This is a genomic window from Paenibacillus sp. 2TAB19 (assembly GCF_052115185.1).
Lineage (GTDB): Bacteria > Bacillota > Bacilli > Paenibacillales > Paenibacillaceae > Pristimantibacillus.
On record NZ_JBFRGE010000019.1, the window covers coordinates 1 to 57,671 of the forward strand.

Annotated in this window: 40 protein-coding genes and 1 pseudogene (1 of these 41 running past the window's edge); 8 read left to right on the plus strand and 33 right to left on the minus strand. The window is 50.5% G+C overall.

What is annotated here, in order from left to right:
- A pseudogene (locus tag AB4Z33_RS10845) lies at positions 1-274 on the minus strand (ABC transporter substrate-binding protein); the annotation flags it as partial.
- Positions 275-545: 271 nt separating this feature from the next.
- Here AB4Z33_RS10845 and AB4Z33_RS10850 point away from each other — a divergent pair.
- The gene (locus AB4Z33_RS10850) at positions 546-1,307 is read left to right on the plus strand and encodes a response regulator transcription factor (RefSeq protein WP_442049947.1); all 762 of its coding nucleotides are present in this window, start codon (positions 546-548) and stop codon (positions 1,305-1,307) included.
- Between the two features lie 320 nt (positions 1,308-1,627).
- On the opposite strand, the gene AB4Z33_RS10855 is transcribed toward AB4Z33_RS10850, so the two are convergent.
- The 10 genes from AB4Z33_RS10855 to AB4Z33_RS10900 all read right to left on the minus strand — a co-directional run bounded on the left by AB4Z33_RS10855 (position 1,628) and on the right by AB4Z33_RS10900 (position 17,914).
- Complete coding sequence (locus tag AB4Z33_RS10855) at positions 1,628-4,318, minus strand: endo-1,4-beta-xylanase (RefSeq protein ID WP_442049948.1); 2,691 nt, start codon at positions 4,316-4,318, stop codon at positions 1,628-1,630.
- A 74-nt stretch (positions 4,319-4,392) separates the two neighbouring features.
- Positions 4,393-5,286, minus strand: a complete 894-nt coding sequence (locus AB4Z33_RS10860) for an ABC transporter ATP-binding protein (protein WP_442049949.1) — start codon at positions 5,284-5,286, stop codon at positions 4,393-4,395.
- Positions 5,287-5,289: 3 nt separating this feature from the next.
- Positions 5,290-8,157: an FtsX-like permease family protein gene (locus tag AB4Z33_RS10865; protein WP_442049950.1), complete on the minus strand. Its 2,868-nt coding sequence runs from the start codon at positions 8,155-8,157 to the stop codon at positions 5,290-5,292.
- A 50-nt stretch (positions 8,158-8,207) separates the two neighbouring features.
- Entirely contained in the window at positions 8,208-9,275 is a 1,068-nt protein-coding gene (locus AB4Z33_RS10870) for an efflux RND transporter periplasmic adaptor subunit (protein ID WP_442049951.1), read from the minus strand.
- Positions 9,241-9,966: an ABC transporter ATP-binding protein gene (locus AB4Z33_RS10875; protein ID WP_442049952.1), complete on the minus strand. Its 726-nt coding sequence runs from the start codon at positions 9,964-9,966 to the stop codon at positions 9,241-9,243. The genes AB4Z33_RS10870 and AB4Z33_RS10875 overlap by 35 nt, the downstream gene beginning before the upstream one ends.
- Positions 9,967-10,307: 341 nt before the next feature.
- Entirely contained in the window at positions 10,308-12,302 is a 1,995-nt protein-coding gene (locus tag AB4Z33_RS10880; RefSeq protein ID WP_442049953.1) for a glycoside hydrolase family 43 protein, read from the minus strand.
- Positions 12,303-12,470: 168 nt separating this feature from the next.
- Complete coding sequence (locus AB4Z33_RS10885; RefSeq protein WP_442049954.1) at positions 12,471-13,409, minus strand: carbohydrate ABC transporter permease; 939 nt, start codon at positions 13,407-13,409, stop codon at positions 12,471-12,473.
- A gap of 17 nt (positions 13,410-13,426) precedes the next feature.
- Positions 13,427-14,401, minus strand: a complete 975-nt coding sequence (locus AB4Z33_RS10890; RefSeq protein WP_442050003.1) for an ABC transporter permease — start codon at positions 14,399-14,401, stop codon at positions 13,427-13,429.
- Positions 14,402-14,510: 109 nt separating this feature from the next.
- A complete protein-coding gene (locus AB4Z33_RS10895) occupies positions 14,511-16,217 on the minus strand; it encodes an ABC transporter substrate-binding protein (protein WP_442049955.1) in 1,707 nt (568 codons plus the stop codon).
- Between the two features lie 125 nt (positions 16,218-16,342).
- Positions 16,343-17,914 (minus strand): response regulator transcription factor, encoded by a 1,572-nt coding sequence (locus AB4Z33_RS10900; protein ID WP_442049956.1) that lies wholly within the window; start codon positions 17,912-17,914, stop codon positions 16,343-16,345.
- 330 nt (positions 17,915-18,244) lie between these two features.
- On the opposite strand from AB4Z33_RS10900, the gene AB4Z33_RS10905 reads away from it, so the two are divergent.
- Positions 18,245-19,009 (plus strand): helix-turn-helix transcriptional regulator, encoded by a 765-nt coding sequence (locus AB4Z33_RS10905; RefSeq protein ID WP_442049957.1) that lies wholly within the window; start codon positions 18,245-18,247, stop codon positions 19,007-19,009.
- Between the two features lie 196 nt (positions 19,010-19,205).
- Here AB4Z33_RS10905 and AB4Z33_RS10910 read toward each other — a convergent pair whose 3' ends face one another.
- Positions 19,206-20,729 carry a carboxylesterase/lipase family protein gene (locus AB4Z33_RS10910; RefSeq protein ID WP_442049958.1) on the minus strand — a complete coding sequence of 508 codons (1,524 nt, stop codon included), beginning with the start codon at positions 20,727-20,729 and terminating at the stop codon, positions 19,206-19,208.
- A gap of 265 nt (positions 20,730-20,994) precedes the next feature.
- Between AB4Z33_RS10910 and AB4Z33_RS10915 the strand changes: the two genes are divergently transcribed.
- Positions 20,995-22,152, plus strand: a complete 1,158-nt coding sequence (locus AB4Z33_RS10915; protein WP_442050004.1) for a glycosyl hydrolase family 8 — start codon at positions 20,995-20,997, stop codon at positions 22,150-22,152.
- 90 nt (positions 22,153-22,242) lie between these two features.
- On the opposite strand, the gene AB4Z33_RS10920 is transcribed toward AB4Z33_RS10915, so the two are convergent.
- From AB4Z33_RS10920 to AB4Z33_RS10935, 4 genes are all read right to left on the minus strand, one after another.
- Positions 22,243-23,874 carry a response regulator transcription factor gene (locus AB4Z33_RS10920; RefSeq protein ID WP_442049959.1) on the minus strand — a complete coding sequence of 544 codons (1,632 nt, stop codon included), beginning with the start codon at positions 23,872-23,874 and terminating at the stop codon, positions 22,243-22,245.
- A complete protein-coding gene (locus tag AB4Z33_RS10925) occupies positions 23,849-25,618 on the minus strand; it encodes a sensor histidine kinase (RefSeq protein ID WP_442049960.1) in 1,770 nt (589 codons plus the stop codon). The genes AB4Z33_RS10920 and AB4Z33_RS10925 overlap by 26 nt, the downstream gene beginning before the upstream one ends.
- A 72-nt stretch (positions 25,619-25,690) precedes the next feature.
- Entirely contained in the window at positions 25,691-27,337 is a 1,647-nt protein-coding gene (locus tag AB4Z33_RS10930; protein ID WP_442050005.1) for an extracellular solute-binding protein, read from the minus strand.
- A gap of 258 nt (positions 27,338-27,595) precedes the next feature.
- Entirely contained in the window at positions 27,596-28,402 is an 807-nt protein-coding gene (locus tag AB4Z33_RS10935; protein WP_442049961.1) for an alpha/beta hydrolase, read from the minus strand.
- Between the two features lie 141 nt (positions 28,403-28,543).
- On the opposite strand from AB4Z33_RS10935, the gene AB4Z33_RS10940 reads away from it, so the two are divergent.
- Entirely contained in the window at positions 28,544-29,344 is an 801-nt protein-coding gene (locus AB4Z33_RS10940) for an AraC family transcriptional regulator (RefSeq protein ID WP_442049962.1), read from the plus strand.
- Positions 29,345-29,565: 221 nt separating this feature from the next.
- Here the strand turns inward: AB4Z33_RS10940 and AB4Z33_RS10945 are convergent, their stop codons facing one another.
- Complete coding sequence (locus AB4Z33_RS10945) at positions 29,566-30,732, minus strand: glycoside hydrolase family 27 protein (RefSeq protein ID WP_442049963.1); 1,167 nt, start codon at positions 30,730-30,732, stop codon at positions 29,566-29,568.
- A 230-nt stretch (positions 30,733-30,962) separates the two neighbouring features.
- Between AB4Z33_RS10945 and AB4Z33_RS10950 the strand changes: the two genes are divergently transcribed.
- Positions 30,963-31,748 (plus strand): AraC family transcriptional regulator, encoded by a 786-nt coding sequence (locus AB4Z33_RS10950; protein ID WP_442049964.1) that lies wholly within the window; start codon positions 30,963-30,965, stop codon positions 31,746-31,748.
- A gap of 62 nt (positions 31,749-31,810) precedes the next feature.
- Here the strand turns inward: AB4Z33_RS10950 and AB4Z33_RS10955 are convergent, their stop codons facing one another.
- Together AB4Z33_RS10955 and AB4Z33_RS10960 are read right to left on the minus strand one after the other, a co-directional pair.
- The gene (locus AB4Z33_RS10955; protein WP_442049965.1) at positions 31,811-33,202 is read right to left on the minus strand and encodes an ABC transporter substrate-binding protein; all 1,392 of its coding nucleotides are present in this window, start codon (positions 33,200-33,202) and stop codon (positions 31,811-31,813) included.
- A gap of 198 nt (positions 33,203-33,400) precedes the next feature.
- Positions 33,401-34,192 (minus strand): alpha/beta hydrolase, encoded by a 792-nt coding sequence (locus AB4Z33_RS10960; protein ID WP_442049966.1) that lies wholly within the window; start codon positions 34,190-34,192, stop codon positions 33,401-33,403.
- Between the two features lie 297 nt (positions 34,193-34,489).
- Here AB4Z33_RS10960 and AB4Z33_RS10965 point away from each other — a divergent pair, with 297 nt between their 5' ends.
- Positions 34,490-36,196 (plus strand): RICIN domain-containing protein, encoded by a 1,707-nt coding sequence (locus tag AB4Z33_RS10965; RefSeq protein ID WP_442049967.1) that lies wholly within the window; start codon positions 34,490-34,492, stop codon positions 36,194-36,196.
- An 88-nt stretch (positions 36,197-36,284) separates the two neighbouring features.
- On the opposite strand, the gene AB4Z33_RS10970 is transcribed toward AB4Z33_RS10965, so the two are convergent.
- The 12 genes from AB4Z33_RS10970 to AB4Z33_RS11025 form a co-directional block, all read right to left on the minus strand.
- A complete protein-coding gene (locus tag AB4Z33_RS10970; protein ID WP_442049968.1) occupies positions 36,285-37,181 on the minus strand; it encodes a glycoside hydrolase family 43 protein in 897 nt (298 codons plus the stop codon).
- Between the two features lie 20 nt (positions 37,182-37,201).
- Positions 37,202-38,857, minus strand: coding sequence for an MGH1-like glycoside hydrolase domain-containing protein (locus tag AB4Z33_RS10975; protein ID WP_442049969.1), 1,656 nt, complete (start codon positions 38,855-38,857; stop codon positions 37,202-37,204).
- A gap of 66 nt (positions 38,858-38,923) precedes the next feature.
- On the minus strand, positions 38,924-40,270 hold the full coding sequence (locus AB4Z33_RS10980) for an ABC transporter substrate-binding protein (RefSeq protein WP_442049970.1): 1,347 nt from the start codon (positions 40,268-40,270) through the stop codon (positions 38,924-38,926).
- A 133-nt stretch (positions 40,271-40,403) separates the two neighbouring features.
- The gene (locus AB4Z33_RS10985) at positions 40,404-41,237 is read right to left on the minus strand and encodes a carbohydrate ABC transporter permease (RefSeq protein ID WP_442049971.1); all 834 of its coding nucleotides are present in this window, start codon (positions 41,235-41,237) and stop codon (positions 40,404-40,406) included.
- A gap of 5 nt (positions 41,238-41,242) precedes the next feature.
- Entirely contained in the window at positions 41,243-42,157 is a 915-nt protein-coding gene (locus AB4Z33_RS10990) for a carbohydrate ABC transporter permease (protein WP_337102647.1), read from the minus strand.
- A gap of 61 nt (positions 42,158-42,218) precedes the next feature.
- On the minus strand, positions 42,219-43,829 hold the full coding sequence (locus tag AB4Z33_RS10995; protein ID WP_442049972.1) for a response regulator transcription factor: 1,611 nt from the start codon (positions 43,827-43,829) through the stop codon (positions 42,219-42,221).
- Positions 43,822-45,672, minus strand: coding sequence for a cache domain-containing sensor histidine kinase (locus tag AB4Z33_RS11000; RefSeq protein ID WP_442049973.1), 1,851 nt, complete (start codon positions 45,670-45,672; stop codon positions 43,822-43,824). Before AB4Z33_RS11000 ends, AB4Z33_RS10995 begins: the two co-directional genes overlap by 8 nt.
- 168 nt (positions 45,673-45,840) lie before the next feature.
- Positions 45,841-46,515 carry a carbohydrate ABC transporter permease gene (locus AB4Z33_RS11005; protein ID WP_442049974.1) on the minus strand — a complete coding sequence of 225 codons (675 nt, stop codon included), beginning with the start codon at positions 46,513-46,515 and terminating at the stop codon, positions 45,841-45,843.
- A gap of 199 nt (positions 46,516-46,714) precedes the next feature.
- Positions 46,715-47,668 (minus strand): carbohydrate ABC transporter permease, encoded by a 954-nt coding sequence (locus AB4Z33_RS11010; RefSeq protein ID WP_442049975.1) that lies wholly within the window; start codon positions 47,666-47,668, stop codon positions 46,715-46,717.
- Positions 47,669-47,748: 80 nt separating this feature from the next.
- Positions 47,749-49,098, minus strand: a complete 1,350-nt coding sequence (locus AB4Z33_RS11015; RefSeq protein WP_442049976.1) for an ABC transporter substrate-binding protein — start codon at positions 49,096-49,098, stop codon at positions 47,749-47,751.
- A gap of 99 nt (positions 49,099-49,197) precedes the next feature.
- Positions 49,198-50,817 (minus strand): response regulator, encoded by a 1,620-nt coding sequence (locus tag AB4Z33_RS11020; protein ID WP_442049977.1) that lies wholly within the window; start codon positions 50,815-50,817, stop codon positions 49,198-49,200.
- Complete coding sequence (locus AB4Z33_RS11025; protein WP_442049978.1) at positions 50,792-52,540, minus strand: cache domain-containing sensor histidine kinase; 1,749 nt, start codon at positions 52,538-52,540, stop codon at positions 50,792-50,794. The genes AB4Z33_RS11020 and AB4Z33_RS11025 overlap by 26 nt, the downstream gene beginning before the upstream one ends.
- A gap of 250 nt (positions 52,541-52,790) precedes the next feature.
- Here AB4Z33_RS11025 and AB4Z33_RS11030 point away from each other — a divergent pair, with 250 nt between their 5' ends.
- The gene (locus AB4Z33_RS11030) at positions 52,791-53,942 is read left to right on the plus strand and encodes a serine hydrolase domain-containing protein (protein ID WP_442049979.1); all 1,152 of its coding nucleotides are present in this window, start codon (positions 52,791-52,793) and stop codon (positions 53,940-53,942) included.
- A gap of 57 nt (positions 53,943-53,999) precedes the next feature.
- On the opposite strand, the gene AB4Z33_RS11035 is transcribed toward AB4Z33_RS11030, so the two are convergent.
- Both AB4Z33_RS11035 and AB4Z33_RS11040 read right to left on the minus strand, forming a co-directional pair.
- Positions 54,000-55,133 carry a serine hydrolase domain-containing protein gene (locus tag AB4Z33_RS11035; protein WP_442049980.1) on the minus strand — a complete coding sequence of 378 codons (1,134 nt, stop codon included), beginning with the start codon at positions 55,131-55,133 and terminating at the stop codon, positions 54,000-54,002.
- 54 nt (positions 55,134-55,187) lie between these two features.
- Positions 55,188-57,155 carry a beta-galactosidase trimerization domain-containing protein gene (locus tag AB4Z33_RS11040; protein WP_442049981.1) on the minus strand — a complete coding sequence of 656 codons (1,968 nt, stop codon included), beginning with the start codon at positions 57,153-57,155 and terminating at the stop codon, positions 55,188-55,190.
- 162 nt (positions 57,156-57,317) lie between these two features.
- On the opposite strand from AB4Z33_RS11040, the gene AB4Z33_RS11045 reads away from it, so the two are divergent.
- On the plus strand, positions 57,318-57,671 hold the beginning of the coding sequence (locus AB4Z33_RS11045) for a helix-turn-helix domain-containing protein (protein ID WP_442049982.1). 516 nt of this gene lie beyond the right edge of the window; the window shows 354 of its 870 coding nt (coding positions 1-354); its start codon is at positions 57,318-57,320; the stop codon falls past the right edge of the window.

Here is a 57,671-nt window from a genome sequence, read left to right on the forward strand (position 1 = left end):
TTTGAATGTTGTCCGGGTTGTCTTCAGGTATCGTCATATCCCACCAGGATACGACTTTGATCGTTTTGCCGCCTAAGTCGAAGTCCATCTCCGGCGAGCCGGCATCTACTTCTTCTTCACCCTCCGGCGCAGCTGTGGCCGTGTTGCCAGCGCCGTTGTTTGTAGCTTGGTTTGATCCGTTGTTCGTGCTACTGCCGTTGCCCGAACCGCCGCTGCATGCGGAAAGTACGAGAACGAACGCGCATAGCAGCACCATTAATTTGCGAATCTTCATTGCGAATCCCCCTTAACATATTGAACTACACCGAAAGTGTAGCGCTTTCATAAGGCAGGCAACAACCTGTGCGAATACAGGTCTGTCACCCGTCAAATTCTAGATTGGAAATCATTTCATTTCACGAAAATTTGTTTTTTGAGCAAGAAGTAAAAACCTGTGGGCTATGCAAAGAAAAGCACGTTGTTTCGTTTGCGCCCAGTTCACATAATTAAAGCGTAGTCATTCTCCCATAAGGAAAACCCCTAAGTACAAATAGGAGGTAATCATCGTGTATAAAGTGCTGCTTGTCGACTTTGACTCCTCATCGTCGTTGGAGATGTTGCAACATATGTCGGAATGGAATCGGATCGAGTTTGAAATGGACGCTTATGCGAACAGCTCTGCGGACGCGATCGATTTTCTCGACCGAAACCACTTTTCACTAATCCTGATAAGTATGAACGGCTCCCATAACGACGGCTTGTATCTTTGCGATTACATTCGCCAGAAGAGCCGCGTACCGATTGTTCTGATTGGCGGAAGCAACGATTTCCAGCTTGCCCGGAAGGCTCTCTATTACCAAGTAAGCGATTATTTGCCTGATCCTGTTTCCTCTGTCGAGCTAACGTCAAGCTTGTTGGCCGTCAAAGCCGAGCTCGATTGCGCTATCGACAAAAATAAAGCGCTGTCATGGACGCCGACGGAAAAGGAATCCCAATCTCAACCGAATATTATCGAGAAGGTTAAGGAATATGTGGATGAGGCGCTGCATCAAAACATCACCTTAAAGGAAATTTCCAATAGCCTTCATTTCAATTGCTCTTATTTGGGTCAAAAGTTTAAGTTCCAGGAAAATATGACCTTCAATGAATATTTGCTGCAACAGCGCATGGAGAAGGCGAAGCTGCTGCTTGAGAATACGGACATGAAAGTGTATGAAATCGCGAATGAGATCGGTTATACGGAAATGGATTGGTTCTACAAGAAATTCAAAGCGTATACGGGCGTAAGCGCCAACGAATATCGAAAAATGTTTTTCATTACTGCGTAACCGCTTACAAGAAGAGGGTTACGTTAGCCTGTATTTCATACAGTCTAATCGACCCAAATCAGCTACGAAATTACTTTTAAGTGGAAATTATACAGCCAAAACCTGCAGTTTAGCCCTCAGTAACCTTTTTCCGCCCATTTGACTGCACAAAATCCAGCCAAACTCTGAAATCTTCTCATTCCTAGCCTTTTGATTGGATAAAGTCCATCCAAAAGCTAGTGCAACTCTAAGCGAGCCTTATGAATCGACAGTCTCACATTTCCACTCCTTGTCAATAAAGGTTTGAAAGGGCTGTCCCGATACCGGGACAGCCCTTTCAATTAATTCGTAAGCTCCAGCAGTCCGATCTCGGACAAGTTCTGCCACGTCATTCCTGTCGTATCATTCCAGATCGCGATGCTGTCGCGAATGCCGTCATCGTTTTGGTCGTTGTTGACCTGTACGTCGAAACCAACCAAGCTGCCGGCCGCAGGTGCCGTTCCAGTCCAAGCGATGGAAGCTTCGACGATATAGCCGTTAGCAGTAAGCTTCGCTGCGGATACGAGCCGTCCGCTCGAAGAACCTGGGCTAACGGACTGCTCGTTGTCGAAGTTGATCCGGTATTGCCCGTCGTCCGCATCATACGGATTGGTTCTTGCATCGTTTTGATCAAGGAATATTTCTACCGAATCCTGCTCCCATACGTTCGCGCTTCGTTTTGTAAGCAGCGAATCAGTTACTTCCGCCAATATATAAAGGCGGCTGCCATCCCAGAGCGTTCTGACCTTCGCTGTTGAACCGGACGTTCCTTGCACCCACCGGTCTGTCGTAATGGCGGATGCTGACGTCCAGATGCCGTCGATATGGCCGTCAATAATCGGCGTTCCACGCACAGCCTTCGTCAATTGAGGGCCTTCAATTAGCTCTAGCTCGCCGAAGCCCGACGTATCGGCATCCTGCTTATGATGAACATCGTTCCACGACGTCAACGAGGTAGCGCTGCCTGAACGATTATTGATTCGTACGTCAAAGCCGATCGTTTGGCCAAGAGCTGCCCCCGCGAGCGGAATTGACGCTTCGATAACGTAGCCGGTCGCGGTTTTGACCGCCTTGTATTCGGCTGGACTATGCGGATTCGCCCCGCTCCTGCGGAACGTATACTTCTTGTCGTCCGACTCGTAGGAGGTTGTCTTGCCGTTGTTTCCGTCAATGAATACGTCAACCGAATCGTTTCCGTTAACCGACGAGTCCAGCACATCGACCCAAACATGCAGCTTTCCGGCTGCCCATTGTGTCCGGTAAGAAGCAGCCTTGCTGCCCGCTGATTGAATCGTTATCGGCCTTGCTGCCTTCCATGAATCATCCAGCTTGCCGTCTACCTTCACGGTGCCGGCAACTGCGGATGTCTTGTGTATCTCAACCGGCAGTTTGCTTGGATCAACAAGCGCCCAGTACGCATACTTCGCTTGAAGACGTTCATCGAACAGCAGCGGCCAATTGTTCCGATCGACCGGGAACGTTCGCAGCCAAGTATTCAAATCGTCCTTGCCCCAGAAGATGACGGATGTAAGCTGATCCGCATGCTTCTTGAACACGTCGAAGATCGCCTGGTACCGTCTCGCCTGTGTGATCTGCAATTCCAGCGGGAAGGTCTCGTAAGACTCGGCGTCATTCGTATAAACGCTCATATCCAGCTCTGTAACTTGCTGCTCGATGCCAAGGTCGCGGAAGGCCGCGAGCATGTCGTCGAGCTCCTGAATGGAAGGACTCGCGATGCCGATATGCGTCTGATGGCCGACACCTTGGACCGGTATGCCCTTGTTTTGGAGGCGCTTGATCAGGTCATATATAAATTGCCGTTTATCCGTAAAATGCGTGTTGTAATCATTAATGTATAACACGGCATCCGGATCGGCAGCATGGGCGTATTCGAACGCTTTCTCGATGTACTCCTCGCCTGCGATTTGATACCATAAGCTGTTCCTTAAGCCGCCTCGCTTACGATCTCCCGGCTCAATGACCTCGTTCACGACGTCCCAGGCATAGATTTTCCCTTTATAGCGGCCGACAACTTCGTCAATGTGGCTCTTCATGCGCGCGAACAGCAATTCCTTGCTGGCTAGATTGCCATTGTCGTCATAGAACACCCAGTTCGGTGTCTGCGAATGCCAAATCAGCGTATGTCCGCGTACCGCAATGCCGTTTTCCTCCCCAAATTCTACGATTTTATCCGCATTGGCGAAAGTAAACTGCCCTTCGACCGGCTCGGTCGCATCCCATTTCATCTCATTGCCTGCGGTAAGGCTGTTGAAATGTTTTTTGAGCAGCTCAGCGTCCGGCCCCTCCTTATCTGCTATCTCGTTAACGAGCAAGGCTGAGCCAAGAAGAAAATCGTCAGCGAACACATCCTTCAAGCTCGGTATGTCTTGCTCGATTTCGATCGGAATCGGATCGGGTACGCGTTCAATTATAAATTCATCAACGTAGAAGGATAACGTCGGATTGTCGAACGATTCCAAGTAAACACCGGCATTGGAAACGGGATTTTTGAGCGTGTATTCGCCCGACAGCTTCACCCATCCGCTATCCGTCGCTGTTTTGGTCGTGACAGATTCGTAATAGGGCGTGCCGTCCGTCGTCCGCTCGACGAGCATGCCGACGGACGAGGCGCTCGAGCCGGCCGGGAGACGTACCCATGCCGTGATGCCGTATGTCTTGCCGACTTCCATGAACGACGTCACGTTGAACGTTGGGCCGTTCCAGCCTTGCGTCCTTCCTTCCACTTTAAGCCCATACTCGCCCGAATAAGCCGCATCAGACGATGCCGACAAAATAACGCCTCCGCCGCGCGGCTGCCAGCCTTGTACCGTTCCGTCCTCAAAGTCCGTTGCGATACGCTGGGGCTCGAAGGATGTCTCATCAATTGCCTCCGCATACACTTGCGTCCGGGACGTGATCGAGCCAATCGTTGCTGCGCTTAGCATCAGCGCTGCGGCCAGTCCCAGTACCATCAACCTTTTTAACCGTTTCATCTTGCGAACAACACCTCTCTCCAATCATTTATCCATATCAAACTCCTCTTGCGGGGAGTGGAAATGGCGCTTGGTTAGCCTGTCTGCTTCGCTGACTGGGGATAGAGAACGATACGGCCGTCCTCCATTTCCACGCGTACCTTGTTGTTGTCTTTGAAACCGTCCATATCAAGGAATCCGGAAGGAATTTGCAGCCGTCCTGCCTTGTCAAGCACGGCGTATTCCGTGTGGCTCTCCGCTTCAAGCATGGCGCTCTCGGCATCCAACATGGCCAGCTCGTCGGCGTACGACACTTTGCGGATCATTTCCGCCGACGTCTTGCCGTCCCGAATCTGGACAACGCGGTCCACCTTGCGCGCTAGCGCCGGATCATGTGTTACGATTACGATTGTAATTCCCATCGAACGGTTGAGTGTCCGGAACAAATCGAGAACCTGGTTTGATGTTTTCGTGTCAAGCGAGCCCGTCGGTTCGTCGGCGAGCAGCAGCTTCGGATCGTTGGCCAGCGCGATCGCGATCGCTACCCGCTGCTGCTCGCCGCCAGACAGCTCGCTCAGCCTGTTTTTCATTCGATGTCCAAGCCCCACCGCCTCCAGCAGTTCCATCGCCCGTGCCCTTCGCCGCTTGCCGCGCAGCAGCATCGGAAGCTCTACATTAGCCAATGCGGTCAAGTATGGAATCAGGTTGCGCGCATTGTTCTGCCATACGAAACCGACCGTATCGCGCTTGTACGCTACCAGCTCTTTCTCGCCGAACTTCAGCAAGTCTTGACCGTCTACGAACAGCTTGCCGGCTGACGGCTTATCGAGGCCACCAAGCATATTCAGGAGCGTCGACWTCCCGCTGCCGGAATTGCCGATAATCGCCATCAACTCTCCGTTTTCGACCTGCAGATCAAGACCTTGCAAGGCGAATACCTCAAGATCCGCCATTTTGTAAATTTTGACGAGCCCTTCGCTTTTAATCATCGTCTACTCCTCTCCAAGCTTGAGAGCTTGCGCAATCCGAATTCTCGACAAGCGGTAACCGAGGATTAGAAGGCCTAGCGTCAATGTAATGCCGATAATGCTATACAACTGCAGATAATCGCTAAGCTGTTGAATCATTTCGAAAGGCGGCACTTGATCCTTCGTTGCAAATGACATTTCGAATAACGGCACGAACAGCTCGCTTATCGTATTGCCGATGACGACGCCTAACAGAACCGCCGCTCCTGAAGTCAACATTTGCTCGCTGACGAGCATGCCGATTATTTGCCCGAATGGAATGCCCATTGCCCGCAGCACGCCGTATTGAAGCGTTCTGCCCGACAGCGTAAGCACCCAAAACAGCAGGAAGCCGAAAAAGCTGATCAGCATAGAGATGACGAAGCCAAGCGTCATGACACCGTTGATCGCAAGTCTGAACGGATCGTTTTTCGATTGAATCAGCTCTTGCGTAGCGTCTTGAAGATTGATGATTCTTAGCTTCTTCTCCGCCAACTGGTCGTAGACGGTTTGGCTAGAAATACCGTCCTTCAGCTTCAGCCACACCTCATAAGGCTCTACGGCAAGCCTGTTCTGAATCGTGCCGAGATGGCCCACGATCAAGTTCGGCTGCACAGCCTTCTCGTTATCGGCATTGCCGGTCGGAAGCGGATTCCAGCTCGGCCAGTAGTCGATAATGCCATAAACGACGAATTGTGCTTGATCGAGCCCATCCCAAGACAGTGAAATCGTATCGCCCAGCTTCGTCTTTGCCTTGTCCGCGATCGAGCGAGAAATGAGAACCGCTTTCGTATTGGGCGCGAGCAGATTAAGGTACCCGTTAATGGGGTGTTCGAGCAGCCCATCCTTCATCCAAGCCGTCCGGCCGAAGTCCATCGTGTCGATGCCGATCAGAGTAGTCGCCCCGCTTGCTCCGCTTGCAGGCGTTACGAATCGCGCCTTCTCTTTCTTGAACACTTTGGCGCTCGCGAGGATGCCTTCCAGCTCTTCGAAAGGCTGGAACGGCGGCTCGGTGTATTGAACCCGGTTCGAGCTCGAAGCTGTCGTATCGGCTTGCGTTTGCGGAGCGGACGACATATAGGTCGATGGCCGCGCATCGCTTTCCCAGCGAGTCATAATAGTCATATCGGCTCCGATATTGTACTGAATCTTGCTCTCCATGTTGTCATTAATGGTACGGGCCGCATTCGCGCTGAAGAGTCCCGTTGCGACGGTCATGATGAGGAACAGCTTAATCGTCTGGTATTGTCCGGACGACCGGCTGATCTGAACTAGCGTGTTGTACAGTGCAGGCGACCACCACCGGCGACCTGCCAGATAGACGAGTCGAATGAACCATGGATATACCCTCAGCAGCAGCAAGCCGCCTCCGAGCGCGAATAATGAAGGCATGAGGAAGAGCATCGGATCGAGCTGGAAGGCATCCGAGTCAAGCCCTAACCGCTGCAAGTCCTCCTGGCGCTTGTTGAAATTGTAGAGCAGATATACGGCTATGCCGACAAGGATAAAATCAAGGCCCGTCTTATGCCAGAACGACAGCTTGTTATGGCGGGCGTTTTGCTGCTTATGACTGACGATACTGACTCTAGTCGCCATGAACGCCGGAATCAGGATCAAAGCCAATGCGGCGGCTACCGCCACAGATGACACCATGTAAGCGCTGCTGGTCAGACTGACCTCAAGCGCCGAGCGATTGACGAACTCCAGGAAACCGTTCGATGCGCCAAGCACTTTCGTGAACCAAATGCCGAGAAACGGACCAACGGCAAGCGCGCTTATACCAAGAAACAGACTTTCGAGCGTATAAGCCGTCATAATCTGCAAACGGCTTGCCCCCCGGCTTCGCAGGACGGATATTTCCGTCTTCTGCCGCTCAATAATGAGATTGGCGGCCATATAGAGATAGAAGGCAAGCATGAGCATAACCGGCGAATAGAGTGACAGCATCATAACGTCAAGCTTCTCTTGCTTTCCCTGATAGTCATTAACCGTTGATACGGCAGGAATGTTGACCTCGTCGACGCCGATGCGGCCGCGGAAATAACGTCTAATATCCTTGTCGGCTTGCATGAATGCATCGATATTATCGATCGTTAATTCCTCGTAATTAAGTGCTAGGCGCCAATCCAAGCTTGCCAGCTTCGTCATGCCCCCAAGTATGAAATCGTTCTCAAACTGATCGAAAGGAATAATGAAGCCGTCGCTATCCTCGGAAGTAAGAAAAGGCAAATACGGATCTGCCGTTGGGTTGGTCTCCATAATCCCAACCGGGATGACGCGAAACTTCGTTTTGTCCGGCGCTTCGGCAATCAGTTCGTCCCCCAGATCGCGTTTCGTCGCGATTAGAAACTTCTGCGTAACGAGCGCCTCGTAAATACCGTCGGCGCGAACGGTCGGCATTGCGCCATCGATCAAGCGAACGCGTTTCTCAAGTCCGGAGAGCGATCTGATGCTGCCCGCTGTCTTCTGCGATTGCTTCTCCTGATCCGTTGCGTCAGCACCGTACACCTTCATGCGCTGCGTGAAACGCTGCTGATAGAAGGATAAAGCTTCAAGTCCCGCCCTGCCCGGTATTGTTTGCACGAATCGGTCCGCCCGCTTGATAGCCTCGATCGTCTTCGCGTCCATTGCCGACGCGGATACGGTCGTACCGATGCGAATATAACCCGGATACACGCCTTCCTGAAGCTGCACCGATTGCAGCTCCTTTTGCAGCGTTCGCTGCAGGATGGCTTCCGAGTAAAGCGGCATGGAGCTGAATAAGGCCACGCATACGGTGAGGCCGATCCATAGATTCAGCTGCAGCCACTTGTTGTTTGCCATCTTGCGGAGGATCATCGTCCATAAGGCCATACGTACACCCCATCCTTGCGCCAGTTACATGCTTGTAACTGGTCTTCATGTTAGTTATTCAGAATGACCTGCTGGCCTTCCTCGAGTCCTTTGACAATCTCCGCTTCGGTCGATGTTATCAGCCCTACCTCAACGTCGACCTCCTTGCGTCGTTCGCCTTCCGCCACCTGCACGTAATAACGTCCCATATAAGAGCGAATGGCCGAGCGAGGCAGAACGATGACGTTCTCGCGTTTCTGCAGCTCAATCGTAAGCTCGGCGCTGTCGCCGATATGGATGCCGTCCGGCGCATTGTCCATACTCATGTACAGGGTTACTGCGTTACGCTCAGCTTTGGCCCCATCYGCGCCGATCGGAACATTGGAAGGCGATTGCAGCACTTTGCCCGTGTAAGCCTTGCCCTTATACTTCAGACTGACGGGCATGCCCGCTTCGACCGGCTGTACTTCCTTCATTTCACCTGCGACATACGTGAGTTGGATGCGAGACGTATCCGCAATCGATACGATGGGTTGGTACGCATTCACAAAGTCCCCCGCATTCAACGTTTCCACGAATGTTACCGTCCCGGAAATCGTTGCATATATCCTCGATTTCGCAAGCCGTGTCTCCATCGATTGCAGTGACATATTCTCTCGCTCAAGATCGATTTCGCGCAGACGAAGATCGATCGGCGTTGCGTCAGAGTCACGGGCTTGCTTATACATCAGCTGCGCTCTCTCCAAGTTAAGCTTCTGCAGATTATATTGCAGCTCAAGATCTCCCGTTTCTTGCTCCGCGAGCAGATCACCGGCCTTCACTTCTTGACCGATCGTCACATTGATTGATTTAAGCCGGCCTCCCGACTCCTTGAACGACAAGTTCTCCGAGCTCGAGGAGACGAAATGGGCTGTTCCTTTGAGATACGTCTGAATGGATCCACGGCTTGCTTCCACGATATCCAGCTGCTCTTGCGCAGGCTGTATGAGCGGAGGCTGCAAGGCTTGCTGCTCGGCAGGGAGCAGTCCGCATCCGGACAGCGCCAGCATCGCGGCTAGTGCGATTGCAGCTCGCCGCGTTGCCGTCAACACCCGTCCATATCCGTTATTCGATGTTCGTATGCGATACAATTGTTCCATCCTCCAATGAAATAACATGATCAACAAGCTCCATGATGCCAGGGTCATGCGTCGTTAGAACGACCGTCATCCCGGAACGATTAACGAGCTCACGGAAAACCCTCATCACTTGAATGCCCATCCGGCTATCGAGCTCGGCCGTCGGCTCGTCAGCGATAAGCAGCACGGGTTCATGGGCAATCGCCCGTGCGATCGCTACGCGCTGCTGCTCGCCTCCCGACAGCTCGGCCGGACGATGCTTCATCCGCTCCTTCATCCCGACCTGCTCCAGCGCCCGCTCGGCCGCCTCGCGATTGCCCTTGAACGGCGTACCCGCCACGCGCAGTCCGAATTCAACGTTCTCGTAGGCATTCATAAGCGGAATGAGACCAAAGGATTGGAACACGAGACCGATTTTCTTTCGACGTATAGCGCTTCTCGCCTTGCTGGGCATGCGCGTAATTTCTCTGCCTTGAAAGAACACCTGTCCTTCCGTGGGCTCGTCAAGCGCGCTAAGCATATTCAGCAAAGTCGTCTTGCCTGAGCCGGACCTGCCTTTGAGCGCCACCATCGATCCGGCCGGTATATCCAAATGAACGTCCGATAACGCGGTGACGGCGCCATTGCCTTTGCCGAATATCCGCTTAAGGCCGATCGCCTTTAATATCGTCTCGCCGCTTGCTGCACTCGGTGACTCTCTCTTCGCCGACATCGCTAACCTCCTTGTTTTATCTCATTATCACTATTAATTTTAACGTTTTCATTTCTTGAGAAGTACCTGTTCGTTTCTTGTTCGTTCACCTTATAAACGATAGGTTTTCGGGTTGTAAGCTCAAATACGCTCTGACACGAAGGTGCGGCTGGTGGGCTCGATCTTCCGGATTTGCTCCATAAGAGCCTATATGTACTTACGGACACAGTCACAAACCCTGCTTCGCTCTGTAAGAGCAAATATGCGCTTACACGAAGCACGAAGGCGAAAAGTATTAATAAAAAACAAGCAGCGCCAGCCGGACTCCCCCGACTGGCGCTGCACAAAACACTTCCATTAACTTATTTGCCGAACTGCCATGCATTGAAAGTGAATAACTCTACATCGGCCTTGCCTTTGAACACGAAATAYAGATCGTGAACGCCTTCGGCGCCTGCGACCGCTGTCTTCACTTCTGTCCAGCTAGTAGAGCCCTCTCCCTTCGGTATGGCAAGCGAGCCAATCGCGACACCTTCCGGACTATCCAGATGCAGCTCTATGATAGCATCATCGATTCCGCCAACTACGAACGCCGAGAAGGCGGATGCGCCATCGCCGAAGTCCACTCCTGCTACAGCCGTCCAATCGCCGTTATGAATGTCCGCAATCGCAAGTTCTGCGACAGCCGTTCCTCTATCATCTCTCTTCTGCGGCAGCGCATCGACGCCAGCGCTCCACGCAAGCGTCTCCGCTTCCACGCGAACGAACGGATTAAGCTTATTCAACTGAGGAACACCTTTCAGATCGGCTTCAATCTCCTGAATGGCACCATCCGCGCCGAAGCTTACTTTGTTCAGATGCGTCGAACGATAGCCTTTCGGTACGCCCATTGCCTTGGACAACGTCTGCGCGTGATAGGCGATATACCACTCGCCGTGGAACTGGAACATCGCGTGGTGATTGTTGCCGCCTACGCCGAAGAAGTGGCCGGGATTTTTCAGAATGGAACCTTGATACGTCCACGGACCCATTGGACTTTCGCTGGTCATATAGGCGATTTCACCTGCCGCCGGGCTTCCTTCCGGCCTGGCGCCTCCGTAGAAATTCGAGCAATACGTGTAGTAATAAACGTCGCCAACCTTATTGATGCCGGCATCTTCGAACATGAACGGCGCAGGAATGACCGCGGCTTCGCCGACAACGCTGATCATATCGTCGCCAAGCTGCATAACGCGAGCCGTATCCGGCTTCTCTTCCTTCCCATCCGGGATGCCTCCTCCGAAATAGATATATCCCGTGCCGTCGTCGTCAACCAGTACGGCCGGATCGAACAGCCAAGTTACACCTTGCGCTGCCGGCGCCGATCTCGAAATCAGCGGCTTGCCGATCGGATCGATCCAAGGGCCGGTCGGGCTATCGCTTGTCAGTACTCCAATCCCGCTCGCGTTGTTCGCGAAGTACAGGAAGAACTTGTCCTTGCCGTCAATCACCTTATGTGCCGCTGCCGGGGCCCAAGATTGCGTTGCCCACTTCGCCTCGCCTTCGGGACCAGCAGCGACTACGAAGCCATGATCCGTCCAGTTCATCAAATCCGAGGATGAGACGATAGACAACCGGTTAATTGACCCGTAAGTGTTATCCTTCACTTCACCTGCCTCGTCGTACTCCAGCACGTCGTAAGTGCTATAGATGTAGACGCGGTCATTGTACACGATCGCGTAAGGATCGGCTCCGAATTTATGCGACACAATCGGATTGCCGTTCTGAGGAAGCTTGCCGATCGCGCTTGCGGGCGGCTGATAGCTCATCTCGGCGGACGCTCCGCTAACGTTATACGCCGTGCTTTTATTACCTGAATCCACAATATCCAGACTGTTTACTTTAAATTCCTTACTCATTTGCACAATCAACTCCCTTTTTTGTATGAATGTAATCGTTGCCAGCTCTTTGCTGCCATCCAGGTTGGCGAATGTAATAACCGAGCCGTCATCATTGCCGATTCGAAGCTCCACCCCTTCCTCCGTAGGCTGGAACGCGACGGCTGCCGCCGAAACGTTGCTCGGGTTCGGGACGATTGTATCGACTTCGAACGCAGCTGGAATGTTCAGCAGTGCGCGAATTTGCACAACTTCTTGCTCAACCGGAAAATCGTCCATCAATAATTTCACTTCATAGGTTGTGTCCTTCTCCTTGCTTAATTCTATCGTCTCTTCCTTCAGGTAAGCCGACAACACAACCTCAGACGGCTGTCGCTCCGATTCGTTCCGGCCAATCTGTGATTGGTAGAAAAGAAATATTGCCGTGCCCGCGGCAAGGATCGCAACTCCGAGTCCAAGACGCTTCTTAACGGTCAGCAAGATGTCACCTCTTTCCCTATTAAAGAACATAGTAATGTCAACTAGGGATAGGAACAACCTGCCTATTACTTAGTCATTACCCGTCAATTTCTAGGTTCGCGCAATAACAGCGCGGGACACCCCATTTGGGTGCCCCGCGCTCATGATGAATTGCAAATAACAATTTACTCAGCCTTTAACGCCGCCAACCATCATGCCTTTGACAAAGTATTTTTGCAAGAACGGATACACCATGATAATCGGTACGGAAGCGACGATTGTCATCGTTGCCCGGACGGATAGCGGCGTGACTCTATTTTGCTGAGCTCCGCTCGCGCCGCTTATCATGCCATCCATGCCCGACGTACCGGCAGTCGTGTTGGAGTTCTGCAAGATCTTCTGCAGCTCATACTGAAGCGTGCTTAGATCGATATGCGAAGAGTTGTACAAGAACACGTCGAACCAGGAATTCCATTGAGAGACGCCCGAGAACAAGGCGACAGTAGCGAGTACGGGAGTCGTCAGCGGCAGCACGATGCTGAAGAACGTCCGGTATTCGCCGGCACCGTCGATTTTACCCGATTCGAGAATGCTGTCCGGCAAGTTCTCGATGAAGGAGCGGATAATGATCAGGTTGAAGACGCCGATCAAGCCCGGCCAAATATAAACCCAGAAGCTGCCTACCAGATGCAAATCTCTCATCAACAAGAAAGTAGGAATCAGGCCGCCGCTAAAATACATGGTCAATATAAATGCAAGCGTAATAAACTTCCGCAGCACAAACTCCTGACGGCTGATGGAATAGGCTACCATCGCGGAGCATATCACCGTCAAGCCCGTTCCGATGACCGTACGCAAAATCGAGATCAACGTGGCATGGAAAATCGTAGCCTCCTTGAAAATGTATTGATAGTTGTCCAGCGTCCACACCCTTGGAAGCATGTAAATACCGCCTTTAAGCGAGTCCTGTGAGCTATTTAGCGATACGGCCAATACGTTAAGGAATGGATAAAGCGTAACGACCATCAGCAAAATCATAAAAGTATAGTTGCAGATGTCGAATATACGATCGCCCATCGGGGCTTTGATTTTGTATTTCTTGTTCCGATTCACATCGCTTGAAGCCATCTGAAAACCCTCCTGTTCTAGAATAGTCTTGCTTCGCCCATTCGTTTCGCAATATTGTTCACTACGAACAACAGGATGAAGCTGACCACTGTCTTAAACATGCCTGCCGCGGTGGAAAGGGAGAAGTTGCTTTGCGCGATGCCGTATTTCAAGACAAATATATCAATGTTCTCGGAATAGTCCACGTTCATGCCGTTGCCCAGCAAATATTGCGGTTCAAATCCCGAATCCAGCAAATATCCGATATTCATAATTAACAATACGACGACGACTGATTTAATGCCAGGCAGCGTAATGTACGTCATCTTCTGCAGCCGGTTCGCGCCATCAATCTCTGCCGCTTCGTACTGTGCGGGGTCTATGGTTGTCATAGCGGCCAAGTAAACGATTGTGTTCCATCCGATATCCTTCCATATCGAGCTTGCTCCGAAGATCGTCCAGAAGTATTCAGGAATGCCCAAAAATAAGATTTCATTTCCTTCGTTCACAAATCCAAGCCAAACCAACAGTTCATTAATGATACCGTCTGGCGACAACGTCGTTTGGATGATGCTGGCCGCCACGACCCAAGAAATAAAATGCGGCAAATAACTAACCGTCTGTACGGCCCTCTTAAAGGCAGCCTTCCTTAACTCGTTTAGCAGCAGCGCAAGGGTTATCGCCGTCAAGAAACCAAAAACAAGGTTAATGGTGCTCATCGCAAGCGTATTGCGAAGTACCCGAAGGAACCTTTCGTCCCCGAATAAAAATTCGAAATGGTGAAAGCCGATCCACTTCTGCTCCCAAAACCCGAGTGCAGGCTTGAAATCCTGGAAAGCGATCGTCCAGCCCCAAATCGGAACGTACTTGAATAGAATTAGCCATAACAAAAATGGCACAGTCATTATTACGAGCGCACGCTGCTGAAGCAGCTTCGCAAAGAACAGCTTGATTCCCTTCGGCTTCTTGTTTATTGGCGGCCGGCTCGTTGTCTGTATCGCATTGGACTCCATCATTTTCTCTCCTTCCGGTACCGAAGCATCTTGCCCTAACAATAGGAATAGGCCGGACACTGATCGAATAAAAATCGATATGTTAAGCCCGGCCTATCTCCGTCATCCTTTATTTAAGAGCTTCAACCTTCGCCTTGGCTTTCTCCGTCGTCCACTTCTCATAGCCGGCCGTATCAAGCTTGCCGAATTCTTTCATGTACTCTTCCCATATCGAGTCGAATTTGCCAGGATCGGCAAGGACAAGCTTAGGGAAGTACTTCTTCGTCAACTCGTCCTTTTTCGTTTCCCACATGATTTCCGGCGAATTTTGCTCCTTAGCGAAGCCCCATGCCGGATACCATGGGCGGAATACAGGCTTTGCGAACATTTGGGAATACGTCTGAGCGCCGTATTTGTCCAGGATTGCTTTATCCGCTTCCGTCAAGCTCGCTTGGAAATATTCAGGCTGAATGTTTACACCCTTGGCATTACCGTCAGACAGCGTAGAATTGGCTCCGTAGCTTGGCCAGTTCCAGCTATAATATTTAAAGCCGAATGTCTCGTTGAACGCTTCGTTGATTTTGTCGATTTGCTCCTGCGTACGGTAGAAACGGCCTTCTTCGTTAACCTCGTACGTTTCGCCTTTAATCCCCCACGACGTCAGGATTTGGTTCTCTTCTTTCAACAAGTTGTCGAAATATTCGATAATGCGGACCGGATCTTTGGCGCTGACCGTAATGCCGATACCGCGGTTAGTAACAACGCCTGCTTCCGCATCGATGTAAGCGTCAGTAATGCTCTCGTCGAACGTAATCGGCAGCGGGAAGTATCTGTACTTATCCAGGGAAGGATCCTTGCGCGCATCATCCTTCAGCACGTTAAGCGCATTGTCCACTTGCCATTTGTAATCAAAGAAACCAAGGACGTTGTGCGACGTCAACTTCGCGATGTATTGGTCGTAGTTATCTACGAACGAAGCTTTGTCGAATAAACCCTTTGCGTTCAGGCCATTGAGCGTCTGCAGCCATTTTTTCGTGCCTTCGTCGCCTGCATACGTCTTCGCTTCCAACGTATCCGCGTCGATCATGACGTTGCCGTCGTTCGGATAACCCATCAAGTGCATCGGCACATTGGACGTTGCGAAGAATCTCCAGTCATGCGTAAGCGAAATGAGGCCTGTCAGCTTCTCGTCCTTATGCTTCGCTTCATAGTCCTCAATAAGCTTAATGTATTGGTCAAGCGTCTTAACGACCGGATAGCCCGCTTCCTCGAGCACGCGACGCTGAATCCAGAACCCTGAGCCCGCTTCAGGATCGGGAATAAACTCGCCTACCTGGGCGGCGATTGGTAGAATATATAGCTCGCCGTCAGCCGATCTCATTTGGTCGAGCGTATCCCCGTATACCCGCTTGATGTTCGGACCGTGCTTCTCGATCAAATCGTCAAGCGGAATGAATGCGCCGGCATTTATTACCTCTTCCATCGCCGCGTCCGGAATGAGCACGTCCGGATATTCGTTCGCCGCGATCATCGTGCCGATCTTCGTGTTCAAGTCGCCAACGAGAAACTCCAGCTTGAAGTTGACTCCGGTTTGGTCCTCGAGCATTTTGCCGATCGTCGTCTCGTTGGTGTTGCCGTCCTTGGATCCTGCCACTCCGTTATAGATCGTGTACGTTACCTTCTCCTTCGTCGGCTCCGATGCGCCCCCGTTATTACCGGTTGCGGCGTTCGTTGCAGATGGCTTGTCTGTGTTGTTGTTGTTGCCGGAGCAGGCCGTCACGGCGGACAGCGTCAAGGCAGCTGCCAGGCTGAGAAGCAATACTTTGTTTTTCTTCACTATTCTTCTTACCCCTCTCTCATCTAAATGTACGTACAACCTAAGTATAAAAGCGATTACATCGTTCGTTTACCCGCCTAACTGCATCGAATTCCTCACTAATTATTGATTTCAACCCGAATAAACTATTGCAGGTTTACTTTATTTCGATATTCGGACGGCGTCATTCGCTCCAGCTTATCGAATTGGGTAACGAAATAATCGGGATTGTTGAAGCCTACCCTTTCAGCCACCTCGTAGATTCGCATGTCCTTTATCCGAAGCAGCTTTTTGGCTTCCGCGATCCGCAGCTTTTGCAAGTAATCGTTAAAGTACAAGCCGTAACTTCTTTTGAAGAGCTGACCCAAGTAAGCGGGGTTCATGTAGAATTGACTGGCTATAATTTTCAAGCTAATATTTTTGCTGTAATTCTGATCCACGTACGTTTTGATTTTGTGCATTGTGCCCTTGCCATAGGAGCGATACAGTTCGCTTACCATAACGCCGGCCTCAAAGACAAATGCGGTAAGCAAGCGTTTGATTTCCTCCAGCGTAACGTTGTGATCATGCCAATTAATGACCGGCTCGAAGGAAGCAAGCTCGGTTTCATCCCCCTCCATGCCCCTAATCGATTTGCAAATCACAAGCACGCATTGGACAATGCCGGTCTTGATTGCTTCAGGAGAATAGCGTTTACCGCGAAACTCCGAAAATAACGAGTCGATGACCTGTTTCATCTCGTACGAATCGTTCTCTTCGACCGCCTCTACCAGCCTTCGGCATATGTCGTCGTCCAATTGACTGTAAATTAGTTCCGTTCCGCTCACGTCCGAAGAGGCAATGACGCGATCGGTGCTTCTGTAATATTTGCAGCTCATTGCTTCCTTGGCACTTGTATACGACTCCTTGATACCACTCAAATGTTGGACGGTTGTTCCCGCATAGGCGCGGTACTCGAGTCCGAATTGCTCGTTTAACCGCAATAACAGAAGCTCCATAAACGCATGTACGCTGCCTCCGGCTTCGGAGAGATGCATACTCGTAACGATCAACCCATATGTTCGGCGATGCTCATAGAGAATCGGATCGGAAGCGCTTGGAGCCAGCTGCCGCACCGCAGCCCGAATACTTGCCCGCAGCTCATCCGTCGACGGCTGCTTCTTGTCGCTCCATGGGTGAACATTGTTCAGCTCGATCAGCGTGTATGTAAACGTTCGAGAACCAATTGCCGTCTCATACCTCATCCAAGCATCCGCCGCGTCATCTACGGATTCTCCGCGTATGAGCGCTTCGATCTGCTTCTCGCTCAACAGCTTGCGTCGTCGCTCCTGAAGCTCTCGTTTCTTCGTCAGCTTGTCCCGCAGCTTGCCCAGCGCTTGAGCGATGTCGTCCTCGTCTACCGGCTTAAGCACGTAATCGAGCACGCCGAAACGAACGGCCTGCTGCGCATAGGTGAAGTCGTTATGTCCGCTAATAATGACGAATTCCGTATCAAGCTTCTCTTCCTCTGCCGCCTGGATTAAGGCAAGACCGTCCAGAACGGGCATCCGAATGTCGGTGATGACTAGATCGGGCATTTTATCCCGGATCATCTCAAGCGCATCCTCTCCATTGTCGGCCTCGCCAATGACCTGATATCCGTTTCCTTCCCAATCAATCATCCTTATAAAGCCTTTACGGAAATATATTTCATCGTCGACAATAATTACGCTATGCATGCAGGCAACCCTCTCTCTTCGAAAAATAGGAATCGCTTAGGAAAAACAGAAGCGGCGTTCTCTCCCTTATTGAACTCGAGGGACGACCGCCGCTTTCTTCATCGGATAACATTTTTATTTCTTAATTGCATTGCGAATAATCGTTCGGCCTCTCTCTTACATCAATTTATCGACTTCAAGACAAGTGCACAACCCGACAAACTCTGTATAATTACCTCTCTAATTCTAGTTTCTACGACTATCAGAGCTTCTTGCTAGGTTAGCACCTCATCTTATGCCTAACTACCTCGCTATGATATAATGTAGAAATGCTAACATGGAGGGGTACGGATGGCTCATATTTACTATGTTGAAAGCAATACTACACACGCAAGCAATTTTGTTATTGATGTGCCCGTAGGTTATCACTGGCTCCTTGTGATCACTAAGACTCCTGCGAAGTTTTGGGTCAATGGCGATCTTAAGGAATACCCTGCTCACAGCGCCGTCCTCTACCGCCCAAAGCAAAAAGTTTATTACCAAGCCAGTTCCGATTATTTCGTCAATGACTGGATCCGCTTCGAATCCAATGAATCTTATATTACGAAATCCTCACTTCCGCCCGGCGTTCCTTTTTCCATCAACGATCCTGACTATTGCCATAAGCTGTTTGAACTGCTAGTCATCGAGCATAACTATAATCGCGATTACAAGGAATCTTCCATCGACTATTTGCTCCGGACGCTGTTTAACAAGCTATTGGAATCCTATTCTCATGATGTCATTACGCCTCATTACTACAATCTATTAAAGATTCGCACAGCGATTCAAAACGATCCGGGAGACTGTTGGACGGTTTCGAAAATGGCGGATTATCTCCAAATAAGTCCGGGCTATCTTCAGAGCCTCTATAAGAAAACGTTTGGAATTTCCTGCATGGATGACGTCATTCAATATCGAATCCGATTAGCGCAAGAATATTTGATTCATAGCACCCAAAGCATTGTTGAGATCGCTTCCCGATGCGGATATCAAAATGTGGAACACTTTTGCCGGCAATTCAAAAAGCTGACAGGGTATACGCCAAGAAATTTTCAAAAGGCGGCCAAAACGTGATGTCCCCTGCAATTRAGGCAGCAACGGTTAATCCGTAGCAAAAGGCGATGCAGGCAAGCCTTCCCGGCTATACAGGTTGGCACCTTCCGGATTGTCAGCCCATGCATATCTCACCCTGGCGGGATCGGGAACTTGATCATCATGCGGGGCAAACGGAACTTCATTTGATTTTGCATAAACGATGTCTCCTCCATGCTTATGTGTTGTGTTTGAAATAGTGCTGCACAAGAAATGTCATGACCTCATTCGGTTGTTCCCTGGAAAACTCGGCCCGATCGGCAAACAACATCCCATACGGCGCTTCGGACGAATAGGGCTCCCATCGCGGCAGCTCCTCTCCTGTACAATCCTGTCCGTTCGGATCTCCGGAACGAATGAAGTTAACCCAGTAATTGCACATCAGGCGGGCCAAATCGTAATGTTTGCCGWCAAACGGTCTCCAGCATTTAGCAAGCGTCTCGAAGAAAAACCAAAGATCCACCGAGTGGAAGGTGCCGGGATTATCCCATCCCGGTATTTCCGCGTCGAAATGATAATAGTACAAAGGGATATTAGCACCTGAGTGCGTATTAGCCTGTCCGGCAATGCGAATCGCATATTCGATGCCGCTTACCGATGCCTTGCTCACAATCCCCTCCAAATTGGCTGAACTGAAATCGACAAGCGCCAGAAACGTTTCGGCATCGTCACCGAACACGTCTTCTGCCATTTTCTTAAAGTCGTCAAGCGTCCCGGCATTCGGAACGCTGAAAAACTCGGAGGACGTATGACCGAACATGACCGGAACCATCCATCGCTTATTACGAAGGAACCGTTCAAACGGGTTACCTTCATTAAAGACCTGATCCGCGACGGTGCCCCAAAACCCTTGGTACTCCACAGCCTTGTCGCGAATATATACCGCATCCAGTTGCCGGGCTTCTGCAAGCGAAGAGACGCCAAGATACTCAAAAAACTTCAAACCGTCCTGTTCGGCTTCCGCCAAATCGCTCCGAAGACCGGGCATGAGGGTTCCCGGGTAGAGCTTCGTAAAGATTCCGCTTTGAATAATCGCCCTCTGAAAGAGTCCTTCGTTCTGAGGCGAAGTGAGCTGGCTCATGACGCTTCCGCCTCCGGCCGACTGTCCGCCGATCGTGATGTTGTCCGGATCTCCGCCAAAAGCCTCAATATTTCGCTTGACCCATCTCGTAGCCGCTTGTTGGTCGAGGTTTCCGAAATTAGCAGGCGCTTCCGGTGCTTCCGACGTAATTTCGGGATGGCATAAAAATCCGAATACATTCAAACGATAGTTGATTGTAACTACCACGATGCCCCGCCTAGCTATCCGTTCTCCGTCGAACTCCATTTCTGCCGTATGGCCAACCTGCAGTCCTCCGCCAAAATACCATACATATACAGGCAACATTTCATCGGTATGATTGGCCGGTGTCCAAACGTTCAGGTATAGACAGTCCTCATTCATGGCGATGTCCGGTTCCACTGCCCATTCTCGGGTATAGATGTTTTTTTCATCAAGCTCTTGCCTCACCTGCATCGAGATCGGCGCGAATTCGTATGCTTTGAGCACGCCATTCCAGTCTTTYGCGGGCTGCGGGGCACGCCAACGATTTTCCCCCACGGGCGGCGCGGCGAACGGTATCCCCTTGAAGCTCGTAATTCGGGGGTCGGCCGCCGGCAATCCCTGAACGATTCCGTTCTCAACCTTCACTATTCTAAGCATGCTTAACAACTCCTATCATGTAACAGATCAAATGCTCCATTTTGTCGGAAGCGTTTCCATTGTTAGCTTTGCCAAAACACTGTCTTGGAACAAAATATTATAATACGAGCCCTTATCAGACAATGACGTATGCGACTATTTCATTGATGTATCCTAATATGTAATGATTTCGGTTTAGCTCCTCCAGAAATGCTATAGTTTTTTAAGAAAACGCTTTAATTCCTTAACCAGCGGCCATGTTATGATGAGTTTTAATACGATAATAATGGAGGTTACGATCGTGTCCAATACAACTAAAGGGGCTTTCCATACAGCCGATTACAGGAATTTGTTCAAAGAGCTCGGATATTCCGAACAGGAAATACACGCCAGACTGGAGCAGGCTTGGAACGAATTATTTTATGGCCGTGCCGACTTGCGAATCTATTATCCTATGGGTGACGATAAAGGTTATCTCCTCGATACAGGCAATTCGGACGTTCGATCCGAAGGTATGTCGTACGGCATGATGATGGCCGTGCAAATGAACAAGAAGGAAGAATTCGACCGTCTCTGGAACTATGCGAAGACGTTCATGCAGCATACGGAAGGCCGCTACAAGCACTATTTCGCTTGGCACTGCAAGCCTGACGGTACCCGCATCTCCCAGGGACCGGCACCGGACGGGGAAGAGTTTTTCGCCATGGCTTTGATCTTCGCTTCGAATCGCTGGGGTGACGGACCGGAGCCGTTCGACTATTCCGAGCAAGCGAAGACGATACTTCGAGCGTGCATACATCAGGGAGAGAACGGCGAAGGCGATCCGATGTGGGATCCCGCTACCAAGCTGATTAAGTTCATACCGGAATCGCCGTTCAGCGACCCTTCCTATCATTTGCCTCATTTCTACGACTTGTTCGCGCTTCATGCGGATGAGCAGGATAGACGCTTCTGGAGGGAAGCCGCCGAGGCAAGCCGCGCTTATCTGCGAACCGCCTGCCATCCGGTAACCGGACTGTCGCCCGAGTACGCGAATTACGACGGGAGTCCTGCCGTACCGCAGCCTCACGGCGACTACCGGCATTTTTTCAGCGATGCCTACCGCGTAGCGGCGAACATCGGACTTGATTATGAATGGTTCCGCAAAGACCCGTGGCAAGTCGAACAGTCGAATCGCATTCAAGCGTTCTTCCGCGAAATCGACGTATCCGACTATCGCCGTTACACGATTGACGGGAAGGCATTCGAAGAATCTTCTCTGCATCCGATCGGCCTTCTGGCGACGAATGCAATGGCATCGCTTGCCGCGGACGGACCGGATGCCGCTCATTTTGTCTATTTGTTCTGGAACACCCCTTTGCGTACCGGCGAGCGGCGTTATTACGACAATTGCCTGTACTTATTCAGCCTTCTGGCATTAAGCGGAAACTACCGTATCTATTAACCGACTGCCCGATATAAATACAGAAAGCGGCGATCGACTCCCTTGCTAACATAAGGGGGCGATCGCCGCTTTCTTTTTCTATGGTCTCTATTAGCTGGTAGTCAGAGAATCACGATACTCCTGGGGCGTCATTCCCGTTACCTTCTTGAAGAACCGCGTGAACGAATGAGCCGCTTCATACCCGACTGACACGGCGACCTCCCTGACCTTCAGATCGTTGTCGCGCAAAAGCTCCTTCGCCTTTCTGGCCCGGCAAGTATCGATATATTCGGATAGATTAATGCCTCGTTCCTGCTTGAAGAAACGCGATAGATAGGAAGGATTGAAGTAATGAATTTCCGCCAGTCGCACCAAGGATAAATCATCGCTTAAGTGCTCGTCGATATACTGGCAGATCCGGTCGATCACTTGCGATGTTCTATCCCGATCGTCGCTCTGCTTGTAGCGGAAGATCGCATCCGCCGTTTGCTTCAAATAAACAAATCCATCCTTCATGGAGGCATGGCAATCGAGCCGCATCAGCTTCGAGTGGTCGTCGAGGCGATTTTGCAGACCCAGACGGTTTAAGCAAGAATACAGCATCAGGGCAACGGAATAGTACGCTTCAATCGATCGCTGCGCATGCTCGTTATATTGCAACGCTGCCATCGCCAACTGATCCCAATCCGCATAAAATTCGTCCGCCCGGCCCGCTTCCAAATGCGCTGCCATAATCTCCGCCTTGCGGCCCGGCACGAATGTTTCCTTGCCGCCGAAGCCGTTCATATTCTCGTCGCGATCCCGCAATATCATGGAAATGCCGTCGCCGATCTTCAACTGCTGCAGCTGGCGCAGCCTTTCATATTGGTGGGTGACCGTTATCCAATCGCAGTTTGCGCCGCTTATAGTCAATGTAATCTCTAATCCGAGCGACGTTAGGCAAGCTTCCTGGATAAGCTCGAGCACACCTTCCATATAGCGGATAAAGTCACCACCATGGATTCCGCTTGACTCTTTGGACGGCTGAATAAACCACATCAGGTCTCCATGCCTATCGACGATTCCGATGCTATCGGCGTGGTCCTTCAGATAGGAATCCCATACCGTTCTTGCTGATACAAGGAGCTTGCTTCTCTCCGTATACGTCATCCTGGGAGGGTAAGACAATCGAGCAAGTACAAGCATAACCGGATTCGTCGGATCCAAGCCAATATTCAGATGGCCGAATTCCTCGATGACTCGCGCTTGCTCTGCGCAAAGAGCGTCGCTTTCTTGCAGCAGTTGCCTCATGTAATCCCCTTGCGCCATGAATTCGTAAGCGTACTTCTGCTCGCGCGACTGCTCCAGCAGCGTGCTCTCGAGATTGCTGCGCTGAATGTCGAGCAATGCGCCCCGTACGGCCTCCGTCACTTTCGCATAGCCTTCCGTCTTCAGCAAATAACGGACATCAGGCATCTGGAAAGCTCTATACGCATAGTCAAATTCGCTATGACCGGTAAGAAAAATAACTTTGCATCTCGGCCAATACGTCAATATTTCTTCCGACAATTCCAGACCGTTTTTGCCCGGCATCGCGATATCGGTCATGACGATATCGATGCGCGTACGCGCCATCCAAGCGAGCGCTTCCTTAGCCGAATATGCTTTGCAAACATCCAATTGATCCGGCATGAGATTGCTTAACACTTCGTAGAGGCCGTCTGTAATAATTTCCTCGTCATCGACGATCAGCAATCGGTGCATCTCCATCCGCCTCCTTTGGATTGATCCGTATTTCGACTCGCAAGCCGTTCAACTTGCTTCTGGACAAAAATAATCCGCTGCCTTCTCCGTAAGTCAACATAATTCGGCGATGAATATTAATGATGCCCGTCATTTCATGCGCTTCGCCGTTGTTCGTCATTTGGTCGTTCAACGCTTGGATCATTGCATCGTCAATCTGACTTCCGTTGTCCTCGACAACGATCAGCCAATCCGACTCATGCCTCTCGAACGAAACGCGAAGAAAACCTTCCTCCGACATTTTCTCTAGGCTATGCTCGTATGCATTCTCGATGATCGGTTGAACAATAAGCCTTGGTACGCGAATTCGCTCCATTTCCTTCGGAAGTTCGTCGAATTGCACGCTGATACGCCTGGAGAACCGAAGCTTCTGGATCTCCGTATACATCCTGGCATGCTTGATTTCTTCGGATAAGTACACATTGTCTTCACCGTTGCGCGTAATGAACCTGAAATRTTCGCCGAGCATATTGGTGAACAGCTCGATACGATCCGTATCGCCCGTCTTGGCTAGTGAATTAAGTATGAAAAAGCTGTTATATAGGAAATGCGGGTTAATCTGAGACTGAAGCTGCTTCAGCTCGGCCTTCTGCATCATGAGCTTCTGCTTGAAATCCTGGTCAATCAGCAGTTGCAATTTGTTCAGCATCTGATTGAATCGATCGTACAAATAACCGAATTCGTCTTTGTTCTCGTGTTCGATCTGGATATCAAGCGTCCCGCCTTCCATTCTGCGGAAGCTCTGAACAAGCAGCAGCAGCGGCCGATGAACGAGACGGTAAGTCGAGAGAGAATAGACAACGATCGCAAGAATCGAGGTTGCCGTAAACAGCCAAGCCCATTTATTAAACTTGTTCAGTGGCCTCTTCACCGTCTCCTCCGGCAAATAGGTCACTACCGCAAGGCCCAATTCAGATGATTCCGCTTTGTCGATATGGTAGGATCGTCCATCTGCTTTCAATAGCAAGGAACTTTCCTCCGAAAGTCGCTGCGCTTTCAAATATTCGTTCAAAATATGAGGTGATTTATCGCTGCCGAGCAGGGTGAAATTCGCCTCTTCAGCGATAAGAAAAGAGCCGCTTTCGGGATACACGCTCAATTGGTTCAGCGATTCCTTCAGCTTTGCCGTATCAAGCTCGATCTGAACGATGAAGAGCGGCTCTTCTCCCTTCTTCCCGCCGTACTTGGAGGCGCTAAGATGAAGCGAATCGCCCTGCCTAATCAAACGTTTGGCTCCGCTTCGTTCCGACAAAGCCCGAATTTGGTCATACCTTCCTTGCTCCAGATCGTKAACGGCATTGCCGAACGATAACGTTTTGCCAATCGAGGGGATATGAACGTATATATCCTTCATATACGCGCTGCTGTTCCTAATGGAAGTGAGCCGATGAACCAAATAGTCCATGCTCTCCTTCTTTTCGACGCTGTCCATCATCTCCCACGTTACCGCGACCTTCGTAAGCTCTCCCTCCTGCAGCATATCGAACTGCTGGACCTCCAGCCATTCAACCTCGCGGTTCATGTCATCGAGATAAGAGGACAACTGCGCCAAGGTGTTCCTTGAGATGTCCTGGCTTGCGTTGGTATAGCTCCAATTATACAAATAAACGCCTAATATAATGATGGGCAGAATGACAACGAGATGCATGATGACAAGCCTAAGAAACAAGGCGTGGCGCATGGAATTGACAGGTATCTTGAGCAATCTTACACAACTCCTCGCAAGCAGCTTAGTCCGCGCAGTGAATAGGTGAAGGGAGCGAACGAAGCCTAGTGCTTACTGCGTCTTTCGGCCCTTCTCCGCGTACCATTCGTTAACCTCGGTCGTCATCTCCGTCCCGCCTAACCGATGCCACTCCTCGACGAAAAGGTCGAATTCCTCGATTGGCCGTCCGAGAATAATGTTAATGAACGTTTTGTTTTTCAACTCGTCCAAGATCGATTGCTTCTGGATGATCGCTTCCGTCGGAACGCCTACGAAGCTCTCGAACAACAGTTGATTGTTTTTTTCATATTGTCTGAATATCGAGAACGCTCCCTTCGGACCATAGGTACGTTCCCAGCCCCATCCGGTTATGTCGTTTCTCGTCCGATAAACATCGATGTTTTTCTGAATCGCTTTGGCTTCATCATGGAGAACGGCTTCGTCTTCCGTCGCCCGGAACTCCTCTAATTGCAGAAAAGCTTCATAATTTTTTCGCAGAGGGGCCGGAGTAACGGGCGAGAGCTGCCAAGCCGGGTATGGGGTGCTATAGTACGTTTCATATTCGGCCGTAACGCCCCAATTTTTCTCCAGATGCAAATTGATCATTTTCACGATCGCTTCGGGATGCTGGACGCCCTTCTTGACGGCCAAAAATTGATTAGTCGCAAATCGGAGCGGTACTTTGGCAGGCTCGCCCGTTGCCGACACGATCGGGTATGGCTGCCAGTCCGCAGCTGCGTCTTTCTCATAACTTGATTGAACGGTGAAGGAGCCCCATTGCTCGCCGTACATGATGCCTATCTTCCCTTCCGCGATCAACGTCTTTTCTTTGCGGCCGTCCTTCAAGCCGAATTCCGGATCGATCTGACCGCTACGGTACATGCCTTGAAGCACGGTTAGCGCTTGCTTCACTTCAGGCTGTACGGCTCCATTAATGAGCTTGCCGGTATCGTCCTCGAGCCAAATATTCGGATATGCGCCGTAACCGGCCATAAAGTCCAACGCACCCATGACGGGATCCCATAAATATTGCGTCAGCGCCAGCCCGTACGTATCATCCTTGCCGTTGCCGTCAGGATCGTTCTCTGTAAACGCTTTCGAAATCGAGAGCAGGTCGTTCATCGTCTTCGGAGGCTTAAGCTTAAGCCGATCCAGCCAATCGGTTCGTATCCACAAAAATTGGGCAGCCTCAATCGATGCCGCTGTTTCCGGAATAGCCATCAGCTTTCCGTCTATCGTTGCCGCTTCGAACGGTCCGGTTCCTTCCTGACTTAGCACGTCCTTGGTGAACGGCGCCGCATACTTGTCATACACGTCGGTCAAATCCTGAATTAAACCTTCGTTCGCGAGCTGCCGCAGCTGCTGCGCATTCACTCTTACGATATCGGGAATATTGCCCGATGCCAATGCCGAGCCTAACTTCTGATGATAGAGATCGTCTTTGGCCGTCCATTCGTATTTTACCCGAATGCCCAGCACATCCTCGTAAAGCCGGCTCCAACGATTATCCTCGAGAGTCTCTCCCGGAAAATGGCTGATCAAGTCGCCGAAATCTTCATTTATATTCCSAACGAGCGTAATCTCGATCGGAGGAATGTATTTGGTTAAGCCCGGATCCGAATAGATCGCTTCTTCCACGCCTCTCTTATCCGGCTCCTCAGTCGGGCGCTGATGCTCGCATGCCGCAATCGTCTGCACAAACATTAATACGGCAAGCATAATTGCAGCCTTGTTCCCTATTCGCTTCGGCACGATTACAACCCCATTTCGCGGCAACGCAATATTTATGCATAATTATCATTCTCCCTGATTAGCAGCAAAAAAATCAAGGTGCAATTATTGATAATGTTATCAATTATTTACTTCGAGTTAAGATAGGAGCTTGTGTAAAATGGAATCTGATTGCCGACCGCACACAAAAAAACACGCCGTGTATTGGCGTGTTTGAATGGCCCTCGTCATTCTGATAATGCTGCATTATTTAGAGCTTCGGTCTTCCAACGCCCATTCCAGCGCTTCTCCAATCCGATCGTTCCAGAAGTCCCAGGTATGAGCGCCCGCGGTTTCCTTATAAGTATGTTCGATCCCTTCGTCTTTCAAATAGTGATGGAATCGCTGATTGACATCGAGCAGAAAATCTTCAGTCCCGCAAGCCATATAAATATGAGGCATGTTCCCTTTGCCTTGCTYCAACCGACGAACTAGCTCCTCGGGATCCTTATCGCTGCCAAGCAGGGAGCTGAGGTCTCCAAATACACTTCTGTAATATCCGTAACCCGCGATGCCATTATGATAACCTGGCTGAATGTTCGCGATTTTGTACGGTATAAGTGCCGATGATAAGGCGATGATCCCGCCGAAGCGATCCGCGTAATGGAGTCCATTGCGAATGGCCCCGTATCCGCCCATAGAAAACCCGCCTATGAATGTGTCTGAGCGTTCTTGTGAGATGGGAAATGCTCGCCTTGTAAATTCCACAAGCTCTCGTCCGACATATTCGCCAAACCTCATTTCACTTTCTTCGTCGTCCAAATAAAACCGGTTTTCTCCGGCGGGCATAAATACCGCAATGCGATGCCGGTCCGATAGCTCTCGAATGCGCGAAAAGCTGATCCAGTCCGTATGGCTGCCGCAATAGCCGTGAAGCAGATACAGCGCCTTAAGAGGCACATTGGCCGCGTCTTCTCGCCCGGGGGAAACTGGTTGATCGAGCGGCAGCAGAGCATTAAAAGTTACCTCCCTCTTCAAGCATTCCGAAAAAAAGCTGATTTGCATCGTGGCCATGTAATCATCTCTCCATTTCTTTCGTTCTTCTACTATGAACAACTATACTTTGACGGGTTTTTGGTGTGGCCGGTTTGCACTAAGATGAGTTAATCTATCTAAAGCTCCTTATATCAAAATGAAAGGATATGGGTACAGCCTATGAAATCAACTCCCTTCTATCATTCAGCTATCCGTAATCATTTGATTTGTACCTGCAGTGGTTATAAGCCCCCCAATCTGCATAAGTGGGGACCGGGTGTACGCGATATTTATGCTTTGCATTACATTGTAAGCGGTAAAGGGATTTTGGAGACGAGAGATACTGCTTTTGCATTAAAGGCGGGGGAGAGTTTTATTATTTTTCCACACACGGAAGTCTATTATTACCCGGATAAGCACGACCCGTGGGAGTATGTTTGGACCGAGTTCAAAGGTGATGAAGCGCAGCGACTAGTGGCCTTGGCTGGTCTTGGACCAGAAAAACCAGTGGTCTCTAAATCTCCCGACAATCTGGAGCCTTATTTTCACATCCTCGGAAATACCAATGCGCAGCCATTCGACAAGATACGTTCTGATGCCAAGCTTCGTCTGCTGCTGTCTTACTACATGGAATATTACCCAAAGGAAGCGAGCATTCGTTCGAACGATTATGTAGAAACTGCGAAACAATATATTGAGAATAACTATTGGAAAACGACGATTACGGTCACGGATATTGTGAATGTCGTAAACATTGAGAGAAGCTACCTGTTCCGCCTGTTCAAAGATGCTACCGGCATGTCCGTATCCAACTATCTCACAGCCTGTAGAATCCAGCGCGCCGGTGAACTATTGAAGGTGTCCAACTTGTCTATCAAATCTATCGCCTGCTCCGTAGGCTATAGAGACCCGCTGTATTTCTCGAAAGTGTTCAAAAAAGCAACGTCATTTACACCTTCGGAATACATGACGTTGCTTTAGACTGCTATAACAGGTAGTTAACGAAACAGGATACAATTGCCTGATTCTCTATAATATTTAATCAATTTGACGATAGGCTCGCGACCACATTCCAGCTTTTGGCCCAGGCAATCGATGCATAAATAATCCTGTGCCGTTCTAGAGACAAGCTTCAAGTAGATGGCCACGTCGTCTGCCATTAGAGGGATCTGGCATGTTCTGCACAGTCTGTTGTTGAGCATTTACTTTACCAGCTTTGCACGTACAACTAAACAATCATGCGCCGGCACCACAGGAGCGTATCGTTCTTTATATACCCCTAGTTCCTTATGCTCCCAACAGTCATACAGAGACAACGAATATCCGGCGGCATAGGGGAGTCCGATATCCCAGAACTGCAGCGACAATTCTCTCTGACTGTCGCTCAGGTTATAAAAGCCAATCGCCAGATCGCCGTCAGACAGCACTTTCACCAGCATAAAGACATCGTTCGTGTGGAACCATTGCGGCTCCGGTTTAATGCGGTAAGCACCGCGGCCTTCTCTATCTTGATTGATTGCGATGAGATCATGGTTCATTAAGATATCCTTTGTAGCCGGAGTTGCCTTTCGGATGTCGCAGCCGATCATAAGCGGAGACCCCATCATGCTCCATAACGAAAAATGCGTTTTGTACTCCGTGTCGCTGCAGCCCCCAATCTTGCTGCCAATAAAATCATTATTGCTGCCGCCATACATACCGACAACCAGCATATCCATATCGTTGTGACAATAGGAGCCTGTATAGCATTGTTTATCCAACTGCGATAACGTCAGGTTTTTGATCGAATCCCAATGATCCTGGATATCCCCGGTGGATCGATACATATGAGCGCCCGATTCGCGGATCCACTKGTATACATGATCTTCCCCCCAATTGCAGGCGGAGAATAAGATGTCCCTTCCGCAGTTTCTCAGAGCGATACTCATACGCTTATACAGCAGCTCTCCCGAAATATGGCGCGGCTTGAAGCAGTAATCGTATTTCAAATAATCAACGCCCCACTCCGCAAATAACTGAGCATCCTGAAATTCATGTTCAAAGCTGCCTGGATATCCTGCGCATGTGTGGGTGCCAACGCATGAATACATGCCGAACTTTAGTCCTTTGGCATGAATATAGTCTGCAAGAGCCTTCATACCGCTAGGAAATTTGACAGGATCGACTACCAGGTTTCCGTTCTGATCCCGCTCCTTCAAGCTCCAACAGTCATCAATTACAATATATTCGTAGCCGGCATCCTTGTATCCCTCCGACACAAAGATGTCCGCAACATCCCGAATCAACTGCTCATTAATGTCCCAAGTGAATGTGTTCCATGAATTCCACCCTAAGGCGGGCGTCAGCCCCAATTGCTTATGATTGTCCATTATGAATATTCATCCTTTCGCTAGACCTGATAGGGTACAGCACCCTCATATCAGTGTACTTGGCAAATGTGTTTTCCTATTCAAATTACATCATAAACGCGATTTTCCAGCCTATAGCTTTACGTTGCTTTTTTATGGATAATTGTTGTTTCGTATAAGAAACACCTATCATTTGACTGGTTGTAAACGCTTCATTTGCCATTATGATAGGGTAAAGGAGGCGAAGCCGTTTGGAGGAGCTTGAATATCACCTTCACCTTGTACCCCATATTTTTCTGTTTGTAGACCGCAGATGTTATCCGGATTGGAAGATTCAGAAGACGACAATCGACTTTCATGATCTCACGTTTGTAGTTGACGGCAGGGCCGATTACTACATTAACGGCGAGAAGTTCGCTGTCGAAGCGGGTGATCTTATATACGTCCCGGAGGGCAGCATTCGTGAAGCCAATACCTTTTGGGGTTGTCCTATGAAAGCATATCCGTTTAATTTCTTTTGGGCAGACCCCCATAATCATGTCCGTCTTCCTTTTGAAGTCGTAACCAAAAATGTGATTACCAAAGAAATTCTAGGCTACATTCGTGAATTCAACCAGGTGTGGATGAGCAAGCAACCCTTTTATATGATTCAAGCTCGGGCATTGTTCGAACTTATTCTCCATCGGCTTCTTAGCAACTTTAATCGCCGATCGTCACCTGGAATGGATCCTCGGATAAAGAAATTAACCACCTTCATCGCCGAGCATTATTCGGAAGACATCACGATTAACGATTGGGCGGAAAGGCTAAACCTTCACCCCGCCTACATAGGGAAATTATTCAAAGATAACACAGGTACAAGCTATAAAAAATATTTGCACCGCATCCGCATCAACAACGCCGAGGCCATGCTGTCCTTAGGCGACTTTACGGTAACGGAAGCAGCCGAACGCTGCGGCTTTCACGATATATCCTATTTCAGCAAAGTGTTCAAGGAAACGAAAGGATATCCTCCATCAGCGGCTAAGAAGCTTTGARATCAAATACAGTCCCCCTAATATTCGCMTATTAGAGGGACTGCTGAACTGCTTATTAACGGTTATTTTTGCCAAACCTCATCTATGGCTGCCTGGAACGGCTCTTTATATTTCTCGACGACGGTCGATACCGAGATGCCCTCCAATAATTCACCTATGAATTCGTAATAAGGCATCGTTGGATATCCATTAACTTCTTCGACGATTCTGATGCTCTCTCCGGCAACCTTCGCATTATTGAGATCGTCCTCGTTGCTGAACAACGTTTCGAATCTCGATTGCTTCGGATAATCATAAATGGATTCAATATCGTTAATCTTCTCGTAAATGTAGACAAGCTGTTCCGGATTCTCGACTGCGCTAGGAATGGTCAAATAGTTCGGAATCGTATTGAAAGATTGATATTGCGTAGCGCTCGGTCCTTTAGGGAATGGGAGGAAGCCGATGTCGATGTCCGGCATATCCTTCTTCAGATTCTCCATTTCATAATCGGCGCTTGCGAACATCAGAGTGTTGCCTTGACGGAAAAATTGTCCCGGTTCAGTCCAATCTCCGCCTTCAGTAGGTCTTCCGACGCTCTCGGTTGCAAGCCGCGACAAGAAATGCAATGCTTCCAGCGTTTTCGGATCCTCGAGATTCTGTTTATCCTCGGCTATCAGATTCGCTTCGTTCGCAGCCAGGGCTTGGACAAGAATCGAAGCGCCGGCTAGCCCCCACGTATCGAGTTTGCCGTCATTATTCGTATCCTTGTTTGCTTCTTTCGCGACTTGAATAAAAGTGTCCCAATTCCAATTTTCTTCGTTCACATATTGCTGCAGCGGCTTCATGCCCAGTTGGTTCATTAACGTGCGGTTGTAGAAAACGCCTTGCGAAGCGCCGTTGATGCCTGCCCTGAATCCATAGCCTCTTCCTTCGAACAATGCATATTCATTCGTATATTGCTGAATAAATACTTTTTCGTTTTTCGTAAACTCATCTACCGGCGTGAACATGCCCTGCTTGACCAGTCCCGGAATCATCCATGGTCTAGCTACGCGGATAATATCGCCAAGCGGCTCTCCCGCTAACAAGGAAGCCGATACTTTTTGCTGAAACTCGCCATAATCGACTACGACATATTCGATTTTAAAATTATGCTTCTTCATTAAGGCATCCAAATTTTCTTTCATCTTGATATTGTCCGGGTTATCTTCTTTAATCGACTCATCGTACCAGGATACCCATTTGATCGTACGTCCGCCCATATCGAAATCCATTTCGGGAGTACCGGTAACTTCCTCTTCTCCGGTAGACTCGTCGCCTCCGCTTTCCGTTGCATTCGTTGGAGCCGTTGTGCCTTCAACATGATTTCCGGTATCGTTACCGTTATTGCCTCCGTTTGATCCACTGCTGCATGCTGCCATAAGAACCAAGATTAGACTACAGAACAGCAGCATTGTTTTACGCTTCCACATGCCATTTCCCCCTTAGCCATTGGTCATACCCTAATTATGCAGCGCTTTCAAAAGAATGAATTCATGAGGCAGCCGCTACATGGATAATGATAGTACTCCCAATGATCACGAACCATAGAGGAATTAGAAATGATTTGTAACTTTTAAAGATTATAAAAGCATCACCCGTATAAGTGATGCTCAGATTGTCGCTTGCGTTTATCTAAAAACAAGCTGTGAAAAATGGTATAAATCGTTTTTCCATACCGGCCAATCATGCCCGCCGCTCTCCTCGTACCAAATATGTGGCACATTATTAAGTTCCAAATAAGCATGAGTCCGATCGCTGACATGCTTAAGAGTGTCCAGAAGCCCGCATGACAGCCAGAGCAGACTAAGCTTAGACGACGCTTCTTCCGGATTCGGGACAAGCAGCTCGGGCTCCTTCGTGTTAGGTGCGGAAGAAAAACCGCCAATCCAGGCGAATCGATCCAGATTGGCTAAGCCGATATTGAGCGATTGCCCTCCTCCCATCGATAAGCCGGCCAGAGCACGAGTCTCTCTACCTATCTGAACCGAGTAGTTGGACTCTACATAAGGAATGAGATCATGCAGCAAATCAAGTTMAAAGTCTTCGAACGCCTTTAATTTGTTCGGGTCGAATAGATTTCCTTCCGCCCGGTCGTTCGCCATGGCACGACCGTTGGGCAATACCACAATCATGGGCGCAAGCTTGCGTTCCGCATACAAATTATCAAGGATCACCTGCGGCCCCGCATGTTTGTACCATTCCGACTCGTCGCCGCCGATGCCGTGCAATAGATAAAGAACGTTATAGCTTAAATCTTCGGAATAACCGGGAGGGAGGTAAATCATCGCTTTGCGCTTGCAGCCTACCGTCGTCGAGAAATATTCAATCGATTCTATTTTGCCTCGGGCAATGTCTTCCTTGTTCTGGTCAAACCCTAGCGGAGCGGCATTTCTAATCGAATCATAGTCAATCGAACTCATCGTGTTTCGTTCCCCTTCCTAATGACACTTGATTAACTGTCGACAAGTATAAACCTTTCCACACTGAGCAAACAACCTGTCAATGGATACTTCTCACTCGTACGCCAAAGATAGAGTTAGAAGGGGCATAATGCCATAATTAGACAGGTTGTCGACGTTAACTCCCGAATAGTACACTCGTTTTTGCAAGCGCATACATTTCATTCTTATAACCCCCCATCTCTCCTATCCGCTTCGCCCTCCCGTTGTACTACCATGAATTTACATATACCAAACAAAAAAAGGAGATGAGTATTAATGATCAAGAAGAAAGTCAGCTTAGCAGTAAAGCTTCTGTTGCTTATGGCGCTAGTGATATCGCCAATGCTGCTGAGCGGCAAGAAAGCAGAGGCGTGGGTCGGCATGCCGATGTCCAAACTCCATGTAAGCGGCAACCAGTTGGTGAACAGCAGCGGACAGCCCGTGCTGCTGAGCGGGTGGCATCAACCCTCTGGCGCTTACTGGACGTACCAGAACAGCAATTACTACCTGAATCAGAATGGCGGGAATCGGCATGCGGCCATCTTGGCGTATTTGAAGGATATTACCGACACCTTTACGAGCACCTCGGCCAAATACGGCAACAATCACGGGTGGTACATGAATCAAGTACGTCTATTCATTGACCGGGAAGACATGGGCGACGTTGCGGCGGGCACATACAATTTTGCCGGACTGCAGGCCGTTACTCAGAACGTTATCATTCCATATATCAACTACGCCAAGACCAAAGGCTTGTATGTCACGCTCGGCCTTGATTTCACTTTAAGCAACAACCAAGCAACAACGCCGGACAATCTCGCCAAGTTCAATCAGATTTGGGGTTACCTCGCTGATCAGCCGGGCATAAAGAGCGCGGATAACGTGATGTTCGAGCTCGTTAACGAGCCGGTACTATCCGACGTCAACGGCGTTTGGGGCGGTCATCCATCCCAATCCAACTTCGTTGCGTACTGGAACTCGCTCAAAAATTTCCAAAATTCCATGATCTCCACGATTCGCGGCAAAGGTGCGGATAACGTCATATGGGCGTCCGGACTTGGTTGGGATCAATACTATCAGCTGTGCGCTGCATACCCGCTGACGGATCCGCTCAATAATGTCGGTTATTCGGTCCATTGGTACCCGGGCTACGGAGCCAATGACAATTACACGACTTTGCAGCAGCAATGGGACACCAATATCAAGCCATGCGCCGATAATTATCCAATCAATATTACGGAGACAACCTGGTTCAAGACCCAGGCGGGAGACTCCTCCTATTGGGATCTGTTCAACGGCTCGAATGCGGGCTTCGGCAAAAATACCAAAGCGATCTTTACGGCCGCGGGAAATGTGAGCATTGCCGTCCATATGAACGGATTTTTGCTGGATCCCGGCACGCGAAGCTCATTCGCAGACCCGACAGGCGGTTTAATGTATGATGGCAATACGGCCAGAGATGGCATGGCCCGCTTTATTTTCGAATGGTACTATGAACGCGCGCAGTTTAATCCTTGGAATGGCATATGGAACGGAGTCACGAATGGAGCGACTTACAAGCTCGTCAACCGTGCTTCGGGTAAAATACTCGAGGTTCCGGGCGGGCAGAACACGAGCGCGCTGCAACTTCAACAATGGACGGATAATAATGCGAACGCGCAGCGCTGGGTCGTTACGGATCAAGGCACCTACAATAACTATTACGAATTGCGAAGCGTTAGTTCCTCCGATAACAAGGTCATGGATGTTCGTAACGGAACGAAAAACAACGGGGAAGCGATTCAACTTATGCAGGATCTCTCCAATACCGCGCAGCAGTTCCGATTGATCAAAATGAGCAACGGCTATTGGAGCATTCTGAACGTGAATAGCAACAAAGCGGTCGAGGTTGTCGGATCCTCCACGGCCGATGGAGCGAAGATTCAGCAAAATCTGTACCGCGGCGATCTCAATCAGCAATGGCAGCTGGTTCAAATTAATTAGAGATAGCGAGTGCACTGGGCTGTCTCTGTATGGCCATTAAACGCAGTAAAACCGCAATTCATGATRAATTGCGGTTTTTTTGTTGCAATTAATCGGAACTCTTTACTCGCACAACACCCTCTCGCTCGAGAAGCTCCAGGAAGATCGGCCGCTCGTCTGGCGTCCGGTTCGGCGCGTGTATCGTTAGCATTTGACGGCCATCGAAAGCGTGGAACACCATGCCGTGTCCGCCGTCGCTCTTGAACAACGGTTCCGTCTGCTGTACCCAAGGACCAGCCACTTGGCCCGATTCCGATTGCGCCACGCCCAAGGCGTACTGGTTGTCGATAAAGCTTGCCCACAGCATATAGAGATGACCTTCCTCGCCTCTGAAGAGATAAGGGCCGTCCGTCACATAGTTGGCTGTATCCGCATAACGGGGCGATACGTAAGGTGTTGCCCACTTAGCTTCCGAAGCGCGGAATAGCAAGACTGGCTCCGAAGCCGCGGCTCTAAGATCGCTGCTCAACCGTATCGCGCAAACCTCGCCGTCGCCCACCTGCTGCCATTCATGGCAGAAGACCATCCACGGCACGCCGTCTTCATCCACGAACAAGCTGCCGTCGAGCGAGCTCCAGCCAGCGGGGGTCAGRGGCCCGTCGCTATGGGGAATGAACGGCCCGAGCGGCTGATCGGCCGCAAGCACCGCGGTGCCAAGCAGAGCGTTGTCCCTTCTGCGGAACGTGGCGAACATATAATACCGCTCGCCGTAAGCGTACACTTCCGGCGCCCAGAAGTTCGTATCCGAGAAGAAATCCTCCTCGGGACGGAATACCGGATGCGGTCCTTCCCAAGAAAGCAAATCCTCGCTCACATAGGCATCGAAGCCCGTTCCTGCACCCCATATATTTTTATCCGTGCTTCCGAACAGATAGTATTTGCCTTCCACCGGCATCGCCAGCACGAATGGATCGCGTATTTGAATATCCTTGCATTCCAGCGTCATCTTAAGCTCCCCTTTGCGAATTAACGGTAAGTAGGCGGAACGATGCCGATTCCAGGCTCTTCCGCCCTGAACCGGCTTCCCACGAGAACGACTTGCTCATTGCCGGAAACGCTGAACGGGATATTCGAGCCGCCCCATTCGATCATCCCTTCGACCTTCCTCGGAGTCATGCCGATTAGACCAAGCAGCTTGCCGCTTCGATCGGTAATGACGCGTATACCGCTCGGGAATGCGATCCAGCGCTCGCCGTTTCGGTAGATAACCGATTCGCCCTCCCCGTTAAGCAGCTCGAAGACGTTCTCCGCCACCGTTCGGCTGTAAGCGGTATCGCCTGTCGGCTCTTCGCCATGATCCATCGCATAAGGACGAAGACCCGTGAACCACAGCTCGCCTGTTGGGCGAGGCATGATGCCGCATAGCCGCTCCACATAATCAAGCACGCATAGAATCGAAGGCGAATACGCTTCGRTGAAGCCCTCTTCCCCCGTCCACGGACTAACGGCTTGCGCGAAACGGGTAAATCCGGTTGCGGCCGACAGGATCGACTGCAGCACCCAGGTCAGCTCGACGTGGCGGCCATGATGTTCGAATGCATGCGGCGCGCGAATCAGGCTAAGGAAATTGGATGGCCCCGCCCAGCTGTTATAGCTGGAGAAAGGATCGAACCGTGGATCGTCCATCGCCAGCGACGTAAACGGATATTTAGCGAAAAACTTGCGCGTATTGAGCAAATAACGACGCAGCATCGAATCAAAAAACGGCCGATCGCCGACCTCGCATGCCATAACTCGCAGAAGCACATCGGACTGCACGCGCACGAACTGTCCATTCTGGTCTCTATCGTAGAAGAAATGATCCGTTTCATCGAAGCAATACCGGTACAAGCTATCCAGCGATTGCTCCGCCTTCGCTCTCCATTCCTCGCCCGACTCTCCCAGCTCCTCGGCCATCCGCGCCAAATACAGCCTTTGGCAGTAAACGTTGGCGGTAAGATCGGGAGCTAGAAACGGCAAGATCGGCGAGTCCGGATTGACCCGCGTCGCATCGCCGAGATGCGGCGTATCCGGCACATGCCAGAACCTGGGCGATAGATCATGTCCGGTATCAAAAGCGCTGAAAGCCTCCACGCAGCCAGTACCGAACGTATCGCGATATCTCACAAGCCATTCGTCATATCGGGTCATTGCCCCGTACATCGTCTTCAGAAATGACTTATCCCGGCCTTGCAGGGAATAGTGGTTCCAGACGGACCTGGCGAGCGGCGTGACGAGCTGGATTTGCCTATAGGAGGGGCCATGCTCCGTTATTTTATACGGAAGCATCCCATCCTCCCTTTGATGCTTGGCGAACGACAAATACGTCTCTTCGGATACCGAAGGCACGAAGCGCGAGAGCAGCTCGGCGTTAATCGTGCCGGTGCTCTCCAGCCAACAGCCGAGGTAAATGCCGCCTTCGTGCAAGATCGGCTTCTCTCCGCCCGTCGGCACGATGCAAGCAAGCAGCGAGCGCAAAGCGGCATAATAAACCTGCTCAAGCCGGCCTTGCGAGGACGCGAATTTCACCCCTGCCCGCTTCCATTCCGCGATAACGCTGCCATCGGATTCCTTGATCGGCTCGCCGATCCGTTCATCAACGGACAAGCTCCTTAATTTGTCCAGCAACATCGATTCACTCATCTTAGATCGTCTCCTTCGCGTATGCATAGCGAAACGAGCTGCCGCATGGGCAGCCCGTCTTACCGGTTACTCCTGATTGTTGTTGAAAATTTTCACCGTACCGTTATAGAACGACTTGACCGCTTCCTCCACGCTCTTGCGGCCGAAACCGATTTCGTACATGGTCGATTCCGCGAGCTTCGAATACTCCGTGTTCCCCGGAGGATTGTAGCTGACCGCGAACGGCTCGGTTTCCGTTGCTTTGGATACGCGGCTCGTGTAATCGTAGACGATTTTGTCGGCATCGCTAGCTTCTCCTTCGAGCAAAGCGCGGTTGGCTGCGGTTACGGGCACGCCGCGGTCGCTGCGGAGGATCTTCGCTACTTCCGGATCGTTAATGAAGAAGCTCATCAGCTGCGCTACCTCTTTCGGATGCTTAGTCTTCGCATACCCCGACAAGCCTTGGCTGGATTCGAAGACGACGCCGGTACCTTTGTCGCCGCGAGGCAGCTGCACCATAATGAGTTCATCCTGGGTCAAGCTTTGATGCGCGGCGAATTGGTTGGAAGGAATGAGACTCATCGCGACTTTGCCTGTAATGATCAATGATTTGCTCGTATCTCCTGGCGGATTAGACACTTGCAGCTCAGCCGGTACAACGCCGCCGGCTTTCGAAGTAACATCCCAATACTGGAACCATTTAAGCGCATCCGCCTCTTCGAAGCCCAATGTGCTATTGGCCATATCGTATAACTGCTTACCAGATTGCTTCAATCCGATGTCCATGCCATCGACGGTCAAGTTGTATGTTCCATAAAAGCCGCTGCCGAGTTTATCGGAAATTTGTTTGCTGATCGCCGCATATTCTTCCCAGTTCCAGCCGTCCTGCGGAACGGGAATGCCGGCACGCTCGAACATCGATTTGTTCACGATAACGCCGCGCGCGTTCGCCCCTGCAGAGATATGGACGAGCTTATCGCTCAGCGTACCGTATTGGACCATCGTCTGATCCATATCCGACAAATCCAGCTCTTGCCCAACGTACGGCGTCAAATCCAGCAGCACGTCCTTAATCGCATAGTCCACGACGTTGCCGCCGAGGAAGAAAACGTCCGGCGCCGTACCCGAGGCCAGCTGCGTGTTCAGCTTGTCGAAGTAACCGGTAGAAGGAGAAAACTCGCCGACGATCTTAATATTCGGATGCTTGTCTTCGAACAGCTTAAGCGCTTGGTTCGTAATGTCCGCCCGCTTCTGGTCCCCCCACCACATGACGCGAAGCTCGACTTGCTCGTCGCCACCGGTCGAAGTTCCTGTCCCGTTATCCTTCGTATTGCCGGAGTTCGAAGCGCCCGGGCTTCCGGTTCCGCCCGAGCAAGCGGTTAGCGCAACCATCATTAAAGCCAATATGCCGATCCATACGCTCTTTCTCTTCATTCTAACCAACCTCCCGATTTTTGTTGAATCCGTTTACATGACTAAGGTTAATCGCAAAGCGTCCATCTTGGAATTTGATTTCTTTAGGTCATCGCTTGTCTTTTTTTCGGGTTGCGTACGATCGATAGCCGATTTATTTCAAACCGGTCGTCGCGATGCCCTCCATGAAGTACCGCTGGAAGATCAAGAAGATAAGCGTAATCGGCACGAGGGACAAAGTTGACATCGCAAGCAGCGCACCCCAGTCGGATTGGCCGGAAGGATCGAACAATGAACGAATGCCCAGCTGTACCGTAAACAATTTAATGTCGCTCAGATAGATCATTTGGCTGAAGAAATCGTCCCACGACCAAATAAATGTGAAGATGGCCGCGGAGATTAGCGCCGGCGTAAGCAGCGGCATGATGATCTTGAAGTAGATTTGGCGCTGGCTGCAGCCGTCGATCGTCGCGCTCTCGTCAAGCTCTCTCGGAATGCCGCGTATGAACTGCACCATCATGAGAATGAAGAATGAATCATGCGCCAGCCACTTCGGCAGAACGAGCGGAAAGTACGTATTGATCCAATGCAGCTCGTTATAAATAATGTATTGCGGGATGAGCGTGACATGGTAAGGCAGYATGATCGTAACGAGCATCAGCGCAAACCATACCTTCTGAAATTTAAAGCTCAACCGCCCGAATGCAAACGCCGCGAAAGAACATGTGACGACATTGCCAAGGACGCTAAGCACCGAAATCATCCAAGAGTTCGCGAAAAAGGTTCCGAATGAAACGTCCTGCAGACCTTGCCAGCCATTGCGGTAATTGTCTAGCGTAAATTCCTTCGGCCACAGACCGGTTTGCGTGAATATCATGTCGTTCGGCTTAAAGGAGCTGCTGATCAGCCAAAGCACGGGGTATAGCATGGCAATACCAAAGAGGATGATCAGCATGTGTTTCGAGAGTCCTATTGCTTTCATCTGCATCTGCTTCATCTCCCATCCTTGCTATCGCCATAGAATACCCAAAATTTGGACGTCATAAATACGATCGCCGTGAAGCCCCCAACGATAAGCACCATGATCCATGCAAGCGCGGAAGCATAGCCCATCTCGAAGAACGAGAAGCCTTTCATGTACAGGTACAGCGTATAGAACATCGTTGCGTCGAGAGGTCCGCCTCGTCCGTCGCCGATTACGAAGGCTGGCGTGAACGCCTGGAATGAATTGATGATGCTCATGACCAGGTTGAAGAAAATGACCGGCGTCAGCATCGGCAACGTAATGCGGAAGAAGCTTCGCGCTTTGCCGGCGCCGTCTACCTGAGCAGCCTCGTACAGATCGGCCGGAATTTGCTTCAGGCCGGCTAGAAAGATGACCATCGCCGATCCGAACTGCCATATCGATAATGTAATGATCGTATAGACGATGTAGTCCGGATGCGAGATCCATGAAGGTCCTTCGATGCCGAACCAGCCCAGGAAACGGTTAACCAGTCCGCTGCCGTCGAAGATCTGCCTCCAGACGATCGCAATCGCAACGCTGCCGCCAAGCAACGAAGGCACATAATACACGGTGCGGTAAATGCCCAGCGCCTTAATGCCTTTGTTAAGCGCCATCGCCACGAGCAGCGCGAACGCGAGCCGGAGCGGCACGGATAGAAACACGTATTTGAAGGTAAGCCACAAGGAGTTCGTGAACGTTTGGTCATCGGTAAAAATCGTCACATAGTTGGACAACCCGACCCACTTCGGTGCGGTAAGCAAGTTGTATTTCGTTAGGGACAAATAGAGCGAGCCTAACATGGGACCGAGCGTAAGGCAGAAAAAACCGATCAGCCACGGCAATAAAAATCCGTAAGCGGTCAGGTTATGCTGCTGTGGTTTTATTTTTCGCGTAGCTCGCATGGAAGCGGCCTCCTTTCCTGTTGTACGCCCATTATAGGCGACGGAAGAAGGCCGATGAATGCTATTTATTCGGGATGTCGCTATCGATTTTTACAGATGCCGCGTTTCTTTGCCGGTACTCCGAAGGACTTGTCCCGAACATCCGCTTGAACCTGGAGCTGAAGTAGCTGGCATTGGAGAAACCCGTCAGCTCCGCAATGTCCCACAACCCAAGAGCGGTGTCCTCCAGCAGGCGAACGGCGTGCGCCATGCGCGTTTCGTTCAAATACTGGATGAACGTCTTCCCTACTTTGTTTTTGAACATTTCCGAGAAATAAGACGGGTTGTAATTGAACTTCTCCGCAATCATCGTCAAATTCAGGTCGTACATATAATTTTCTTCGATAAAATGGCACGCAGCCTCGATGAATCTGGTTTCCTCGCCTCCCGATTCATCGGCCGATAGCCGAATGACTTTGTCGGCAATCCGGCTAAGGAAACGAAGCGCCTTGTCCGGCGTGTCCAAGCTTAGCACCATGTCGGGTCTTAGCCATAGCTGCTCGTCCGCTTCGAGAGAGAGCCCCGCTTCGCCGGCGATCGGCTCGAGCATGAGATACAGCTGGAATACCGTCTTCACAAAGGCCGGCTGCGAGGATCGGAAAGCTTCCTCAAGCTCCCGTCCGACCTCACGCTTGAACGTCTCCATTTCTCCTCGAACCACATACCTCTCAATGAGCTTTACGGTATTTTCCGATAGCAGGCTTTGGCCGGATGCTGACTTGGCGTCCAACTGCTTGATCGTATCGGGCATATTCCAAGCTGCGAGAGCAGACAAGAATCCGCTCTTCCAGCTCTCGAAGCCCGTCACGGGCTGGCCTTCGCCAAGCTTGATTTCAAAATCCATAAACGCCGCAACGTTATCCCGAAGCGCCTGCGAGATGGAAGCAAGCACCCCATCCTCGGCCGCAACGGCAAAAAACATGAAGCCGGGGTACATCGCTTCCCGAAAGGCATGAACACGGCCTTCGAACTGGTCGGCGATCTCGCGGCACAGAATATCAAAGGGCAAACGAAACTTGTCGGGCGTACGCGCCTGTTCTCCATCCGATGCCAGCTTAGGCCGCAAGCCTGCCGCCATGAACCGCACCTCGCGCGTATGCCACGAATCGAGCTCGAATAATCGCGAGCGATGCCGCATGAAGCTGTCCAGCTCCGGCTGTTCTTTGACGAGCTGTACGATGTAATGCTCCTTCATTTCTTTGTAATATTGCGATAGGCGCCAACGAGTCACCGATTCCTGATCCTGGCTGCGCCGCTCGTTATCCAGCTCCTGCTTTACTTTCGTCACGGCATTCGCCAGCTCATCCCTTGCCACCGGCTTCAACAAATAATCGCGTGCATGGTTGCGTACTGCCGACTTTGCATAGTGAAAGTCTTCATAGCCGGTAATAACAATCGTACGTAGCGTTGGATATTGCTCATGGCACGCATCGAGAAAGGCCATGCCGTCCATGGCGGGCATATTCATATCGGTCAGAACGACATCAATCGCTTCATGAGCCAAACAATCCAGCGCCTCTTTCCCGTTCGACGCCTCTCCGGCTATTTGGAAACCAAGGCTTTGCCAATCAATCTTAAGACGCAGACCTTGGCGAATTTCCTGTTCATCGTCTACGATCAATACTTTATACATGGCGTTGCTCCTCCTGTTCGGGCAAGATCAGTTCAATCATCGTACCGCGTCCGTCTTGGCCAGCTTCGATCTGTACATCGAATAGCGAGCCGTAATAGAGACGGCACCGCGCGAGCACATTGCCAAGTCCAACCTGTCCCCCGTTGGAATTCAAAATATAATCAAGCTGGGCGCTGGCCGATTGTTCGACCAGCTTGCGCCGCAGCGCTTCCGGGATACCCGGGCCCCTGTCGGATACGGTTAGATGGACGCGGCCTAATCTGCGTCTCACTCCGATATGCACATAAGCTTCGGTGCCGCCTGAATAGCTGTATTTCACGGCATTTTCGATCAGCGGCTGCAGGATGAACTTAATGATAACGAGTTGGCCGACATCCTCCTCGTCGATCTCGATGTGCAGTTTATCTCCGAACCGAATTCGCAAAATGGATACATAATAGCGAACATACTTGAGTTCTTCGTCCAGCCGTATCAAATCCTCGTTGATCCGAAGCGAGAAACGCATCATTTTGCCAAGCGATTCGATGACCTCCACCGTATCGTCCGTTCGTTTCTGAATGGCAAGGCTGCTCATGAGCTCCAGCGTATTGAATAGAAAATGCGGATTAATCTGCATGAGCAATGTTTTGTATTCCGCTTGCTGGCGCAGCAGCTTAAGCTCGAATTCGTCTTTGATATGGCGCCTCAGCCTGACGACCATCTGCCTGAACGTCGAGCTGGCATAATCGATCTCGTTGCGAATGAACTTCGCCGGATGCACACGGCTTTCGGCGACTTCGAAGTCGCCGCGCTCCACGTAGCGCATGGCGGTAATGAGCCTGGAAAGCGGTTTCGTAATCCCGTGCGACAGCCACGTGGCAAGCAAGATCGAGAGAACGATCAACACTAACGCAAGAATGAAGATCGTATTGCGAAGCTTCATTAGCGGCGCATAGAGATCCTTCTCGGATACGAACCCGATGAGCATCCAGTTCGTCTTGGCGAGCTTTTTGTACACGAGAATCTCCTTGGCTCCTTGTTCGCTCTTCACGTACACGACGCCTTGCTTGCCGGTTCCCGTCCGGATGGCATCCACGGCTTTCTTCATATTCGCATGCGCCACATACTCCGACTGGCTCAGCATCGGCTGGCCGTCTTGATCGAGCAAATAAATGCTGCCGCCCGTACCCAGATGGATTCTCTCCAACGGATCGAGAAAGTAATCGGCCGTTACGTTCACTTTCATGATGCTTTTCGCGTTGCCGGGCTCGAACGCACCGATCGGCATCAGCATGCCGATAACCGGATTCGGGTTATTGTTGCGCAGCTCGGCGGCATCCTGCCCGGCAGGCACCCAATATTCGTAGTCATGAATGAAATTTTGATACCAAGGCTTGTCCACGAGCGTTTGATCGAAGACGACCTGGTTGCCGCTGCTCACCCACATCCCTTCGCGGCGGTATACCGTAACCGAAGAAACGCTGCTATAACTGTTGGTTGTTTGCGTTAGAAATTGGCTCATGCGGTAATGGGCGGAATTTTTTTCCCCGGAGCTGGCATCCGGATCGGAGATCAAGGCATCCCAGTTCTTGGTCGTGTCGCTATTGAAAACGATGGATGCAAGGTCGTATACCTGCGTCTGTACCATGCTGATATAAGAGCCGTATTCATCCATCTTCTCAAGTGCGGACGATTCGATATGGTCGCGGATCATAGAACGCGATTGGTTGAAAATAAGGATGGACATCGTGCAGAAAGCGAGCACAAACAGCAGCACGAAGATTGCGATCAAGCGGTTGCGAAGCGAATAAAACACCGTTTTCCCCCTCTCCATCCCGCAGGCATCGGCAGCAGGACCGGACATAACGCTTTGTGAACCCCATTATATAGACAACCGGCCATTGTTCCAAGTGGCAGTATTCATTTAAAGGGGAATTCATGTGCAGCCGACAATGAAAAAAACGCAAGCCACGAGGCCTGCGTTACGATACATTATTGGCAAAACTATGAGTTGAAATGGTGACATCGTGCCCTATCCTTTCACCGCGCCAGCCGTCATTCCTTCTATGAGGAAACGCTGCAAAAATACGAATATGATGACTACGGGGAGCACGCTTAATACGGATGCCGCCATCATGCTGCCCCAATCCGTCTGATACAATCCTTTGAATAAACTGACGCCGGGCGTCAGCGTACGATGTGCCTCGTCATTAATGAACACAAAGCCGAACATAAACTCGTTCCATGAATTCAAGAAGGCGAACAGCGAAGTAGCTACCAAACTTGGCAACGATACGGGAAGCAGTATTCTGAAAATAATGCCGATCCGCGAGCATCCGTCGATCTCCGCGGATTCCTCCATTTCATAAGGAATCGTATCGAAGAATCCTTTCATCATGAAGGTGCACAGAGGAACCGTAAACGTCGTATACGCTAATATAAGCGACCAATAGGAATCAATAAGATGCAAATTTTTCATCACGAGATAAAGCGGAATGAGCAGCAGCACGCCGGGAATCATCTGCGACAGCAGCATGGCGACGCTGAATACTTTGACCCCTTTAAATCGGATAAAGCGGCTTAACGCGTAACCGGCGAATATGGAGATCATTAAGGATGCGGCTGTCGTTACGACTGCGATAAACACGCTATTTTTAAAGAAGGTTATGAAGGCCGATCCGTTCAATACATTATCAAAATGTTTCAACGTAGGCTTGGAAATAAAGAAGCTCGGATTCAACGTTCTTATTTCAGTATCCGGMTTCAAGGATGTTACAAACATCCATAGGAAAGGAAACAAACAATAAAATGCAAAACCTAATAGAACGACATAGGTTATCACGGTCATTATTCGTTGTTTTCGACGGCTCATTAACATCGTTGCTATCACTCCCATCCGGACCTGACTATGTCCGATTTCTCCTTTGGCTGAACATATAATATAGAATGAACCCGCTGATCATAAATCCGAGCATCATAGACGCCAACGCGGAAGCATTTCCGAAATTGTAGGATTCCATCGCATAACGGTAAATCATGATGGGCAGCGTTTCTGAAGCATACAGCGGACCACCCTCCGTCATCACCCAAATGAAATCGAAATTGACTGCCGTCCAAATGACATGAATGAAAATAATGGTAATCGATACAGTCTTCAGCTGAGGCATGACGATTCGGAAAAACCGGGTACGCACGCCTGCACCGTCGATCGCAGCAGCCTCAAGCATATCGCGCGACACGGATTGAAGACCTGCCAGCAGGCTGATGGTGAAGAAAGGGAAGCTTCTCCATACGTTAACGAAAACAACGGTCAGTAATGCGGTATCGAGCTCGCCGAGCCAATAGTACGGCTGGTCAATAATACCGAGCTTCGTCAACCACAAATTAATAATGCCGTAATCCGGCGTCAGCATCCAAGTCCAAGTCATCCCCGCGATAACAATGGGAACCACCCAAGGAATAATAATAATCGCTCTGAATAGGGCTCGTCCCTTCACTTGCTGGTTCAGCGCCACAGCCGATATAAGCCCCATCGCATATTCGCCCGCGACCGAGAGTACGGTCCACACAACGGTATTCCATAGCGCCTTCAAGAAATATTCGTTTTGAACGGCTTCCTTGAAATTGCTTAAGCCTGAAAACCCGCTTAACGTTTTATTCAGCAAGTTTTTAAAATGAATACTATCCCACAACACCGTTAATAACGGATAGGCATTCAGCAGAACAAAAAACAAAGCGGCAGGAAGGATAAACCAATAAGCTGCCTTCCTCAACTTTCTCTCTCTAAGTGTCATTCTCGTCTGGCGTGCCGCTCCTTGCCGAGCTTGGGCAGCCTTGGGCATTTCAGTCTGGTTACTCATGTCTCTCACCGCATTCTGTTGGAATGGAAAGGGCAGGCGAAGCCTGCCCGGTCATACGCTTATGAGGTTCTGTCCGTTTCCTATTTGCCGCTTAGCTCATTCGTCGATTCAAGACTTTTGTTGATCGCTTCGGCCAGCCACTGGGCTACCGTCTCTGGCGAATCGTTTTTCAGCATCGCTCTGGCAAGCGCATCCTCCATCGCTTTCGTAATACCTCCAAGCGATACGGTCGGGAAAACGATCCCTTGATCGGCAAGCGCCATAAAGTCTTTGCCCCAACCGGTTTCACTGACAACGTCGCTGCGCGGAGCCTTCGACGGGTTAACCGTTGCTTGATAATCTGCGCTCATCAGGAATTGAGCAAATTCCCACGTTGCATCGAGGTGATCGGAATTGTACACGTAAAGCGGCGCGATTTCCATGAATGTCGCAGGCGTGTTTTTGTATGGCGGCGCAGCTACCTTCACGTCTTTCATGCCTTCAGGATTTTCAGTGCTGCGGCCTTCGATCCAAGGACCGTTTACGACCATCGCGTATTGACCGAGAACGAAGTTTTGATCCTCTTCTTCCCAACCCCATGTTTTGGCATCGGCCGTAATCGTCTTACTTGCTTGCAGATCTTGATAGAACTTGAACACTTCGGCGGCTTTAGCCAGCTCATCCGCATTGTCCAACCACGTATTCTTGAATTTGCCGTCATCCATTTTCTTCGCTAGCTGAACGTCGTTTTGCGCAAGATACATAATCAGCTCTTGCGGCGAGCGCACGCCTGCACCGGCAATGCCGTAAGCTTCTTTGCCGGTCTTTTCTTTCACGACCGGGCCCATAGCCATCAGCTCATCCCATGTCTTCGGCGGCGCGTCGTAGCCTGCGTCTTTGAGCAGCTGCTCATGATACAGAAGCGCGCGAATGCCCAAGTAGTTAGGTAACGCCATCACTTTGCCGTTTACTTTAAGCGCATCCCACACATTATCGTACACTTTGCCTTTGTCCGCCCATTGATCAACGTAAGGCGTCAGGTCCGCCAATGCGCCGAAGTTGTTGAATTCGCCGAACCATTCGGCAAGTCCCCAACTAATATCCGGCGCATCGCCGGCATTGATGGAGGCAACCAGCTTATCATGCAGGATGTCATACGTAATGACTTGAAGGTCGACGGTGATGTTTTCATGCGAATCGTCGAATTCCTTCACCTTCGACTGAATCGCTTTTCCCTCATCCGTGCTCGGGTCTAGCGCCGCCCAAAACTTCAGATTTACTTTCTCCGCCGCAGGCTTCTCGGTCGCCGCGCTTTCATTGCCGCCTGTATTGGCTGCATCCGCACCGTTGTTGCCGTTGCTGCCGTTATCCTCATTGCCTCCGCAAGCCGAAACCAATAAAGCGAATACCATCGAAACCATCATAATAGCGATACTCTTGTTAGCTTTCATGCATGGATCCCCTCTCGTTTGTTGTTCCTTACATGTATCATTCTAGCCTGTGGGCATCACGGATCCTATGCGACAATCTTCGCAGCAATGTTGAATATATTAGGATGGCTGGGACTGCCTATATTGGGAAGGCTGCTGCCCAACGATCTTTTTGAACACTTGGCTGAAATATCGTTGATCCAAGTAACCGACCTGCTCGGCGATCTCGTAGGTTTTCAGACCCGTCTCCCTCAGAAGACGCTTAGCATGGGTAATGCGTATGTCGGTTACGAACTCCATGAAGCTTTTATTCGTCGATTGTTTAAAAAGCGTGCAGAAATAGTTTTTGTTCAGGAAAAACCGCTGCGAAATATCGTCTAACGTTACGGTTCTATAATTTTCCTCGATATAACGGCATAYGACCTCAATCAACGGCTTACCGTTTTTCATGCGCGCATCTTTGGCGGATAACGCCAAGAGCCGCTCGAATATTTTCGCCAAAAGCTCCTTCACCTGCATCACGTTCATTTCCTGCAGCTTGCTTCTGCCTTCGCTTACCCACACCAAAATTTGCTCATCCCTGCTCCTGGTCTCGATTTTCTCCAGCAGGTCGGATGCTGATTTTTTCAATTCGATCCCTCTAATGCCAGCCAGAGCTTTGTCCTCGAAAGCATCATTCAGTCTTGCCATCAAGCTCTTCTCGTCACGCAAAATGCCGGTTTCCAGCTGTGTTTCGACGAGCAGCGCCATATGTCTCCATAGGTCCAAATAGTTTTTGGCATACGCCGCTCCTTGGTCGCCCGCTTGCGCAGCGCCGTAACAAACGATCGGCTCATGATCATCCAAAGCCATGGAGTCAAGCGCATGGGAAGCTTCCCGATACGCTGCCGACAGCTTGGACAGCCGCGTTTTGTGCATGCTGACTCCAATTTTGGCTTCCACTTGAACATACGTCCGCAGCGACTGGATCAGCTTATGGAGCTGAACGGCCAGCCTGTTATCCTGCTTCTCATGGGACGAATAGATCAGAACGATTTCGTTCGATTTCGTCAGCTGTCTATAAATAATGAGCTTCGCGGACAACCCGAACGATTCGCTCAATATATTGCGAATGGCAAAGTGGAAAACTTCTCGATCCCCCTTGTATCTGGCCTGTACTTTCTCATCTTGATTCAGCAGCCTCAATACGGTTAAGTAATAACCGTCCTCGGGCAGCTCAATCTGCAGCTTCTCGGATCGAACGAACAGTTCATTCTCGTCGATCTCGCCCGAGCTGACCGCATGCGTGAACAATTCGTCCGTCAGCACGGTTAACCCCGAGCGAAGGACCGCCTTTTGCCGGATTTGCTCGGTTTTGGCAGCCGAATTGATATGAATTTTCTCAACCACTTTATCGAGCACTTGCAGCAGTTCCGCCTCTTGCACCGGCTTTAATACGTAATCGAAGGCGCCATGAAGAAACGCCGATCGCGAATATTCGAAATCACCGTAACCGCTTAACACAATTACTTCCGCCGTATTGCCGGTTCGCCTCAACCATTCCATGAACTGGAGGCCGTCCATAATCGGCATTCGAATATCCGTCATTATCATTTGGGGGTTATGCGCATTCACAAGCTGAATCGCCTCATTGCCGTTCAAGGCATGGCCGACAATCATCCATCCCAGCTGCTCCCAAGGAATGATCGCCTTGAGGTGATCATACACGGCAGATTCATCGTCCACTATCAATACTCTCATGTTCGTTATTGCCTCCTTTGCGCAGCGGAAGTTCGCATACGATAAGTGTTCCTTTGGCAGCCCGGCTAATGACAGAAACGCCATATGCTTCTCCGCATATTAACCGGATACGCTGATTTACATTGTAGAGCCCGATCGAGGTTCTTCTCGTGAGGTCCTGCGCCGTATGGCCCGCGAGCCGATCGCGAACGCCATCAAGCTCTTCCTCTGTCATTCCAACCCCGTTATCCGCCACGTATAAATACAAGATGCCGCGCTCCTTGTCCACACGTCCGCCAATCCGAATGAAGCCTTTATGGCTTACGCTCGGGTTAATCCCATGCTCTACGGCGTTCTCCACCAGCGGCTGCAAGATTAGCTTGGGAACGGCGTATTCCCGAATTTCCGGGGTTATCGCCAAATTGAAAGAAATACGGCCTGCAAACCGTTTGCCGATAATAACCAAATAATTGCGAACATGCATCGTTTCTTCTTTGACGGTAACCCATTCGCTAGCCAGCCCCATATTGTACCTGTACATGTTGCTCAGGCTTTGGCAGATCAGCTTCAAATCCGGAACACGGTTCATATCCGCAATGCCCGACATCATCTGCAGCGTATTAAATAAGAAATGGGGCGATATTTGCGCTTGTAGAGCCATAATTTGCGATTCTTGATTCATAAGCCTCAGCTTCAAATCATGTTCGATCATTTGCTGAATCGTTTCGGCCATTCGATTGAATTGATTGCCTAGAAATCCGATTTCATCTTGGGAATGAACCTCGACTCTCGCATCGTAATCGCCGATCTGGATCCGGGTCATTTTCCGATGCATATTGACGATAGGTTTCGTGATTCCGAAGCTAAGAAAGAATGAAATCACTAGCGCCAGCACTACAGAGATGCCAACCGCGATAATAGCAAGCGTTCTGTACCATAGCAGCTTCGGATTAATTTCATACGTGTAATTCAAGGCGAGACCGCTGCTCTCCAGCGGCACAGACATATGGATGACATTGCGATTGCCCGCATTGTCGCGGAATTCCGTTCCTGTGAGCGATGGCAGCGTATGATAGGAAACCCGATTGTTATTTTCGATAATCGAGATTTGTCCCTTGTAAAAGCTGTTGTACCGTTCAACCAACTTGCGGAAGTTTTGCTCCTTCATATCAATGACAAGCAAGCCCACCGGCTTCCCGAGCGAACGAACGGGAAACAAATATTGAATAATCGGTTCATTATAAACGCTTTCATATCTTAGAATCGTCGTAGGCCGATCGTCCTTGGAGCGAGAAATCGCAAGCAGCGACTGAATATAGGGCTGCTCAAGATGCGGATACAGCTTAGGAAAGAAGCTTCCCAACTCCACGCCGTCATTCCGTTGCAGACTCATCCCGATAATGTCCGTTAACCGGGACTGATTATAAACGCTTAGAAAAAACTCTCTGATATCTTTGACCGTATCATAGGTTCTGCTGTCGGTCAGAAACTCCTCGTCTCGCGCAATACTGCGAATCAGATCTGGATTGGAGTAGATTTGGTAAGCGGTTTCATTTAAATTGCGGGCGTACTCATCGATTGCTTCTTTCAAATCCTCTTCTACCCGCACGCGTGCGAAATCACGATCGTCTTTTATCGTCTGCGACACCTGATACAAGATAATGCCCGACGTTATGGATAATGGCAAGGCGGTTGAAATCAGCATCGCCAAAAATATTTTCAATTGAATCCGTTTGGATTTCATAGCTTCACTGTCCTTCGCTAGAGCATCTAGTTATCCTACTACATTATCTTACTGTGAAAAAGAATACCGTTCATTTTTTTCATCCTTTTGTTTAATATATTCAGGTTATACGATCATTCAAATTTGCCGCAACAGCTGATTAAGCGCGACAGTATTTTTAGAAAAGTTACTTGATAAGGAAGAATAAGCCTTACATAATAGAGTTGTGATTATCGACAGGACAACCTAACAACCTTTTAGGAGGACCAAAATGAACTTTTCGAAGCTGGAAGCTTATCTGGATCGTTTTTATACAGAAAAAAACATTCCAGGCTTAGGTTTTGCCATGTACTACAAGCACGAGCCTGTGTTTGAGCATTATGCAGGATTTTCGGATGTTGAAAATCAAGTCCGTTTCGGACCCAACACGCTTTTTCGGCTTTACTCCGCAACGAAGGTTATCACCTGTACGGCCCTTCTCCAGCTATTCGAGGCTGGAAAGTTTAAATTAAGTGATCCGCTCCACGCTTATATTTCTGAATACAAGAATATGAACGTTCGGCATATTCGGAAGGATGGATCGGAGGAAGTTCGCCCTGCGAATAACGATATCACGATTGAGCATTTGTTCAGCATGACGGCAGGCCTTGACCAGCGGGATACCGAAGAAACCCGGAAAGTAATTGAGGCATCGGGCGGCGAAGGCAAAACGCTGGATGTCATCCGGGCGCTCGCGAAGGAGCCGCTGATCTTCGAGCCGGGCACGCATTTCAAATACGGTGCAAGTCATGAGGTGCTGGGGGCGCTTATCGAGGTGCTGTCGGGCAAAACTTTGGGAAGCTATTTCAAGGAGAATATTTTTGACAGAATCGGTATGAGCGAAACGTCATTTGACCTGAAGGATGAGAAGCGCTTCTGCAAGCTATACAACAACTTCGACGGGAAGACGCATACGGCCGAGAGCATTGGCGAGACCTTCGTTATCCATCCCGGCAGCGCTTATGAAAGCGGCGGCGGCGGACTCTACTCAACCGTATCCGATTACATATTGTTTGCTGAGGCATTGTGCAATTATGGTGTGGCGTTGAACGGCGAGCGCATCCTTAGTAAAGAAACGGTTAATACGATGAGGACCAGGCGTTTGTTCAAAGAGGCGCAGCAGGATTTCGCCAATTTCGGAGGAGTGAGCAAGAGCGGCTACAGCTATGGTCTTGGTGTACGAACGCTGGTGGACCGCGAGGAAAACAACGCGTTGAGCCAAAACGGCGAGTTCGGCTGGGACGGTGCCCGCGGTTGTTATGTGGTCATTGATCCAGAGGCGGAAATCACGCTGTTCTATGCGCAGCAAGAAGGCGGGTCGCCGTGGTACCGCTGGCACGGCACCATCCGCAACTATGCGTATGCCAGCGTCTGGGGCGACTAATAACGAAAGAGCCTATCAAAAGCCGCAACCGGCATTTGATAGGCTCTTTATTTTCGATTACAAACAGCTATACACGACATTTCTCAACCGAGGATGCACGTACGGCTCCTGATTGTTCAGCAGATGCTGGGCGTACATGACGGTCAGCTGCGATTCCGGATCGATGATGGCCATGCAGCCGGCGGCGCCGCTCCAGCCGAATTCGCCGATCGGACTCAGCGAGCCGCTGTCCGCTTTGGCGATATGCGTACGGACGCCTAGCCCGTATCCGTACCCCTTCAGCTGATCCCAAGCGTAATCGCCGCGCATGCCTTCGGTCAAATGATCCGTGCGCATCAGATTCACCATCGCCGGCGATAGGATGCGTACGCCGTCCGGACTTGTTCCACGATTAGTCAACGCGTTAAGGAACAGCGCATAGTCGCTCACGGTAGACAGCAGCCCCGCCCCGCCGCTCTCGAGTTCCGTTCCGATGCGGAAGCCGTTGCCGTCCTTGCGCACGGGCTTGCCCAGCTCATCGTTATACTCATATTGCGGAGCGAGACGACTCTGTTGATCTTCCGAGAGATCGAAGCCCGTATCTCGCATGCCAAGCGGGCCCGTAATCTCGTCTCGGATATACGCGCCGAAGCTTCGCCCGTCTACAACCTCGATGAGTGCTCCGAGCACATCATGGCATACACTGTAACTCCAGCGGGTGCCCGGCTCGAACAGCAGCGGCTCCTTGGCGATCGCCTCCGCGAGGGCTCGTGTCGGCAATTTGCCTACTGTTCGTTCTACAGCCTGCTGGATAGAAGGAGCGCCGAGATCATAAGAGAAGCCAGCCGTCATCGTGAACAGATCACGAACCCGAATCGGCTTCTCCGCTCTCTCAAGCACGACTTCGCCTCCTGGAAGCCTCTTCTTTACGTTCATCTCGGCGTATTCCGGCAGGTAGACCGACAGGGGGTCATTCAGGTGGATGGCACCCTTCTCAACGAGACGAAGCGCCGCCACGCAGGTCATAATCTTCGTCATGGAATAAATATTGAAGATCCTTCCGTCGAGTATTGGCGTTTCCTCTTCCAGGTTGGCGAAGCCGCTCCGGTAACGGAATACCGTTTCGTTGCGGTGCATGACCAGAACCTCCGCCCAAGGGATACGCCAAGCGGTCATGCGCTCAATAAATGAAGCTAACGGTTTGAAGTCCATATCGTTCATCCTTTTTTGTATAATGTAGTCGTCTAGAAAATGTCGCTCATTCGTTCAATTATAATCGATCACCACCATTTGATGGCACTCCAGTACGGGAACCGTGTACGTAACGGTCCCGTCCTCGTAGCTGAACGGCAACGGCGTCATCTGAGGCGCCAAGTACACCCGGCTCACGGGACTTGCCGTCCGAACGGAAGCCCTTACATCGTAAATCGGAACGATATCCTCAATGACTTCGATACCTTCGCCACGGCGAACCGGAGACGCATAGAGCAGGTGATTGACCAACCGCTTCTCATCCTTCTGCTCCTGAAGCGTGACAATGCCTTGCGCAGGCAGACTTGTTTGCAGCATCTTGCCGGGCAGCAGACGATTCAATGCATGCAGCACCGCTTCCTTCAAGATCAGACTGCCTTTGGTCGCATAATCCTCGAATACATTCCACGCGATATAGATTCCGCTGCCGCTCTCTACCATGCCCGGCCCGCCGAAAGTGAAGCTGCTTGGCGTATGCTGATGCGAACAGAACGTGAACGCGTCGCGGTTGAAGTACGGATCCTCGCGCCTTCCAAGCAAGGTCCCGCCGTCCAGCTCGATCTTCTGTCCCTGCGCGTAAAAAATATAGGACGTCTCCCCCAAGCTCCCCGGCTGGAAGATAGGGCGGAAATAATCGGGACGATACGGGTTCGTGCCTAGATACCGCACGCCAAGGTCGATCGCGAATGCATTGCCCTCCGGATTCAGTCCGGACCAGCCCGTTGCGAGAATTTTGCCGCCCTGCTGCAAGTAAGACTGCAATTTCCCCCGCAGCTCATCGCCAACTTCTACGTAATCCGGTAATATCAACACTTTATAAGCCGAAAATTCATGTTCCGTATCGATAACGTCGAACAGCATTTTCCCCTCGAGCAGCATGCGTACAGCGCCAGCATCCGAATTCGACTTGCGCGCCTCCGCCTTCGCGTGCATGCCGGTCGCTTCGAGCGACAGCAGGGCCACATCGGCGACGTTCGTCGCCTTCACGCACCAAGCTTCCTTGCTCTCGACCTCGCGATAGGCCGCACCAATCAACGAATAGGTCGCTTCGTCCATATGGCCGTCCGGATGCAGCTGATCTCCGATAGAGCATCTTGCGCCATTGGCTATGCTGAGCGCCGCTTCGTAACGAAGCGCGTTCGGGTGCTTATAGCCGCCGAATTCCCCCCACGAYGTATGGAATTTTCCCGTCATGCCGAGAAAATCGACGCCAAGCGTCTGCGCATACCGGGCCGACAGCGGGAAGTGATCGTAGCCCCAGCCGCCCGTCGGCAGCGATTCCAGCTCCAGGTGGCTGTTCATGGCTGCCAAGTCGCGGCGGCCGCGCGCGATATGCCCGCCATTATGGAAGATCGGCAGACCCGGCTTGACCGATTCGACCGTTTCCTTCACCTTTGCCGTATAGCCCGCATACGTGTTCTCCCATAGTTGCCGCATCGCCTTCGCATCGCGCGGATCGATCCCTTGCTCCTGCGCGCTCTGAACGCAATTATGGCAGTAGCATTTGCGCACCCCGACTATATCGAGGAACAAGCCGTCGGCGTCATAGCGCGACAACGTCTCGCGGATCTGATCCAGCAGAATGTCCAGGTAAGGCGAATTCATGCAAAACTGGTGATAACCCGGCTCCATGAAGCCTTTGACCCAATTTGTATGGTCATTCTCGTCGCGAATGAGCCATTCCGGATGGCGTCTCGCTAACTTCTCGTCGAGTCCGGCCGATAAGTATACGGGCGTCTTGACGTCAATCTCATGTGCCGCCTCAATCGTTGCCGCAAGCAGATCGAAGCCGAGTCCCGGATGAATCTCGTTCGCTTCCGTTGGATGATAAGCCCAGCCATGATGGCATTTGGAGAACAAAGTAATCGAATCGACGCGCCCCAGCCGCAGCATATCCTGAAACTGCTTTTTGTCAAAACGGGCTCCGATCGGCGCAATCGCCTCGGAGGTGTGAAAATCGAGATGGACTTGACGGAATCGCATAAGCTATATCTCCCTTTCCGGTTCGTATAGCTTAACTATATAAGCTCAGCGGCTCAGCGCACAGGTTCATAAGCGACTTTTTATAGCACGATTTCTACCTTCCGGATCGTAAGGCATGCTAGAATAAGATAAAGATTCCTTATGTAAAGGAGATGGCTGGACATGCAATGCCTGGAACTAACGATTCCTCCGCTGCCGCAGCTATTACTGATTGGCCACGCCTTCTGGCCGCCCGGTCAACAGCACTTTGTCCGGTCATTCGATGTATACGACATGCTGTTCGTCATGAAAGGAACGTTGTATATAACGGAAGATGACATGCCCTACGAAATCAAGGAAGGCTCCATGCTTGTGCTCGAACCGAACCGGACGCATGTCGGGCATCGCCCATGCGAAGAGACAACCGAAATCATTTGGWTTCATTTTGTTCATCCAGAGCCTGTTCGAACGATCGACAGCGGGCACATCCCTTGGTCGCTCCCTTCTGCCAAAGGTACGAATCACGATGTCGAACCG

What these genes read in the sequence shown, in the direction of transcription:
- AB4Z33_RS10855 (WP_442049948.1), bottom strand. Translation starts at nt 4,318, where the DNA reads ATGAAACGGTTAAAAAGGTTGATGGTACTGGGACTGGCCGCAGCGCTG.
- AB4Z33_RS10865 (WP_442049950.1), bottom strand. Translation starts at nt 8,157, where the DNA reads ATGGCCTTATGGACGATGATCCTCCGCAAGATGGCAAACAACAAGTGG.
- AB4Z33_RS10875 (WP_442049952.1), bottom strand. Translation starts at nt 9,966, where the DNA reads ATGTCGGCGAAGAGAGAGTCACCGAGTGCAGCAAGCGGCGAGACGATA.
- AB4Z33_RS10885 (WP_442049954.1), bottom strand. Translation starts at nt 13,409, where the DNA reads ATGGCTTCAAGCGATGTGAATCGGAACAAGAAATACAAAATCAAAGCC.
- AB4Z33_RS10890 (WP_442050003.1), bottom strand. Translation starts at nt 14,401, where the DNA reads ATGGAGTCCAATGCGATACAGACAACGAGCCGGCCGCCAATAAACAAG.
- AB4Z33_RS10900 (WP_442049956.1), bottom strand. Translation starts at nt 17,914, where the DNA reads ATGCATAGCGTAATTATTGTCGACGATGAAATATATTTCCGTAAAGGC.
- AB4Z33_RS10905 (WP_442049957.1), top strand. Translation starts at nt 18,245, where the DNA reads ATGGCTCATATTTACTATGTTGAAAGCAATACTACACACGCAAGCAAT.
- AB4Z33_RS10915 (WP_442050004.1), top strand. Translation starts at nt 20,995, where the DNA reads ATGGAGGTTACGATCGTGTCCAATACAACTAAAGGGGCTTTCCATACA.
- AB4Z33_RS10920 (WP_442049959.1), bottom strand. Translation starts at nt 23,874, where the DNA reads ATGCACCGATTGCTGATCGTCGATGACGAGGAAATTATTACAGACGGC.
- AB4Z33_RS10940 (WP_442049962.1), top strand. Translation starts at nt 28,544, where the DNA reads ATGAAATCAACTCCCTTCTATCATTCAGCTATCCGTAATCATTTGATT.
- AB4Z33_RS10955 (WP_442049965.1), bottom strand. Translation starts at nt 33,202, where the DNA reads ATGTGGAAGCGTAAAACAATGCTGCTGTTCTGTAGTCTAATCTTGGTT.
- AB4Z33_RS10965 (WP_442049967.1), top strand. Translation starts at nt 34,490, where the DNA reads ATGATCAAGAAGAAAGTCAGCTTAGCAGTAAAGCTTCTGTTGCTTATG.
- AB4Z33_RS10980 (WP_442049970.1), bottom strand. Translation starts at nt 40,270, where the DNA reads ATGAAGAGAAAGAGCGTATGGATCGGCATATTGGCTTTAATGATGGTT.
- AB4Z33_RS10990 (WP_337102647.1), bottom strand. Translation starts at nt 42,157, where the DNA reads ATGCGAGCTACGCGAAAAATAAAACCACAGCAGCATAACCTGACCGCT.
- AB4Z33_RS10995 (WP_442049972.1), bottom strand. Translation starts at nt 43,829, where the DNA reads ATGTATAAAGTATTGATCGTAGACGATGAACAGGAAATTCGCCAAGGT.
- AB4Z33_RS11000 (WP_442049973.1), bottom strand. Translation starts at nt 45,672, where the DNA reads ATGTCCGGTCCTGCTGCCGATGCCTGCGGGATGGAGAGGGGGAAAACG.
- AB4Z33_RS11010 (WP_442049975.1), bottom strand. Translation starts at nt 47,668, where the DNA reads ATGAGTAACCAGACTGAAATGCCCAAGGCTGCCCAAGCTCGGCAAGGA.
- AB4Z33_RS11015 (WP_442049976.1), bottom strand. Translation starts at nt 49,098, where the DNA reads ATGAAAGCTAACAAGAGTATCGCTATTATGATGGTTTCGATGGTATTC.
- AB4Z33_RS11025 (WP_442049978.1), bottom strand. Translation starts at nt 52,540, where the DNA reads ATGAAATCCAAACGGATTCAATTGAAAATATTTTTGGCGATGCTGATT.
- AB4Z33_RS11030 (WP_442049979.1), top strand. Translation starts at nt 52,791, where the DNA reads ATGAACTTTTCGAAGCTGGAAGCTTATCTGGATCGTTTTTATACAGAA.
- AB4Z33_RS11035 (WP_442049980.1), bottom strand. Translation starts at nt 55,133, where the DNA reads ATGGACTTCAAACCGTTAGCTTCATTTATTGAGCGCATGACCGCTTGG.